A 57,311-nucleotide genomic window follows, 5' to 3' on the forward strand; every position below is an offset into this window, starting at 1 on the left:
CCGGGCGTCGCGCTCGGAGAGCTCCGCGCCGAGGCGGCCGAGGGCGTCGTCCACGTCGGCCATGCGGTAGCCGCGGACGACGAGCGGGAAGCGCAGGCCGTCCACGTCCGCGCGGTCGACCGGCCGGTCGGGCGGCAGGGCGTCCCGCAGACGCTCGGGGGCCGCCTCGGGCAGCGGGCCGTTGTCGCCGCCGCCCACCACGGCGAGGGTCACCGCGGCGACCACGACGGCGAGCGCGACGACCAGGAACAGGAACATAACCATCGCCGGGGCCCCCACGATCAGATGAGTCGGAGTCGGATGTGTGGCTCCGATCGTGCCATGCGAGTCTGACACTCGGGCCGCCGACGTTTCCAGACGGCCCCGGAACCGTTCGTACGAGGAAGAGGTCGCAGGGGATGCTCAGGCTGGGCAGGCGGGAATTCGCACCGCACGAACGGGTCGTCATGGCGATCGTGAACCGGACCCCGGACTCCTTCTACGACCAGGGCGCCACGTTCCGCGACGAGCCGGCGCTCATGCGGGTGGAGCAGGCGGTGGCGGAGGGTGCCGCGATCATCGACATCGGCGGGGTGAAGGCCGGGCCGGGCGAGGAGGTCACGGCCGAGGAGGAGGCGCGGCGGACGGTCGGCTTCGTCGCCGAGGTGCGGCGGCGCTTCCCGGACGTCGTGATCAGCGTGGACACCTGGCGGCACGAGGTCGGTGAGGCCGTGTGCGAGGCGGGCGCGGACGTGCTGAACGACGCGTGGGGCGGGGTCGACCCGCGGCTCGCGGAGGTCGCCGCGCGGTACGGGGCGGGGCTGGTGTGCACCCACGCGGGCGGCGCTCAGCCGCGGACGCGGCCGCACCGGGTGACGTACGACGACGTCATGGCCGACATCCTCGAGGTGACCGTGGGGCTGGCGGAGCGGGCGGTGTCGCTGGGGGTGCCCCGGGAGTCGGTGATGATCGATCCCGGGCACGACTTCGGGAAGAACACGCGGCACAGTCTCGAGGCGACCCGGCGGCTGGGGGAGATGGTCTCCACCGGGTGGCCGGTGCTCGTTTCGCTGTCCAACAAGGATTTCGTCGGCGAGACGCTGGACCGGCCGGTGAAGGAGCGGGTGGTGGGGACGCTGGCCACCACGGCGGTGTCCGCGTGGCTGGGGGCGCAGGTGTACCGGGTGCACGAGGTCGCCGAGACCCGGCAGGTGCTGGACATGGTGTCCGCCATCGCGGGGGAGCGGGAGCCGGCGGTGGCTCGGAGGGGGCTGGCGTAGGGGTTTTTCGCCCCCGCCGCCCCTTCCCGTCCCGTCCCCCGGCCTTCACCCCCGGACCCCCGGCCTTCGCCCACCCGCCGCCCGACTCGGGAGTGGGAAAGGCGCCCTCAGAACGCCCTCGACAGGCCTCTAGCGGCCCGCTTCCTTCGACACCAGGGCCACCGCCTCGTCCACGTCGTCCGTGACGTGGAACAGCAGCAGGTCCTTCTCCGCCGCCTTGCCCTGGGCGATGACCGTGTGGCGGAGCCAGTCGACCAGGCCGCCCCAGTAGTCCGTGCCGAACAGGACGATGGGGAAGCGGGTGACCTTCTGGGTCTGGACCAGGGTCAGGGCCTCGAAGAGTTCGTCCAGCGTGCCCAGGCCGCCGGGCAGGACCACGAAGCCCTGGGCGTACTTGACGAACATCATCTTGCGGACGAAGAAGTACCGGAAGTTCAGGCCGATGTCGACGTAGGGGTTGAGCCCCTGCTCGAAGGGCAGTTCGATGCCCAGGCCGACCGAGACGCCCTTCGCGTCGCACGCGCCCTTGTTGGCAGCCTCCATGGCCCCCGGACCGCCGCCGGTGATCACCGCGAAGCCCGCGTCGACCAGGCCCCGGCCGAGCCGGACGCCGGCCTCGTACTCCGGGGAGTCCACCGGTGTGCGCGCCGAGCCGAAGACGCTGATGGCGGGCGGGAGTTCGGCGAGCGTGCCGAAGCCCTCGATGAACTCCGACTGGATGCGCAGCACCCGCCAGGGGTCGGTGTGGACCCAGTCGGTGGGCGCGCGCTCGTCCAGCAGTCGCTGGTCGGTGGTGCTCGCCTGCACCTGGCCCCGCCGGCGGAGGACCGGCCCCAGACGCTTCTCCTCCGGCGGCTGCTGCTTCCCCTCGGGGTTGCCGGTAGCCATGTGCGCTCCCTCCGTCGTGCCAGTCGTTCCACCTCAGCGTAGATCTGCGCGGGTTACGTCCGAGGGACCTGAGCATGTCCGGCACACAGCGGCGCAAACCCCGTTCGCGTCACGCCGTCAGCCAGGACCGCAGCCGTTCCTCCCCCTCGAGGATCTTCGCGGTGTCCACGCGCTCGTCCCGCTTGTGCGCCAAGTGGGGGTTGCCGGGACCGTAGTTGACCGCCGGGACGCCCAGCGACGAGAAGCGGGAGACGTCCGTCCAGCCGTACTTCGGCTGCGGGGTGCCGCCCACCGCCTCGATGAAGGCGGCCGCGGCCGGGTGGGACAGGCCGGGCAGTGCCGCGCCGCTGTGGTCGTCGACGACGAAGTCCGTCACCCCGCAGTCCGCGAAGACCTCGCGGACATGGGCGAGGGCCTCCTCCTCGCTGCGGTCGGGGGCGTAGCGGAAGTTCACGGTGACGACGCACTCGTCGGGGATGACGTTGCCGGCCACTCCCCCGGAGATGCCGACCGCGTTCAGGCCCTCGCGGTACTCCAGTCCGTCGATCACCGGGTGGCGGGGTTCGTAGGCGGCCAGGCGGGCGAGGATCGGGGCGGCGGCGTGGATCGCGTTGGAGCCCATCCAGCTCCGCGCGGAGTGGGCGCGCTCGCCGGTGGTCCTCAGCAGCACCCGCAGCGTGCCCTGGCAGCCGCCCTCCACCTGTCCGTCGGAGGGTTCGAGGAGCACCGCGAAGTCGCCCTCCAGCCACTCGGGGTGCGCCTCGGCCACGTGCTTCAGGCCGTTGAGGTCGGCGGCGACCTCCTCGTTGTCGTAGAAGACGAAGGTGAGGTCGCGGTTGGGCGCGGGGACCGTGGCCGCGATGCGCAGCTGGACGGCCACGCCGGACTTCATGTCGCAGGTGCCGCAGCCCCACAGCACGCCGTCGCCGTCGAGCCGGGAGGGGACGTTGTCCGCGATCGGGACCGTGTCGATGTGGCCGGCGAGGATCACCCGCTCCGGGCGCCCCAGCCGCGTACGGGCCACCACGTTGTTGCCGTACCGGTCGACCGTGAGGTGCGGCAGGGCGCGCAGCGCGTCCTCGATCGCGTCCGCGAGCGGCTTCTCGGTGCCGCTGACGGAGGGGAAGTCGACGAGCCGCGCGGTCAGGCGCGCGGCGTCCAGCGTGAGGTCAAGCGGGGTGTCGGCCATGCGGTCGACCCTAGCGCGCCGGGAGTCCGCGGCACCGTCCGGAGCACTGTCCGCACCTGACTCACATGGAACCGTACTCTCCAGTACCTTGTACGCGTGCCAGAGCCGTCTCTTCCTTCACAGCGCACGCGTCGCGGCCGTTTCCTCCGCTGGAGCGGGGGTCTCGTGGTGCTGTCCGCGGTCGCCGGATACATCGTGGTCCAGTACGACACCGGCCGCGCAGGCGCTCCCGGCTGCAAGGTCGTCTCGGGCAAGGGCGACGGGGCGACGTACGAGTTCACGCCCGAGCAGGCGGTGAACGCGGCGACGATCACCGCCGTGGGCACCGCGCGCGAACTGCCCGAGCGGGCGGTGACGATCGCGCTGGCGACCGCGCTGCAGGAGTCGGCGCTGCGCAACATCGAGCACGGCGACCGCGACTCGCTGGGCCTGTTCCAGCAGCGTCCCTCGCAGGGCTGGGGCACGCCGGAGGAGATCATGGACCCGGCGTACGCGGCGGGGAAGTTCTACGAGCACCTGGAGGAGGTGCCGGGCTACACCCGGCTGCCGCTCACCGTCGCCGCGCAGCGGGTGCAGCGCAGCGGCTTCCCGCAGGCGTACGCCAAGCACGAGCCGGACGCCGCGCTGCTGGCCGCCGCTCTCACCGGGCGCTCGGCGGCGACGCTGACCTGCGAGGGCCGTCCGGCGGCGACGCGGGCGACGGGTGCGGACGCGGTGCGTGCCGCGCTGGCCCGGGACTTCGGGCGGGACGCTCTGGAGCCGGCCGGTGCCGAGGTGGGGGCGACGTCCTCGCCCACGGTGAGCGCTCCGGCGGACTCCGACGGCTCCGGCGGCTCCGACGGGAGGACCGTGCGGCTTCCGGTCACGGCCGAGGAGGGTGCCGACGCCGGGGCGCGCGGCTGGCAGCTGGCCCACTGGGCCGTGGCCAACGCCTCCGAGCTGCGCATAAAGCGGGTGTCGTACGCCGGGCGGGAGTGGACGGCCGGGCACACCGACAGCCGGTGGCGTCCGACGGACGACGGCAAGAACGCGGAGGGCTCGGCCGACGGCGCGGGTGTCGTGACCCTCACGACCATGCCGTAGCGCGACCGCGCAGGCGTGCGGGTGGGTCACCCGCAGGCGTCATGTGCGGTCGATAATGCGACGCATTGCCAACTCTTTGCGTTGCCCCGCCGCAACCTTCCCGGCGGTCGAGCGGTAGTCACGGCGTCATCGTTCTCTCCCGTCGAAGGAGCACCATGTCCCTCCCCCTGACCCGTCGGATCGCCCGTGCCGCGCTGCTCGTCGCTGCGGGAGCGGCTGCCGGGGTAGGTGCGGCCGGTTCCGCCAGTGCGGCTCCGGAGCTGCCGGCCGCCCAGAACCTCGGCGCGCTGACCGCTGTCGACGGGGCCGCCGGCAGCGCCGTGGACGACGTGACGAAGGACGTCACGAAGACCGCGGGTGACGCCGACAAGGTGGCGCCGGCCACCGGTAAGACCGTGAAGAAGACCACCAAGTCCCTCACCAAGGACACGCCCGTGAAGGAGCTGCCGGTCGGCTGAGGGGCGGCCACTGCCGGCTTCTGTCACGAGTGATGGGGTCCAGGGATCTCCCTGGACCCCATCACTCGTGTGTACGGCCGTTCGTGTGTACGGCCCCACCGCGGCCCACCGGCGCCGGACAGGGGCGTGCGCACGGTCGGGCCGGGGTTCAGGTGGCCAGTCGGGTCACTGCCGCGTGGACGCGTTCGTCCGTCGCGGTCAGGGCCACGCGGACGAACTTCTCGCCCGCCGGCCCGTAGAAGTCGCCGGGGGCGACCAGGATGCCCCGGTCGGCGAGGTGGGCGACCGTGGTCCAGCAGGACTCGTCCCGGGTGGCCCACAGGTAGAGGCTGGCCTCGCTGTGCTCGATGCGGAAGCCGTGGGCGAGGAGGGCCTCGCGCAGGGCGGTGCGGCGGGCCGCGTAGCGCTCCCGCTGGACGCGGACGTGCTCGTCGTCGCCCAGGGCCGCCACCACGGCCGCCTGGGTCGGCGCGGAGGTCATCATCCCGCCGTGCTTGCGGATCTGCAGCAGCGGACCGAGGACCGCCGGGTCACCGGCCAGGAACGCGGCGCGGTAACCGGCGAGGTTGGACCGCTTGGACAGGGAGTGGACCGAGACGATGCCGTCGTACGACCCGCCGTTGACGTCGGGGTGCAGCACCGAGACCGGGTCGGCCTCCCAGCCCAGCTCGATGTAGCACTCGTCGGAGAGGACGAGGACGCCGTGCTCGCGGGCCCAGGCGACGATCCTCGTCAGCTCCTCCTTGGACAGCACCCGGCCCGTCGGGTTGGACGGGGAGTTCAGCCAGAGCAGCTTCAGGTTCGTCGGGTCCAGCTCGGTCGGATCGTCGTACGCCACGTGCTCCGCGCGGGCGAGGCGGGCGCCGACCTCGTACGTCGGGTAGGCCAGGCGCGGGAAGGCGACCTGGTCGCCGGGGCCGAGTCCGAGCTGGGTGGGGAGCCAGGCGACCAGTTCCTTGGAGCCGACGACCGGCAGGACGTGGTGGTGGGTGACCCCGCGGGCGCCCAGCCGGCGCTCCGTCCAGCGGGTGAGCGCGTCGCGCAGTTCCGGGGTGCCCCAGACCGTGGGGTAGCCCGGTGAGTCCGCCGCGGCGATCAGGGCCTTCTGGACGGGCTCGGGCACCGGGTCGACGGGGGTGCCGACCGAGAGGTCGACGATGCCGTCGGGGTGCGCGGCGGCCGTCTTCTTGTACGGCTCCAGCTTGTCCCAGGGGAAGGTGGGCAGCCGGTCGGAGACTGCGGACACGGTTACGGGCTCACTTTCTGGTCCGGTAAACGCCCCGGTCCCGTACGGCGATCGGGAGGATCGGACCGTACGGGACCGGGGCGGCACGTCGGTGCGGGGCCGCTCGTCGCGGAACGGCTACGCCTGCGGCGGCAGCGCGGCGATGAACGGGTGGTCCCGCTCGATCAGACCCAGCTTGCTGGCGCCGCCGGGCGAGCCGAGCTCGTCGAAGAACTCGACGTTCGCCTTGTAGTAGTCCTTCCACTCCTCGGGAGTGTCGTCCTCGTAGAAGATCGCCTCGACCGGGCAGACCGGCTCACAGGCACCACAGTCGACGCATTCGTCCGGGTGGATGTACAAGGACCGCTGGCCCTCGTAGATGCAGTCGACCGGGCACTCCTCGATGCACGCCTTGTCCTTCACGTCGACACAAGGCTGCGCGATGACGTAGGTCACGCTGTCGTTCCTCCTCGATAGGGCGCTGGCGGGCCTCCTCAGGCTCCGCCGCCTGGCGCGCGGGAGCGCGGCGTCGTCGATGCCCGCCCCTAGTATCTCCGTTCCTGGGCATGATCCGAACAGGAGGGGTGAACTGACCTGTGGAAATCTCTGCCGCCGGGCGCCTCGAGGTCCGTATCACCACTGCTGACGTGGGGAAACGGGTCTCCGTACGGAGCTTGATCGAACATGGTCCCCCGGGTGAGAGGTTCACCGACACGGTCGGTGTTCTCACATCATGGGACAACGGTGTGCTGCGGATCACAAGGAAGAGCGGCGAGAGTGTCCGCATCGCGGAGTCCTCGCTGGTCGCGGGCAAGGTGGTCCCGTCCGCACCGGCGCGTCGGCGTGGTCCCGCGGCCTCGTACGAGGAGCTGGCGCGGGTCTCCGCGCGGGCGTGGCGGCCCGTGGAGAGCGAGTGGCTCGGCGAGTGGGAGCTGCGGGCGGCGGCCGGGGAGGTGCCGCGCGAGGAGGGTCCCCCCGGGCTTCCGGCTCCGGGGGAGCGTCCGCCGGGGTCGGCGGCCGGGCGCCGGGCGGGTTTCACGCGGCGGGCCAACTCCGTGCTGCCGCTCGGCGACCCGGGCGTGCCGCTCGACGAGGCGCTGACGGCCGTACGCCGCTGGTACGCGGCGCGCGGGCTGCCCGCGTACGTGCAGACCGCGACCGGCGCCGAGGGGACGCAGGAGCTGCTCTGCGCGGAGCTGGAGCGGCGGGGCTGGGTGCGGGAGGTGACCGCCGAGCTGTGGGTGGGGCCGCTGGCGCCGGTCGCCGACCTGGGCGGGGAGCCGTCCGGGGTCGTGCTGTCGCGGGAGGCCGACGAGGCGTGGCTGGCGCGGTACCGGCGCAAGGGGGTGGGCGAGGTGGCCCTGCGCGTGCTGGGGAGCGGCCCTTCGGTGTGGTTCGCCACGGTGCCGGGCTCCGGCACGGACGCGCCGGCCGCCATCGGGCGGTGCGTCGTGGACGGGCGGTGGGCCGGCTTCGCGGCGGTCGAGGTGGATCCGGCGCGGCGGCGGCAGGGGCTGGCGACCGCCGTGATGGCCGCGCTGGCCCGGCGGGCGCTGGACGAGGGCGCCTCGGCCGCCTGGCTCCAGGTCGAGGACGACAACGAGGGGGCACGGGCGCTGTACGCCGGTACGGGCTTCGCCGCGCATCACGCGTACCACCACTACCGCGCGCCGGAATCGTCGGCTCCGGCAGGTGACGGAGCACCGTGAGCGGGCACGAACCGGGTATGCGCCCTCCGCACCCCCCGTCGCCCGAGCGCTCCGCGGAACTGCGCCGGCGGTTCGCCGAGGAGGCCCGCTGCGAGCGGCCGGACCTGTCCACGCTGTGCCTGCTGATCGGCGCGGAGGCGGACGGCGCGCTGGACGAGGCGGGCATGGACGCCGTGGAGGTGGAGCTGGACCGGCTGGCCGGTGAGCTGCCCTACCGGCCCGGTTCGCCGTACGCGTGGGCGGTGGCGCTGCGGGAGCTGCTGGGCGGGCGGTACGGCTTCCACGGCGTTCCGGACGACTACCAGCGGCTGGAGTCGTCGCTGCTGCACGAGGTGCTGCGGCGGCGGCGCGGGCTGCCGATCCTGCTGTCGGTGGTGTGGATGGAGGTGGCCCGGCGGGCGGGGGCGCCGGTGTACGGGGTCGCGCTGCCGGGGCACTTCGTCGTCGGGTTCGGGGAGCCGAGGGCTGGTGCGGGGGCGGATGCGGGGGCTGGTGCGGGGGCGGGGCAGGTGTTGGCCGATCCGTTCGACGGGGGGCGGGTGCTGACCGGGGCCGACGCGGAGCTGCTGGTGGCGGGGGCGACGGGGGCGGCGCTGGACGCGTCGATGCTGACGCCCGCCGGGGTGCTGGACGTCGTCCTGCGCATTCTGAACAACGTGCGGGCGTGGGCGGCCGCGCGGCCCGAGCACTCGGGTGTGGGGCTGTGGGCGGTGGAGCTGTCGCTGCTGCTTCCGTCGCATGCGGCGCGGTTGCGGTACGAGCGGGCGCGGTTGCTGGTGCAGCGGGGGGAGTTCTTGGCGGGGGCCGGGGAGTTGGAGGCGTATGCGGAGGTGGTCGCCGCGGTGGACGAGGGTGCGGCCGCGCAGGTGCGGGGGGAGGCTCGGGCGGCGCGGGCGCTGTTGAACTGACGTTCGTCGGTGTGGGCCGGGAGGTGTTCGCGCTGCCCGGCGCTTGCGGGGTGCCTCCCCCACTCTCGGCTTCTCCCCCACTCTCGACTCCGCTCGAGCGGGGGGGACCCCCATGAGCGGGAGGTACCCCCATCGCCCACCCTCCCCCACCCTCGGCTGCGCTCGGGCGGGGGACCCCCATCGCCCTGGGGGTACCTCCCAGGCCCTTGAGGCACTGAGGGAGGCACGACTGCCCGCGACTACGGCGGCATGCGGCTGACCGCGGCTGGCGTGGCGTGCGGAGGGGGTGGGGGTTTCTTTGACATGGGTATGGGGGGATACCTATGCTCGCGTATATGTCCGAGATCAGTGCCTCCGAGCAGCGCATCGCGTACGTGGCTTCCGAGCTCACGGCGTGTCTGCCCGCGCTGCACCGGGCGCTGGAGCGGCGGGTCGGGAGTGAGTACCCCCATCCGAAGCCGCCCGAGGGACAGCTGGCGCTGCTGCGGTACGTCGCGCGGCACGAGGGCGCCACGGTGGGCGAGGCGGCCACGGCGCTGCTGATGAAGCCCAACAACGTCAGCGCGCTCGTCTCCCAGCTCACGGAGCGGGGCGAGCTGGAGCGCCGCCAGGACGACGCCGACAAGCGGATCGCCCACCTCCACCTCACCGCGACCTCGCGTCGGCGGATCGCCGAGGTGCGCGCGCTCGAGGAGCGTCTCCTCGGCCAGGCCCTGCGGTCCGTCACCGACGGGGAGATGGACGCCCTCGGTTCGGCGCTCGGCGCGCTGAAAGCACTGACGCACCACCTTCACGCCGCGACCCGCTGACGGCCCCACCCGGGCCGCTTCCGCGCCCGTCCGGCGCTCCCTCGCGCCCCTGTACCGGCCATCCGCCCTCCAGCAGGGGCGGCCTGCTCGGCGTGCCCGAAGAGCGCGCCCCTCCCCCGTACTCCGTTCGTCCCCCTTCGAGAAAGAAACGGCTTCCTCCATGCCGTCCACTTCCGTGGATCACTCCGCCGCGCGCCGGGGCAACCCCTGGCTCGCGCTGATCGCCGTGTCGTTCGGCCTGCTCATGGTGCAGCTCGACGGCTCCGTCGTCGCCCTCGCCAACCCGGCGATCGGCAAGGACCTCGACGCCAGCACCGCTGAACTGCAGTGGGTCACCAACTCCTACCTGCTCGCGCTCGCCGCCTCGATGATCCTCGGCGGCAAACTCGGCGACCGGTTCGGCCGACGCCTGTACTACCTCGTCGGTGTCGGCGGATTCGTCGTCACCTCGGTCGCCATCGGCCTGTCCGGCGGCATCGAGGGCGTCATCCTCTTCCGTGCCCTCCAGGGCTTGTGCGGTGGCATCCTCATGCCCAACACCCTGGGCATCCTGCGCGCCGTGTTCCCCCCGGGGAAGTTCGGGCTCGCGGTCGGCGTCTGGGGCATGGTCTCGGCCGTCTCGACCTCGCTGGGCCCGATCATCGGCGGCCTGCTCGTCGAGCACGTCGACTGGACGTGGGTCTTCTACATCAACGCGCCGATCGGTGTCGTCGCCCTGGCGTTCAGCGCGACGGTCCTCGCCGAGTCCAGGAACTCCACCGGGGAGCGGCGCTTCGACATCGCCGGCGTCGTCCTGCTCGCCACGGGGCTGCTCGCGCTCGTCTTCGGCATCGTCAAGGGCGAGACCTGGGGCTGGACCTCCGCCGGAACCCTCGGCTCCATCGCCCTCGGCCTGGTGCTCCTGGCCGTCTTCTGCCGGTACGAGACTCGGCAGCGGCATCCGCTGCTGCCGATGCGCCTGTTCCGCGACCGGTCGCTGACCACCGGTGTCGTCATGACCGCGCTGAACTTCTTCGTCATGCTCGGCGGCATCTTCTTCATCATGCTGTACCTGCAGAACGTGCGCGGCTACACGCCCGTCGAGGCCGGTGTCAGCACGCTGCCGATGTCGCTCGCCTCGCTGGTCGCCTCTCCGGTCGGCTCCCAGCTCACGGCCCGCTTCGGACCGCGCGTCACGATCCCGCTGGGCCTTGCCCTGTCGGCCGCCGCCATGTTCTCCCTGCTCACCTGGACCGTCGACTCGTCCTACGCCACGATGTGGCCGCCCTACATCGCGCTGGGCCTCGGCGTCGGCATCGTGCTGCCCGCCACCGCCGCCGTGATCATCGGCAGCGCGCCGGTCGAGGACGGCGGTGTGGCGTCCGGCCTGCAGTCCACGATGCTGCAGATCGGTGGCGCACTGGGCACCTCCGTACTGGTCACCGTGATCGCCGGGAAGGTCGGTTCCTCGCTGTTCGGCGAACTCACCGGGGCGGGCGTCCCGGCCCCCGTTGCGCACGGTCTGGAGAAGGCCGAGGACGCCGTGACCATGGGGATCGCCCCGGTCTCCGCCGACATGCCGGCGCAGCTCAAGGCCGCGGTCGTCGAGGGCAGTGGCCAGGCGTTCGTCAACGGTCTGCACTCCGCGGTCGTCGTCACCGGGGTCCTGTGCCTGGTCGGTGCCGTGGCGGCGGTGGCCGGCATCGAACGCCGCCCGCGGGGGACGGCCGGGAACGCGGAGGCCCCGGTGGTCGTCGCCGCCCACTGAGCGGCGGAGCACACCCCACACGCGGGAGCGGGGGGGGGGGGGGGGGGGGGGGCGCCCCCCCCCCGGGGGGGCCCCCCCCCCCCCCCGGGGGGGCGGGGGCCCCCCCGCCCCGGGCCCCCACCGCTCCCGTGTGTGCGCAGACCGTGTCAGCTGGGGTTCGTCTCGATGACGGCGACCCGGTCGGTCTCGCTGATCAGCGCCTGGCGGAGGGCACCGTAGACGTCCTGGGGGGTGACCGGCGTCTTCTTGCCGTTGCCCCGGGCGATGAGGACGCCGTCGAACGCCTGACCGTAGAGCTCCTCCAGGGCCTTCAGGTCGGGCTTGTCGACCAGCTTGCCGTTGACGGCCTGCACTCCGAGGAACTTCCACAGCGAGTTCTCGGGGCTCATCGGCACCGAGTGCGCCGCGTCGGTCTGCACGGTCACGTTGGCCGACATCGCCGGCTCGGCGAACTCCTTCATCATCCGGTCGACCTCGGCCTTGGTGACCTTCGGCTGCTGGTCGGCCGTCGGGACGTCCACCGCGGCGGACTTCCCGGTCTCGACCTGGGTGCGGTACGCCTCCGTCACCACGTCGGTCGCCTTGGCGACGTCGATGCCCAGGCCGCTCTTGGGGTAGACCGGGACGGCCTTGCCGGACTTGAAGGTGATCGAGCCCTCGGTCACCGAGCCGGAGCCGCCGGCGGCGTCCTCCAGGGCGGCCTGCAGCTTCTCCTCGTCGACGGGCATGACCGGTTCGACGACGCGCTGGTTGCCGATGAGGGAGCCGATGACGTTGACCGGGTTGTAGTCGCTGCCGGTGGCCGCGTCGACGGTGGCGTCGGTGTCGAACTGCAGGCCCGCCTTGTCCGGCTCCAGCTCGACGCTCTTGCCGTCGACCGACAGCTTCAGCGGCTGGTTCAGCCGGTCGTCGAGCGCCGCGTCGAGCTTCTTGACGGCCTCGTCGCGGGTGCCGCCGCCGATGTCGACGCCGAGCACGGTGGTGCCCTTCGGGACGTCGGAGCGGTTCATCAGCAGTCCGGCGCCGTAGGCGACGCCGGCGAGGAGGACCACGCAGCCGCAGAGCAGGACGAGCTTGTTGCGCCCCTTCTTCTTCGCCGGCTTCGAGGAACTCGCCGGGGGCGTGGAGACAGGCTCGGGCAGCTTCGGGGGCGTGTGCGTCCGCGGGCCGCCGGCCGGGGCGCCGGGGGCGGTGAAGTCCGCGCCCGGCGGGACGACCGGGATGCCGCTGGTGACGGTGTGCCCGGAGACGTTGTCGTGGCGGGGGCCGCCGTAGCCCGGGGTGCCGGGCTGGGCGGGCCGCTGCGGGGTGAGGATCGCGGTGTCGTCGCTCAGACCGCCGCCGGGGGCTCCCGGAGCACCGGCGGCGCCGGGGCTGCCGCCCTGGTCGGCGAAGTCGGCGGGGGCGCCCTGCGCCGTCCGCTGGGCACCGGGGCGCGCGGGGGTGCCCTGCGCCGCCTGCGCACCGGGGCGGACCGGAAGGGCGGGGAGACCCTGACCGCCGGGAGCGCCGGAAGCACCGGGGCCCTTGCCCGCCTGGCGAGCGACCGGGCTCGAACCGGTCGCCGGTCCGGTGGTCGGGCCCGAGGGACCCTGCGGACCACGCTGACCGGGCTGACCGGGCTGACCGGGCTGGGAAGCCTGGCCCGGCCGCCTGTCGCGGCCGCCCTGGGCCTCGTCCGCGAAGAACGGCAGGTCGTCGCGGCGCGGCTCGTCACCGTGCCCCGTACCCGTGCCCGTACCCGGACGCGTGCCGGGGCCCGCCGGCCCGGCGGCCAGCGCTTCGGTCACGTCGAAGGAACCGGTGCCGCCACCGTGTCCGGGGGCCACGGGCCCGCCGGTCGCACCGGTCGCGCCGGTGGGTCCGGAACCCTGCGCGCCACCGGGACGGGAACCGCCCGGCGCGCCCATGGAGCCGCCGGCGCCACCGGGACGCCCCGCGCCCGGCCGCGTGCCACCGGGCGTACCGGCGGGCGCGGAGGGAGCCTGCGGGGCGCCGCCCGCGGCGGGACCCGAACCGCTCGGCGCGCCCGCGCCGTTGGCGGATCCACCGCCCGGGCCGCCCTTGCCCCCGCCCGCCTTGCGCGGCGCGAACCAGTCGCTGGCCGGCTTCTCCTCGGCCGCGGGCCGGTCGGGCTGAGCGGGAGCCTCGGCCGCGTCGGCGGACGGGGCCGGGGCCTGCTTCGACGCCTCGGTATCGGTGGTGTCCTTGCTCTCCGCGTCCGTGACGGGCTTGCGCACGACGACCGGCGGAATGGGCCGTGATCCGGGGATGTTGATGCGGATCCGTGTCGTCAGCGTGGTCTCGGTCTTGCGGTCTTCCGGCCGCGCGGCCGAACGGCCCGCGCCCGTGCCCTCGTCCGGAATCGCCGGAATCCCGTAGGGCGGGGTGCCCGACGGGTAGGCGGCTCCGCCGCGCCCGTCGGGCCCGGAGGACGGGGTGTCAGTTTCACGACTCAAGGCAGGTTCTCCCGGTTGGCTCCGCCGCCCGTCACGACCTCACGGTGGGAGTCCTCCCAGCTCGGGCGAAGCCGAGGGTTTCGAGGGAGGCTCGGCGGCGCGCACCACCTTACTGGCCCTGTCCGGCCCGTATTCCAGTACCGCCGGGGAAACCCGCACCGGACCCGCACGCCCGTGACACGGCGAAGTGGTACGTCACTTGCCAAGTCGGACGGGACGGCCGTCCGGTTGCCGTCCGGGGGCGAGGGTGGCACAGATCACAGCCACGGCGATGCCGCCGAGGAGGAAGAGGTAGGAGCCGCCGCCCGCGGCGAACAGGAAGTCTCCCTCCGGCCGGCTGGCGGTGAGCAGGACGACGACGAGCATCCAGCCGGCGGCGGCCCAGACTCCCCCGGCCCGGCTGTGGAGCGCGCGGGTGGCCCCCAGGACCAGCCCGGCCTCGCCGGCGAGGGCGAGCAGCAGACCGCCGGGGAACCACGCGGGCTGCACCAGCGCCCCGGCCGCGCCGACCACGGCGCCGAGCAGGAGCAGTCCCAGGCAGGCGACGGCCCGTCCGGCGGAGGGTGGTCGCAGCGGCTGGGCGAGCGCGGAGGACGACCGGTCGCTCACGGCGCCTCCCCGATCCCCGCGAACAGGTCGCTCTCCCGCTTTTCCGGACGTGTGCCGCGCACCAACTCGTAGTACTCGGTGGTGAAGAGCGGCTGGGCGAGCTCGTTGGAGAGCACGAAGTACGGTTCGGCCACGGTGATCTGGGTGGCGTGGGCCCGCATCGCGGCGGCCTTGGCGGCGGCGTGCGCGGTGCCGTCGATCGCGGTGGTGACCCGCTCGTCGTCGACGACACCCGGTACGTCACCGATGACGGCCGCCTTCTCGAAGGGCAGGCCGGGCAGGTCGCCGTCGAGGCGGGCGAAGGACTCCTCGGCGACGGACCGGGGCACGCGGTTCCAGTAGACCTTGGGGATGTCCCAGCCCTGTCCGGCGGCGAGTTCCACGGCGCGCGTGGCGACGCGGTGGGCCTGGATGTGGTCGGGGTGGCCGTAGCCGCCGTTGTCGTCGTACGTGACGAGGACCTGCGGCCGCACCTCCAGGATCACCTCGGCGAGCAGCCCGGCGGCCTGGTCGACGTCGGCCTGCCAGAAGCAGCCGGGGTCGTCGTTGTCGGGAAGCCCCATCATCCCGGAGTCGCAGTACCGCCCGGCCCCGCCGAGCAGCCGGAAGTCCTCGACCCCGAGCGCCCGCATCGCGTCCTTCAGCTCCCCGAGCCGGTGCCCGCCGAGGGCGGCCCCGCTCAGGTGGGCCAGTCCGGGCGGGATGACCTCGCCCCGCTCACCGAGCGTGCAGGTGACCAGCGTCACATGGGCGCCTTCGGCGGCGTACCGGGCCATGGTCGCGCCGTTGTTGATCGACTCGTCGTCCGGGTGGGCGTGCACCAGCAGCAGACGCCGGTCGGGGAGTTCCGTCATGGGGCCAGCCTATGAGGCCGCGTGCTCGTCCCCGCAACGCGGAGGACCGTCCGCGGGGTGGATGTCGTCGAATACGGCGCCGGTGCCCGTACGGGGACCGATGGGCGCCGTCATGTCGTGGACGATCCCCTTCTTGGTGATCTCGAACTTGCCCGGGACCGTGTCGGTGTCGTCCAAGGAGTGAACGACGTCCCGCATGGCCGGGTAAACGTGGGAGCCGCTCCGCCGCGCGTCGTCTGTGCCCAGGGGCAAGGATCGTCACGGTCGTGCTAGGCGGCCTCCTGGAGGTCGGTCCGGCAGGCGCGGCAGCGGCCGGGGTGCGGTGCGCGGAAGGCGCGGTCGCAGCCGTCGCAGTTCTGCAGGGGGTGCCGTACGGGCGGCGGGGCGGCCGGCGCGCGGAACGGGGGTGGAGGCGGGAGCTGGTCGGTGAGGCGGTGGGCCAGGAGGGCGGCGGGACGTCGTACGCCCTCGGGCGGCAGGTCGGCGGTCAGCGCGTGGCGTACGGCGGCGGGGGTGACGTCCCGCTCCAGCCAGGCGGCGACGCCGGGGGCCAGGTGGGCCGTGTCGCCGGTGGAGAGGAGCAGCCGGGGCTCGTGGCGGTGGAGGTCCGCGAGGAGGTCGGTGGCGGCCCGGAACAGCGCGGGGGCGTCGCATGCGGGACGCGGTACGGCGGGGAGCGGTTTGCGGGGTGCGCGCCGCTCACGCGTCTGCTGTGGCGCGCGTCCTTCACAGGGCTCCTGCGGTGCGCGTCGCTCACGCGTCTGCTGCGGAACAGGCCTGAGGTCCCCGGCCGGCGTCACCTCGCCGTGGCGCCCCACCGTCGGAGAAGCCCCACTTCGCCAAAAGCGTGAGCAGCGGCCAGAGCAATGTCATCCAGACGCTCAAACGAGCAGGCCGAAGACAGTGAGGGCCAAGATGCTCACCGTTTTCGTCATTCGTCCACACCACGCACGATGACCAGCGGTGGCCGTACCCGTCTGTCAGCCGATCTGCACCGGCCGTTCCGGAGCGGAGGCTGAGGGGTTCATCGGTCGCCGGGCGTAGGTCCCTCGCCTCATGCGTGTTCAGAGCCTGCTGGCTACGGTCGACACCCATGCAGACCACAGGGATCGTCCGCCGCCAGGCGGCGGAGCGTAGGCGCGACACTCTGAGACGGCTCGCCACCGAACGGGATGTGTGGGTCTCGACAGCACATCCCGATCACGGGCCGCACCAGGTGCCGCTGTGGTTCCTGTGGGACGGGCGAGCGGTGTGGGTGTGCACCAGTGCCACTACCGCGACTGCGCGGAACGTCCGCGAGGAGCCGCGCGTGCGCCTGGCGCTGCCGGACACCCTCGACGTGGTGCTTCTCCAGGGTGAGGCGGAATGCTTCTCGGACCAGGACGTGCCCGAAGACGCGGCCGAGGCGTTCGCCGCCAAGTTCGGGTGGGACCCGCGTGCGGAGGAAGGCTCCTTTCTGTACGTGCGTGTGGTACCGAGGAGCGTGCGCGCTTGGCGCGGCGAACCGGAACTACGCGGCAGAGTGATCATGCGCGACGGGACGTGGCTGGAGTAGCGGCCGCAGCCGACCGACGCCCCTCTCCCCACCAGCAAGGTCACAAGCAGATCAGGCGACGCTTGACTTGTCAGCCTCTGAAGATGGCTTGACCAAAGTCGGAGGGGTGCCCCCTCAGACGTCCTGGAGCCGCCGGAACGGCCGGTCCGCCTCCAGGGCGAACGCCAGCTCCAACAGCGTGCGTTCGGCGCCCGGACGGGCGGAGAACATGACGCCGATGGGCAGTCCGTCCGGTGTCGTGCTCGCCGAGGGAACCGAGATCGACGGCGTGCCGACGACGTTGTCGACCGGGGTGAACGCCACGTAGTTCAGGAGCCGTTCGATCAGCGTGGCGTACGGGACGGTCGGGCTCAAGTGGCCTATCGGCGGGGTGGTGTGGGCCAGGACCGGGGAGAGGATCAGGTCGAGGCCGCGGAACCCTGCCGCGTACGCCTCACGTGTGCGCTTCAGCCGGCGCAGTACGGCCGGCGTGGTTCGCCAGGCCCTCACGTACGTCTCGCGCAGGCCCCGGCTCAGCCCGTCCATGCGGCGGCGGTCGAAGTCCGTGCCCAGCGTCCTGCCGGTGACGCCGATCAGGAACGACAGCAGGCCCCAGTAGGTGAGGAAGTCGTCCGTGAAGTGCGGGTCGATGGAGAGTTCCACCGGTTCCACGGTGTGACCGAGCCGTTCCAGGCGCTCGGCCGTCTCCGTCACCGCCGCGCGGGTGTCCGCGTCGGAACGGACGCCGTTCGGGGAGTCCGGCAGGAATCCGATGCGCAGGCGTCGGCCCGAGGGGCCCTCGACGAGGCCGACGGGCGGCAGCTTCGGGTTGCGCCAGTGCTTCTCCGCGGCGGCCAGGAACGCCGCGCTGTCGCGCACCGAGCGGCTGACCACGCCGTCGACGACGAGATCGATCGGCAACTGACGTCCCTGCGCGTTCGCCACCATCCGGCCGCGAGTCGGCTTCAGTCCGACGAGGCCGCAGCAGGCGGCGGGAATGCGGATCGATCCGCCGCCGTCGTTGGCGTGCGCGATCGGGACCGCGCCGGCGGCGACGAGCGCCGCGCTGCCGCCGGACGAGCCGCCCGCCGAGTGGTCCGCGTGCCACGGATTGCGGACGGGCACGGCGTCCTCGTACTCCGTGGTGGGGCTGAAGCCGAACTCGGGCAGCCGGGTCTTGCCGAGCACCGTGACGCCGGTGCTCAGGAACTGGCGGGTGAACGGGGCGTGCCGCCGGGCGACGTGGGGTGCGAACGCGACACTGCCGTGGCCCGTCGGCAGTCCCCGGTAGTCGGTGTTGTCCTTCACGAAGGTCGGCACCCCGGCCAGGAGGCCACCGGAGTCGGAGCCGTGCGCCGGGACGTCGAGGTGCGTCTGGACCGCATGGAGCCGGGGCTCGACGGCCCTGACCCGGGCCGCCGCGTCACGGGCCACCTCGGCGGCGCCGACCTCGCGCCGGCGGATCGCGCGGGCGAGGCCGACCGCGTCGTGGTCGCCGAGGGCGTCGTCCCGGAAGACGTGCACCCTGGTCCGCGTCTCGCTCTGCTCTTCGGAAGTCGTCACCGTCGGCTCCGCCCCTGAACGCGTGGATGAGTGCCCGCCATCATTCCCTACCCGCGAGTAACAGGCGAGGGGCCGTCAAGCACGAGTCGGCCGGTCCACCGTTCCCCGAGAGGCCCCGCCCCAACCGCCCACGGAGTCCGGGACGGGGACTCCAGCCGCACCTCAGAACGCACCTCGGGGCCCGGCGGAAGGCAGGACACGAGCACGCCGAAAGAACGGGCGGGACACGGCCCCGCCGGCCCCCGCGACACCCCCCGGGGCCCGACCGGAAGACAGGGCGGAAACGGGCATGCCGGAGGAACGGGTGGGACGTGGACTCCGGCTGGGTCCCGGGACGTGCCTCGGGACCCGGCCGGAAGACGGAACGGCCGCTCAGAAGTTGATGCTGCCGATCATCCCCGCGATGTTCGTCGTCAGCTCGCTGATGGTCGGGGCGATCGTCGACGAGGCGAGGTAGAAGCCGAGCAGCATGCACACCACGGCATGCCCTGCTTTCAGGCCCGACTTCTTGATCAGCAGGAAGACGATGATCGCCAGCAGCACCACCGCCGAAATCGAGAGTGCCACGGCGGTTCACCTCCAAAGGTCCCAGGGCGCGGGGGTAAGGGGACGTAGGAACATGGGGGCAGGTAAAGCGACACAACAGCCAGCAGGTTCATACCCACTATGCGCTAACGATCATAACTATCCGTACGTGCGCATCGGTCGGCGCACGGCCGCACAAGGGGGCGCATGGCCAATATGGTCATGGCATGACGACCGAGGCTGACTCCTTCCCCCGACGGCACGCCCGTACCCTGCGTTTCACGCTCGGCGCGCCGCGTTCGTTCAGCGTGGCTCCCGACGGCTCGCGCGTCGTGTTCCTGCGCTCCGGTTCCGGTACGGACCGGGCCAATTCGCTGTGGGTCCTCGACACGGAGGGGGGCGGGGAGCGCGTCGCGGCCGACCCGCACGCCCTCCTGGGCGGGGCCTCCGAGAACCTCTCCGCCGAGGAGCGCGCACGGCGCGAACGGAGCCGCGAAGGCGGTGCCGGCATCGTCGGCTACGCCACCGACACGGCCGTCGAGTTGGCGTCTTTCGCCTTGTCAGGGCGGCTTTTCACGACCGAACTACGGGTCGGTACGGCACGTGAACTGCGCGTGCCGGGGCCGGTGATCGACCCGCGTCCGTCGCCGGACGGACGGCACGTCGCCTACGTCTCCCGGGGCGCGCTGCGCGTCGTGGGCGCCGAGGGGACGGACGAGCGGGCGCTGGTGACCCCGGAGTCGGAGGGCGTCACCTACGGCCTGGCCGAGTTCGTCGCGGCCGAGGAGATGGGCCGCTCGCGGGGCTTCTGGTGGGCCCCGGAGTCGGACCGGCTGCTGGTGGCGCGCGTGGACGACACGCCGGTACGGCGCTGGTGGATCTCCGACCCGGCCCATCCGGAACGGGAGCCGCAGCGGGTGGCGTACCCGGCGGCGGGCACCCCGAACGCGGACGTCCGGCTGTTCGTGATCGACCTCGACGGGGCCCGCACCGAGGTCTCCTGGGACCGTGCGCGCTACCCGTACCTGGCCCATGTGCACTGGTCAGCGGCGGGTGCCCCGCTGCTGCTGGTCCAGGCGCGCGACCAGCGCGCCGCGCTGATCCTGGCCGTGGACCCGGACTCCGGGGCGACCCGGATGGTGCACGCCGACGAAGATCCGATTTGGCTGGAACTTTTCCCTGGGGTTCCGTGCTGGAGCCCTTCCGGGCAGCTGGTGCGGATCGCGGACGAGGGGGGTGCGCGACGACTCGCCGTCGGTGAACGACCGCTCACCGGAGCCCAGTTGCACATCCGTGCCGTACTGGACGTCTCCGACGACGACGTGCTGGTCTCGGCCTCGGCCGGCGAGGAGGCGTCCGACCCGGAGATCGGCGAGGTGCACGTCTACCGGGTGAACGAACTCGGTGTGGAGCGCCTCTCGCGGGAGCCCGGTGTGCACTCGGCGGTGCGTGCCGGGGGCGTGACCGTACTCGTCTCCGCGACCCCGGACCGGCCAGGTTCGCGGGTCCAGGTGCTGCGTGACGGGAAACCGACGGCGACTGTCCCGTCGTACGCCGAAGACCCCGGTATGTCCCCCCGTGTGACGCTGACACAGGGGGGCGCACGCCGAATTCCGTGCGCCGTGCTTATGCCCCGGGACTACGCCGGTGACAGCCCCCTGCCGGTGCTCATGGACCCCTACGGCGGCCCGCACGGGCAGCGGGTGCTCGCCGCCCACAACCCGCACCTGACCTCGCAGTGGTTCGCCGACCAGGGGTTCGCCGTGATCGTCGCGGACGGGCGCGGGACGCCGGGCCGCTCCCCCGCCTGGGAGAAGTCCGTCCGGGACGACATCGCCGCCGTCGTCGTCCAGGACCAGGTCGACGCCCTCCAGGCGCTCGCCGCCGACTTCCCCCTCGACCTGGACCGGGTCGCCGTCCGGGGCTGGTCCTTCGGCGGCTACCTGGCGGCCCTCGCCGCCCTGCGCCGGCCCGACGTCTTCCACGCGGCCGTGGTGGGCGCCCCGGTCACCGACCTGCGCCTGTACGACACCCACTACCAGGAGCGCTACATCGGCCACCCGGACGAGCAGCCGGAGGTCTATCGCCGCAACTCGGTGATCGACGACGCGGGCCTGGTCGACGCCACCGGACCGCACCGCCCGATGATGATCATCCACGGCCTCGCGGACGACAACGTGGTGGTCGCCCACTCCCTGCGGCTCTCCTCCGCGCTGCTGGCGGCCGGCCGCCCGCACGAGGTGCTGCCCCTGTCCGGCGTCACCCACATGACCCCGCAGGAGGAGGTCGCCGAGAACCTGCTCCGGCTCCAGCTCGGCTTCCTCAAGCGTTCACTGGGGCTCGCAAACGGGGACGAACCGCGTTAACACACACGCAACTTCACGGAAGCGGTACCGATATACGGACACGGCACGCTGATCAGCGTACGGCCGTGCGGGTGCCGTAAACGGGCCGGGGTGCGCCATGTCACCCCGGCCCGTCGCCGTGCCCCTCCACCGGTACCAGCGCTTTCTCCTCGGCGAAGTGGCAGGCCGAGGCGTGCGCCACCGGCCCACCGGCCGTGCGGAACCACTCGGGCACCGCGAGCGCCGGCACCTCCAGCGCGCAGCGCTCCCGCGCCTTCCAGCAGCGGGTGCGGAAGCGGCAGCCGGAGGGGACGTCCGCCGGGGACGGGACGTCACCGCTGAGGACGATCCGCTCACGGTGCTCCCGGGCCTCCGGGTCCGGTACGGGCACGGCGGAGAGCAGGGCCTGGGTGTACGGGTGCGTGGGGTGCTCGTAGATCTCGGTGTCCGTGCCGGTCTCCACGATCCGCCCCAGGTACATCACCCCGACCCGGTCGGAGAGGTGCCGGACGACCGACAGGTCGTGCGCGATGAACACGTACGCCAGGCCGAACTCGGACCGCAGCCGGTCCATCAGGTTGACGACCTGGGCCTGCACCGACACGTCCAGCGCGGAGACGGGTTCGTCGGCGACGATCACCTCGGGGCGCAGCGCCAGGCCGCGTGCGATGCCGATGCGCTGGCGCTGGCCGCCGGAGAACTGGTGCGGATAGCGGTTGACGTGCTCGGGGTTGAGACCGACGACCTCCAGCAGTTCCCGCACCCTGCGGCGCCGGTCGCCCCTGGGGGCCGCCTCGGGGTGGATCTCGTACGGCTCCCCGATGATGTCGCCCACCGTCATGCGGGGGTTGAGGGAGGTGTACGGGTCCTGGAAGACCATCTGGATGTTGCGGCGTACGGCCTTCAGGGCCTTGCCCGACAGCCTGGTGATGTCCTCGCCCTTGTAGCGGATCGAACCGGCCGTCGGGCGTTCGAGGTTGACCAGCATCCTCGCGACCGTGGACTTGCCGCAGCCGGACTCGCCGACGATGCCCAGCGTCTCGCCCCGGCCGAGGCGGAAGTCCACTCCGTCGACCGCGCGCACGGCGCCGGCCTGCTTGCGGAACACGACGCCCCGCGTCAGCGGGTAGTGCTTGACCAGGCCGCTGGCCTCCAGGACCGGCTCAGCCGTCGAGGCCATCGAGGCACTCCCTCCAGAAGTGGCAGGCACTCCCCCGCGTCACCGAGACCTCGTACGGCGGGGGCTCGTCGGTGCGGCAGACGTCACGGGCCAGCGGGCAGCGGGGGTGGAAGGCGCAGCCCGGCGGGATGTGCGTGAGGCTGGGCGGCAGGCCCTCGACGGCGTGGAGCGCCCGGCCCTTGAGGTCCAGGCGCGGGACGGAGTCCAGCAGGCCGCGGGTGTACGGGTGAGCGGGACTCTTGTAGAGGTCGTGCACCGGCGCCGACTCGACGATCCGGCCCGCGTACATCACGGCGATGCGGTCGGCGACGTCGGCGACCACGCCCAGGTCGTGGGTGATGAGGATCAGCCCCATGCCCAGTTCCCGCCGGAGCTCCGCGAGCAGGTCCATGACCTGGGCCTGGACGGTGACGTCGAGGGCGGTGGTCGGTTCGTCGGCGATGATCAGGGCGGGTTCCAGGGCCAGCGCCATCGCGATCATGATGCGCTGGCGCATGCCGCCGGAGAACTGGTGCGGGTACTGCCCGGCGCGCTCCCGGGCGGCGGGGATGCGCACCCGGTCCATCAGCTCGACGGCCCTGGCCCGCGCGTCCCTGCGCGACATGCCCCGGTGCACGGTGAACATCTCGGCGAGCTGGTCGCCGACGGTGAGCACGGGGTTGAGGGACGACAGGGCGTCCTGGAAGATCATGGCCATCTCGGCGCCCCGGACCTTGCGGCGTTCGTCCTCCTTCAGCTTCAGCAGGTCCCGGCCCCGGAACAGCACCTCGCCGCCGGTGATCCGGCCGGGCGGGGTGTCGAGGATGCCCATGACGGCCTGCGCGGTCACGGACTTGCCGGAGCCGGACTCGCCGAGCACGGCCAGGGTCTCGCCCGCGTCGACGCCGTAGCCGACGCCGTTGACGGCCTTCGCGACCCCGTCGCGGGTGTGGAACTCCACGCGCAGGTCCCGCACTTCGAGCAGCACGGCGGTTCACCTCAGCTTCGGGTCGAGGGCGTCGCGCACCGCGTCGCCGAGCATGATGAACGCCAGGACGGTGACCGCGAGGGCCCCGGAGGGCCACAGCAGCGCGTGCGGGGCGTTGCGGACGTACGGGGAGGCGGCGGAGATGTCGATGCCCCAGGAGACGCTGGGCGGCTTCAGGCCGACGCCGAGGTAGGACAGGGTGGCCTCCAGGGCGATGTACGTGCCGAGCGCGATGGTCGCGACGACGATGACGGGCGCGACGGCGTTGGGCGCGATGTGCCGCAGCATCAGCCGGGCGGGGGAGGCGCCGAGGGCGCGGGCGGCCTGGACGTAGTCGTTCTGCTTGACGGTGAGGACGGAGCCGCGGGCGATGCGGAAGATCTGCGGCCAGCCCAGCAGCACGATGAAGCCGATGACGGGCCAGACGGTGTCGCTGGTGACGACCGACAGCAGCACCAGTCCGCCGAGGACGACCGGGATGGCGAAGAAGACGTCGGTGACGCGGGACAGGGCCGCGTCCCGGACGCCGCCGAAGAAGCCCGCCAGGGCGCCCAGGACGCCGCCCAGGACCGCGACGCCCAGGGTGGCCAGGACGCCGACCGTGACGGACGTACGGGCGCCGTGGACGGTGCGGGTGTAGACGTCGCAGCCCTGGCCGTCGAAGCCGAAGGGGTGGCCCGGCCCAGGGCCCTCCTGGGCCCTGGCCAGGTCGCACTTGAGGGGGCTGCCGGGGGCGATCGCCGAGGGCCACAGGGAGACGAAGAGGAGGAAGAGGACGACCAGCCCGGAGACGATGAAGACGGGGTCGCGGCGCAGGTCGCGCCAGGCGTCGGACCACAGGGAGCGCGGCTTGTCCCGCGGTCCGGAGCCGCCCCGGCCCTCCGGCCGTCTCTCCGGGGTCCCGGCCGCCTCGACGCCCACGTCCACGGTGCCGCCGACGGCGGCGCCCGCGACGGCGGGCTCGGGTTCGTAGTGCTGCTCAGGCATGGCGGATCCTCGGGTCCAGGACGGCGTAGAGGAGGTCGACGACGAGGCTGGCGACCAGGAAGACCAGCACGAGCACGGTGACGAAGCCGACGACGGTCTGGGTGCTCTGCCGCAGGATGCCCTGGTAGAGCTGGTAGCCGACGCCGTGGATGTTGAAGATCCGCTCGGTGACGATCGCGCCGCCCATGAGGAAGCCGATGTCGGCGCCGATGAAGGTGACCACGGGGATGAGGGAGTTGCGCAGCAGGTGCCGCACGACCACCCGGCGGCGGGGCAGGCCCTTGGCGACGGCGGTGCGGACGTAGTCGGAGCTCCGGTTCTCGGCGATGGAGGTGCGGGTCAGCCGGGTGACGTAGGCGAGGGAGACGGAGGCCAGGACCAGGCCGGGCAGGAGCAGTTCGGCGAAGGGCGCCCCGGCGGAGACCGAGGGCCGGATCCAGTCCCACTTCACGCCGAGCAGCAGCTGGAGCAGCAGGCCGGTGACGAAGGTGGGCACGGAGACGACGACGAGGGTGAACAGCAGGACGCCGGTGTCGACGGGACGGCCCCGGCGCAGTCCGGTGACCACGCCGAGGGTGACGCCGACGACGACCTCGAAGACGATCGCGATCAGGGTGAGGCGGATGGTGACGGGGAACGCCGTCGACATCAGCTCGGTGACCTCCTGACCGTTGAAGGCCGTGCCGAAGTCGCCGGTGAAGACGTTCCCCATGTAGGTCAGGTACTGCTGCCGGACCGGCCGGTCGAGGCCGAACTCCCGCCGCAGCCGGGCGGCGGTCGCCGGGTCGCACCGGCGTTCGCCGCAGAGGCCCGCGACGGGGTCGCCCATCACGTTGACCATCAGGAAGATCAGCAGCGTGGCCCCGACGAAGACCGGGATCATCTGGAGCAGCCGCTGGACGACGTAGCGTCCCATGGCGGTTCAGCCCACCTTGATCTGGTCGTAGACGGGGACGCTGAAGGGGTTGAGCCTGACGTCGGAGAGGCGTTCGGACCAGCCGGCGCTCCCGTTCTGGTACCAGAGCGGGATGGCGGCCATCTGGTCGCGGACGACCTTCTCGGCCTGCTGGAACAGGCCGACGGCCTTGACGGGGTCGGTCTCCCGGTTGGCCCGGTCGACGAGGTCGTCGAACCGCTCGTCGGACCACTTGCCGTCGTTGGAGGAGGCGCCCGTGTAGTAGAGCGGCTGGAGGAAGTTCTGGATGAGCGGGTAGTCCATCTGCCAGCCGGCGCGGAACGGGCCGCTCATCTTGCGGCCGGTGATCCGGTTGCGGTAGTCGGCGAAGGTGCCGACCGGCGCGGCGACACAGGCGCGTTCGTCGTCCAGCGCGTTGTTGACGGAGTTGCAGACGGCGTCGACCCAGGCGCGGTGGGAGCCGGTGTCCGCGTTGTAGGTGATGGTCACCTTGCCGCCGGGCAGGCCGCCGCCCTCCCGGATGAGTTTTCTGGCTTCGTCCGGCTTGTACGCGCAGTACTCCCCGCACAGGCCGGCCTGGTAGCCGCCGTCCTCGCCGAGGACCGGGGAGGTCCAGTCGGTGGCGGGGGTGCGGGTCCCGCGGAAGAGCGTGTCGGTGATCCGCTCGCGGTCGATGGCCATGGACAGGCCCTTGCGGACCTTCTCCGCGCCGGGCCGGCTCCAGTCGTCGTCGTAGTGGGGGAAGGCGAGGGTCTGGAGGATGCCGGCGGGGGTGTTGAGGTAGCGGTCGCCGAGGTCGCTCCTCACGTTCTTCAGCTGGGCGGCGGGGATGTCGTCGGCCAGGTCGAGGTTGCCGGCCATCAGGTCGGTGTAGGCGGTGTTGTTGTCGGTGTAGACCATGAGGTCGACGCCGCCGTTGCGGGCCTTGTCGGGGCCGGGGTACCCGTCCCACCTGCGCAGGGCCATCCGTGAGCCGCGGGTGTACGAGTCGACCAGGTAGGGGCCGTTGCCGACGGGCTTCTTCACCCAGGCGTCGTGGTCGTCGAAGAAGGCGCGGGGCAGCGGGGCGAAGGCGTTGTAGCCGAGGGTGTCGGGGAAGGTGGAGAACTTCTGGGTGAGCCTGACGGTGAAGGTGCGCTCGTCGACGACCTTCAGGCCGGAGAGCGTGTCGGCGGTCTGTTTGCCGCCGTCCTCGGGGTGGATCTCGTCGTAGCCCTCGATGTAGCCGAAGAAGTACGCGTTGCGCTGGTTGTTCCTCAGGCTCGCGCCGTAGTTCCAGGCGTCGACGAAGGACCGGGCGGTGACCTTCTCGCCGTCGCTGAAGGTCCAGCCGTCCTTGACGGTGATGCGGAAGTTCCGCGAGTCGGAGGTCTCGATCCTCTCGGCGAGCATGTCCTTCGCCTCGCCGGTGACCGGGTCGTACCGCTTCAGCCCCCGGAAGATCATGTCGAGGACCTTGCCGCCCTGGACCTCGTTGGTGTTGGCCGGCTCCAGCGGGTTCTGCGGGTCGCCCCAGGAGGCGCTCAGTACGGTGCCGGCGTCGTCGGCACCGCTCTCGCCCCCGCAGGCGGTCGCGGCGAGGGCGAGAGCCACCGCGCAGACGGCCCATCGGGCGTGCGTGGCTCCGCGCATGGGGTGCCTCCTCGTACGTGCGCCGGTCCTTTACGCCAATATCGGCGCGAAGGGTGCACGGCGCACATGTACGGCGCCCGTACGAGGGTGACCCCAGCCGTGGGTACGGAGGAGACGCCAGGGAGGGGCAGCGGAAAGGGCACGGGTGCGGGAGTCCTGCGCTCCCGCGCCCGTGCCCCGGGTCCCTTCAGGGGGCCGGCGTCAGGCCTTGGCCACGCCGCCCTGCTCCAGGGCCTTCAGCCCCGGGTCCATCACCACGTCCTCGGCGCGGGCCTCGGTCGTGGGCTCCTCCGGGAAGTGGCAGGCCGTCAGGTGGCCCGGCTTGCTGCCGTCGATCCGGACCAGCGGCGGCTCCTGCGTCGCGCACTTGTCCTGCGCCTTCCAGCAGCGGGTGCGGAACCGGCAGCCGGACGGCGGGGCGATCGGCGAGGGCACGTCGCCCTCGAGGCGGATGCGCTCCCGCTTCTCCGCGTCGATGTCGGCGTCCGGAACCGCGGACAGCAGCGCGTGCGTGTACGGGTGGCGGGGCCGGTTGTAGATCGAGTCGCGGTCCGCGATCTCCACGATCTTGCCGAGGTACATCACCGCGACGCGCTGCGAGAAGTGCCGCACGATCGCCAGGTCGTGGGCGATGAAGACGAAGGCGATCCCCATCTCCCGCTGCACCTCCTGCAGCAGGTTCACCACCTGGGCCTGGATCGACACGTCGAGGGCCGAGACCGGCTCGTCGGCGACGATCAGCTTCGGCTCCAGCGCGATGGCACGCGCGACACCGATGCGCTGGCGCTGGCCTCCGGAGAACTCGTGCGGGAAGCGGTTGTAGTGCTCCGGGTTGAGACCGACGATCTCCAGGAGCTCCCGGACGCGCTTCTCACGGCCGCCCGGCGGGTTGATCCCGTTGATCTCCATCGGGCCCGCGATGATCGTGCCCACGGTCTGCCGCGGGTTCAGCGAGGCGTACGGGTCCTGGAAGATCATCTGGATCTCGGACCTGATCGGCGCCAGCTCCTTGCGGCCGGCCCGGCTGATGTCCTTGCCCTTGTACTCGATGGTGCCCGTGGTCGGCTCGTACAGCCGGGTCAGCAGCCGGCCGGTCGTCGACTTGCCGCAGCCGGACTCGCCGACGAGGCCGAGGCTCTCCCCCGGGAAGACCTCGAAGTCGACGCCGTCGACGGCCTTGACCGCGCCGACGGTGCGCCGGATCGGGAAGCCGCCCTTGATCGGGAAGTGCTTCGTCAGACCACTGACCTTCAGCAGCGGCGCGCCGTCGCCGTCCCGCTGCTGCGGGGCGGTGTCGGCGACCGCCGTGGTCGTCTTGCTGTTGTCGCTCATGGTGATGCCCCAGTCGCCGGTTTCCGCTCAGCCCAGCCGGGGCTGAATCGTCTCGATGAACACCTGCTGCCGCTGTTCCGCCGTCAGGTGGCAGGCGGCGGCACGCCCCTGGGCGAGCAGCGGGCGCTCGCCCGAACAACGGTCCCCCGAGACCTTGTCGGTGAAGCCGCACCGCGGGTGGAACGGGCAGCCCGAGGGCGGGTTGAGCAGGGAGGGCGGCGATCCGGGGATCGGCATCAGCGGCTCGTCGACGGAGGCGGAGAGCCTCGGCATCGACCCCAGCAGGCCCCAGGTGTACGGGTGCTGGGGCGACTTGAGCACCTCGCGCACCGAGCCGCGCTCCACGGCCCGGCCCGCGTACATCACCAGGATGTCGTCGGCCATGTTGGCGACCACACCGAGATCGTGGGTGATCATGATGATCGCGGAGCCGAACTCCTGCTGCAGGTCCTTGAGCAGGTCGAGGATCTGCGCCTGCACCGTCACGTCGAGCGCCGTGGTCGGCTCGTCGGCGATGAGCAGGTCCGGGTCGCAGGAGAGCGCCATGGCGATCATGGCGCGCTGCCGCATGCCGCCGGAGAACTGGTGCGGGTAGTCGTCGACCCGCTTCTGCGGGTGCGGGATGCCGACCTTCTGGAGGAGGTCGATGGCGCGCACCCGGGCGTCCTTCTTGGAGGCGCCGGTGTGCTTCATGAACGGCTCGCCGATCTGGCGGCCGATCGTGTAGTACGGCGACAGCGCGGTCAGCGCGTCCTGGAAGATCATCGCCATCTTCTTGCCGCGCAGCGTCTCCAGCTGCTTCTCGCCGGCCGTGGTCAGCTCCTGGCCGTCCAGCGAGATCGACCCGTCGATGGCGGTCTTCTTGCGGTTGTGCAGGCCGAGCACGGCCAGGTTGGTCACCGACTTGCCGGAGCCGGACTCGCCCACGATGCCGAGGGTCTTGCCGCGCTCCAGGTCGAAGGAGAGCCCGTCCACCGCCTTGACGATGCCGTCGTCGGTGGAGAAGTGGACCTTGAGGTCGCGCACCGAGAGGAAGGCGTCCCCCGCGGCGGCGGCCGGAGCCTCTTCGGGCTTGGTCTGAGTGGTCACGGTGGGTTCTCCTAGGACAGACGCACGCGCGGGTCGATGACGGCGTACAGAGCGTCCACGATCAGGTTGAAGACGATGATGAGCGCGGCACTGACCAGCATGACGCCCATCAGCATCGGCAGGTCCTTGTCGATGACGGAGTCCAGCGCGAGCCGGCCGAGTCCGGCCAGACCGAACGTCAGCTCCGTCACCATGCCGCCCGACAGCAGCGAGGACAGGTCGATGCCGAGGATGGTGATGATGGGGATGAGGGAGCCGCGCCAGGCGTAGCGGAAGAAGACGAAGTTGCCCGACATGCCCTTGGCGCGGGCCGCCTTGACGTGCTCCTCCTGGAGCTGCTCGATCATCGAGGAACGGCTCATACGAGTGTAGTTGGCGGTGAAGATGGTCGCCATGACGACCCAGGGGATCAGCAGGCCCATGAACCAGCCGCCGAGGTCCTCGGAGAAGGGGATGTACTTCGGCTTGTCGAGCCATCCGGTGCTGTAGACCAGGCCGAGCATCACCAGCGGGCCGAGGAAGTAGATCTGCATGGAGCTGATGACCAGCGAACCGGAGCTGAAGCTCTTGTCCACCCAGGTGCCGCGGTACTTGGCGGCGAGCATGCCGGCGCCGAGGCCGACGATGAGGAAGACCAGCAGGCTGCCGACGGTCAGCGAGAGCGTCAGCGGGAAACGGTCGAGGATGGTGTCCCAGACGTTCTGGTTGTTGGCGAAGGAGACGCCGAAGCAGGGGGCGTCGCAGTGACCGACGGCGAAGTCACGGCCGGCGAAGATGCCGATCAGGAAGTTCCAGTACTGGACGGTCACCGGCTGGTCGAGGCCGAGGTTCTTGTGGATGATCTCCAGCGCGTCCGGAGTGCAGTTCTTGCCACAGGCCAGCAGCGCCGGGTCCTGCGGGATCGCGAAGAACATGAAGAAGGTGAACGCACTGATCAACACCAGGATCAGCGCCGCGCCGAACGTCCGGCGAATGAGGAAGGGAAGCATGGCAGGAAGCTGCTCTCAGGACGGCGGCAATTCGGAGGGTGAGTCTGGAGACGTCCGGGGCCCGGTGGGGGGCGCTCCGCCGCGCGCCCACCACCGGGATCCCGGGCCGGCGGTTACTTCTTGAGGAAGACCCGGGTGACGTCCACGTAGCTCGAGTCGGAGCTGTAGCGGATGCCGCCGACGTTCGAACCGAAGATCTGGAAGACCTTGGTGTAGTAGATCGGGGCGGCCGGGTTGACCTCAGTGGAGATGTACTCGCTCAGCTCGGCCCACGCCTTGCTCGCCTCGGCGGTGTCGGCGATCTGCAGGATGCGCTTGATCTCCGAGTTGACGTGGTCGTCGTTGATGTGCGAGTAGTTCGACGAACCGTCCTGGATCTGCGTGCCGTCGTACACCGGCGGGATGACCGTGGAGGCGGACGGCCAGTCCTGGCCCCAGCCGGTCATGTACAGGTCGTAGCCGTTCTTGACCTTGCCGACCTGCTCGTACCAGGTGGCGCTGTCGATCTCCTTCTTCTGGATGTCGAGACCGATCTTCTCCAGGGCGTCGGTGATCAGCACGGCCTGCTGCTGGCGGACCGGGGTGTTGGCGTAGGCGTAGACGAGGCTCTTGCCCTCGAAGCCGCCTTCCTTGATCAGCTTCTTGGCGGCCTCGATGTCGCCGTTGGGCTTCTTCGCGCGGTTGAACGGGTCGAAGGACTCGTCGTAGCCCGGAGTCGTCGGGGAGGTCAGCGAGTTGGCGACCTCACCGCCGTAGGCGCCGCCGTCGGCCTTGAAGACCGAGGTGGAGGGCAGGGCGAGGGTGATGGCGTCACGGAGCTTCTTGTCCTTGACGCGGTCCATGTTGAAGTTCAGCTGCCACACGTAGGGCGCGTAGCCCTGGATCGTGCGCTTCATGGCCTCCTTGTCGCTCACCACCTTCTGGAGCTGGGTGGTGGCGACCTGGCCCGTGAACATCATCGCGTTCTTGGCCTCGCCCTGGTCGGCCAGGAGCGTCTTGGTCTGGTCCTCGTCGTCGTGGTTCATCGAGATGTCGAAACCGTCGACGTACTGGTGGCGCACGGAGTCGGACTTCGGGTCCCACTCGGTGTTCTTGACCAGCTTCATGGACTTGCCGGGCTTGAACTCGGCGATCTTGTACGGACCCGTGGCGACCGGGTCGGAGTCGTACTTCTCCTTGGTGTCCGTCTCCTCCGGGACGATGCTGTAACCGGGCATGGTCAGCATCTGCGGGAGGTCGGGCTGCGCGGTCTTGAAGTGGAAGACGACCGTCTTGTCGTCCGGCGTCTCCAGGACGTCGTCCGGCAGGTGCTTGCCCTTGAACGGACCCTCGTACGCGTCGCGGTAGGTGGTGCCGGCGCCGGACAGCCACTGCTGCAGGTAGCTCGGACCGTCGGTGATGAACGAGGCGTACAGGCGCTCGACCGTGTGGCGGATGTCCGCCGAGTTGATCGGGTTGCCGTTCTCGTCCTTCAGGTCGTCCTTGAGGGTGTACGTCCAGGTCTTGCCGCCGTCCGAGACCTTGCCCGCGTCGGTGGCGAGGTCGCCCACGACGGTCAGGTTGCCCTGGTCGTCCTCGGAGTACTGGGTGAGGCCGCGGTAGATGAGGCGGCTGAGCAGCTTGCCGTCCGAGACGTAGATCTGACCCGGGTCCAGGTGGGAGAAGTCGTCCTCCTGGTAGACGGCCATGGTGCCGCCCGGCTGGGCGCCCGGGATCTCGGCGGCCGGACCGGTCGACGCCTTCACGTCACCGATCTGCACCGGCTTCGACTGCGACTTGGCGTCCTCTTTCTTCTTGCTGTTGTCCTTGACGGGACTGTCGCTGCCGCCGCCACCGCAGGCGGTGAGGGTCAGAGCGCCGGCGGCGACCGCGACGATCGCGGCCGTGGCGGCACGGTTACGGAAGATGCTCATGGGGACGGATCCACCTGCCTGTGAGTAGTGAGCACTGCTGGTACGTGGTCGGAGCCGGGCCGTACGGCACCGGGGACCGGCCGGGCGAGAGTGTGGGGGGACATCCCCTGTGGCTCAGCGCCCCGTCTTGGGATCGAAGGCGTCCCGCACCGAGTCGCCGAGGAGGTTGAAGGCCACGACGAAGATCACCATGGCCACTCCGGGGAAGAGCATGTAGTACGGGTCCTGCTCCACGATGTTGGCGCCGATGGAGAACATCCGGCCCCAGTCCGGCGTGGGCTCGACGTACCCGACGCCCACGAAGGAGAGGAACGCGATGCTGAGGATGGTGGCGGGCAGCATCAGCGTCGCCTGCACCAGCGTCGGCGTGACGATGTTGGGCAGCAGCTCCTTGCGGATGATGCGCCAGGGCGAGGCCCCGGAGATCCGCGCCGCCTCGATGAACTCCCGGTCGCGCAGGGAGAGCGCGGCGCCACGGACGATGCGCGCCATGCTCATCCAGCCCAGGAAGGACAGCACGATGATGATCGCGCAGGTGCGCACGTAGGTGGGCGTCTCCTTGTCCGGGGCGACGAACACCGTGGTGATGACGGGCATCGCGGCGACGAAGAACAGCTGGCTGGGCAGGGCCATGAAGAAGTCGGTGATCCGGCCGAGCCAGTAGTCGATCTTCCCGCCGAAGTAGCCGCCGGCGAGGCCGATCAGCACACCCAGGACCGTCATCAGGAGCGTCGCGACCAGCGCCGTGGCGAGGGAGGTCCGGATGCCGTAGATCAGCTGCGTGAACACGTCACGGCCCAGGCCCGGCTCCACGCCGAACCAGAACTCCCCGTCGATGCCGCCGAAGGGCTTCGCCGGCATGGTGAACATGTCGAGGAGTTCCGGGTTCTCCTGCCCGTAGAGGGTGTACGGGTCCTTGCCGTACACCTTCGAGATCAGCGGGGCGCAGGCCGACACCACGAAGAAGAAAATCACCACACACGCGGCGACGACTCCGGTACGGTCGCGCTTGAAGCGCTGCCACATCAACTGGCCGGGGGAACGACCCTCGGGCTGCTTGACGCCCTTGACAACCGTGTTTTCGGCGGTCGCCGCGAGCTCAGGGTCCAAGACAGCCGCGGACCCGGAGTCCTCGGCCTTGATTGGACTGGTCATCGTGTTCGTCCCCCGGGGGGTTGGAGAGTTGAGCGCAGCACAGATACCGGCAGGTTCTGTGGTTTGGGGGAACTTTCGCCAAGACAGTCAACGCGCGTCAAGGGCGGAAGGCATAGGGATCTCCCTACCGTTCATATTTTGAGCGAAAATTGCAAAGATTGACACCTACACGCGCTTGACACCTTCGAAGACAAACGGGCGATTCGGACAATTGCGTACAGCTTTTTGTTTACATGTCCGAAACGCGTTCGCGTGCACACCGATATCCGAACGGACCTTCACGGTTCCCGGCGGCGGCGGGGGGTCCTCGGGCTCGCGAGGACGGACCGCGCGGCGGCCCCGTACCATGGGGTGAGGCCGAGGCGTGTTCAGCCCGGCAGGGCCCGCACACCACAGACGCTCGTGCGGGGCATTCCTCAGCACTCCGGGAGTACGCCTTATATGGCCACGCGCCACGACATCCGCAACGTCGCCATCGTCGCCCACGTCGACCACGGCAAGACCACCATCGTCGACGGCATGCTCAAGCAGGCCGGCGCCTTCGCCGCGCACCAGCTCGACTCGGTCGACGACCGCATGATGGACTCCAACGACCTGGAGCGTGAGAAGGGCATCACGATCCTCGCCAAGAACACGGCGGTGAAGTACCACCCCAAGGACGGCGGGGAGCCCATCACGATCAACATCATCGACACCCCAGGCCACGCCGACTTCGGCGGTGAGGTCGAGCGCGGTCTGTCGATGGTCGACGGCGTGGTGCTGCTGGTGGACGCCTCCGAGGGCCCGCTGCCGCAGACCCGCTTCGTGCTGCGCAAGGCGCTCCAGCAGCGGCTGCCGATCATCCTCTGCATCAACAAGACGGACCGTCCGGACGCCCGGATCGACGAGGTCGTCAACGAGACCTACGACCTCTTCCTCGACCTGGACGCCGACGAGGACCAGATCGAGTTCCCGATCGTCTACGCCTGCGGCCGCGACGGCGTCGCCTCCCTGACCAAGCCCGAGGACGGCACGGTCCCGGCCGACTCCGACTCGCTGGAGCCGTTCTTCTCCACGATCCTGGAGCACATCCCGGCCCCGACCTACGACGAGGCCGCCCCGCTCCAGGCCCACGTCACCAACCTCGACGCCGACAACTTCCTCGGTCGCATCGCGCTGCTCCGCGTCCACCAGGGCGAGCTGAAGAAGGGGCAGACCGTCGCCTGGATGAAGCGCGACGGGTCCGTGGCCAACGTGCGCATCTCCGAGCTGATGATGACCGAGGCGCTCACCCGCAAGCCCGCCGAGAAGGCGGGCCCCGGTGACATCTGCGCGGTCGCCGGCATCCCGGACATCATGATCGGCGAGACCCTGGCCGACCAGGAGAACCCGGTCGCGCTGCCGCTGATCACGGTGGACGAGCCGGCGATCTCCATGACCATCGGCACCAACACCTCCCCGCTGGTCGGCCGCGGCGGCACCGGCAAGGGCGCCGACAACAAGGCGGCCGTCAAGGACCGCAAGGTCACCGCCCGCCAGGTCAAGGACCGCCTGGACCGCGAGCTGATCGGCAACGTCTCGCTGCGCGTCCTGGACACCGACCGCCCCGACGCCTGGGAGGTGCAGGGCCGCGGCGAGCTGGCGCTGGCCATCCTGGTCGAGCAGATGCGCCGCGAGGGCTACGAGCTCACCGTCGGCAAGCCGCAGGTGGTCACCAAGGAGATCGACGGCAAGGTCCACGAGCCGGTCGAGCGCATGACGGTCGACGTGCCCGAGGAGCACATGGGCGCCGTCACGCAGCTCATGGGTGTCCGCAAGGGCCGGATGGACAACATGTCCAACCACGGCTCGGGCTGGGTACGTATGGAGTTCGTGGTCCCCTCCCGCGGTCTGATCGGCTTCCGCACGGAGTTCCTGACCCAGACCCGCGGCACCGGCATCGGCCACTCCATCCACGAGGGCCACGAGCCCTGGTTCGGCACGCTCACCACCCGTAACAACGGCTCCCTGGTCGCCGACCGCGCCGGCGCGGTCACCGCGTTCGCGATGACCAACCTCCAGGAGCGCGGTGTGCTCTTCGTCGAGCCCGGCACCGAGGTGTACGAGGGCATGATCGTCGGTGAGAACTCGCGCTCCGACGACATGGACGTCAACATCACCAAGGAGAAGAAGCTCACCAACATGCGGTCGTCCACGGCCGACGTGGCCGAGTCGATCGTGCCGCCGCGCAAGCTGTCGCTGGAGCAGTCCCTGGAGTTCTGCCGCGACGACGAGTGCGTGGAGGTCACCCCGGAGGCGGTCCGCATCCGCAAGGTGAACCTGGACGCCCGCGAGCGCGCCCGCGCCGCGAGCCGCGCCAAGCACGGCTGACACCGACGCGAGAGCGGCACATCCCCGGCGGGGGGTGTGCCGCTCTCGCGTGTGCGGGTGCCGCTCCCGCGTGTGCGTGTCAGTTCCCGGACGACGGCGCGGTGCTTCCGGCGGCCGGTCCGCGCGCCGTCTTCTTCAGGAAGCCCATGTCCTCGTAGACCGGTGTACGGAAACCGAACGCGCCGGCGTTGGCCAGGTTCTTGCGGGCGGCGGTGAGCTGGGGGCGCTGGTAGAGGGGGATGGAGCCGGCCGCCGCCCAGATGCGGGAGTCCGCCTTGCGGAGCAGGGCGCGGTGCTCGGAGGCGTCGAGCGTGGTGACGGCCTGGTCGAAGAGCTGGTCGACCTGGTCGGTGCCGACGCGGGTGTAGTTCTGCTCCACGTTCAGGGAGCCGTCGGCGGCCGGGACCGGTTTGGCGTGGACGGGACGGACGTCGGTGGCGGGGTAGGCGGTCGCGGGCCAGGAGTACAGGGCGAGGTCGTACTCGCCGGACGCGATGTGGTCCTTGAAGTAGCTCTCGTCGTCGACCTTGGAGATCTTCGTGCCGATGCCGATCCGTTCCAGCATCTTCGAGATCCGGCCGGCCACGGTGTGCAGCGTGTCCGAGCCCGGCCCCGAGGGCAGGACGAAGCGGAGGGTGAGCGCCTTGCCGTTCTTGGCGACGCGGGTGTTCCGGGCCCGGGCCGGGGCGGCGGTGCCCCGGGGGGCGTAGGCGCCGGGGGCACCGCCCTGCCTCAGCTGCCTGGTGCCGGTACCGGAGTCCCGCGGGGCCTTGCCGTCGTCCTCTCCGACGATGTACGTGCCGTCGTCGCCGCCCTCGGACTCGCTCCCGGAGTCCCCTTCCGAGCCGGCCGCCTTCTCCCCCTTCTTGTCCTTCTTCTTCTCCTTCACCGGCCCGCCCGGCACCCAGCCGGCGTCCGCGAGCAGCGCCCGCGCCTCCTTGGTGTCCTGCTCGCCGAGGGCTCCGCTGCCGTCGGCGTAGGCGGTCTGGCCGAACAGCGCGAGGTGGCTGCCGAGGGGCTCGGCGGGCAGGCCCAGCGGCTTCAGGACGGCCTCGGCGATCGCCCGCCGGTCCAGGGCGCGGGCCACGGCACGGCGGACCCGCTCGTCGGCGAGGGGGCCGTCGGCGCCGTTGAGGGCGAGCTGGGTGTGGGCGGGCTCCAGCGACTTGCGCACCTCGAAGCCGCCGAGGGCCTTCTGCTGACGGGCGTACTTCGCCGTCTTCTTGCGCAGCTTCTTGCGGGCGGAGATCTCCTCGTCGGCGGCTTCCTCGTCGGAACCGTTGGCGATGGCCCAGGAGCGCAGCGCGTCCGCGGCGGACCGGTCCGCGCCGGGGCCCGTCAGGGGGCTGTTCCCGCTCCGCGGGAGCGCGGCGGCGGTGATGCGGCGGGCGGCGGCCGGGTCGATCTCGGCCAGGTCGACGGTGCCGGCGCTGAGCGCGGAGATCCGCTTGCCGCGGGGCACGGCCCGCAGCACGATCGTGGAGAGCCTCGCCGGGTCGCCCCACCAGCGCGTGCTGCGGGTGAGGGTGACCTCGTCCTTCCCGGTGTCGACCTTCTTCACCGTGAAGGGCCCGGCGGTGACCTTCAGCTTCTTGCGGGCGCCGTCGTTGAAGGAGTCCGGGGTGCCCATGACCTCCTTCGGGTACAGCGGCGTGAACAGCGACTTCCAGTCGGCGTAGGGGCGGCTGAAGGTGACCTTGACCTCGAGGTCGTTCTCGCCCCGCTCGATCTTCGAGATGCGGTCGTAGCCGGCGTTGCGGGCGGTCCAGTAGGCGGTGTCCTTGCCGGACAGGGCGCGCCACTGGGCGGCGAAGTCGGCGGCGCCGATCTCGCGGCCGTCGCTCCAGACGGCCTGCTGGTTGAGCCGGTAGAGCACCACCTGTCGGGGCTCGGTGTCGACGACCTCGGCGGACTCCAGGTAGTCGGGGTTGCGCACCGGCCGGCCCCGGCCGTCCATCCGGTACATCGACGGCAGGACGGCCTGGGCGATCCGGGTGGTGGTGGCGTCGGCGTCCGACTGGAAGGTGTTCAGGGTCTCCGGGACGGTGTCCACGGCCCAGCGCAGGGTGCCCCCGTCGGCGATCGCGGACCGGTCGGCGCGTGCGACGTCCGCTCCCGTGAGGGGTCTGCCCGCCGGGTCGTCGGAGCCGCATCCGGCCAGCGCGGGCACCGCGAGCACACCGGCGGTGAGGAAGGCGACCGATCGCAGAGCCGCGCGCGGGCCGACGCCGTCGTGGGACATCTCTGAGTACCTCCGGGAAGCCGCGGGCGTTACGATCACTTTTGGTGGTATTTGGAGCTCATCCGATGTACGCGGCCCACTGAAGAGGAAAGGGTTCGGCAACTCAGGGCGACACGGCGGCCACGGGGGTCAAGCCCACCCGTGCGGCGCAAAGCACCGGAGGGCGCGCCCGTGCGCCTCGGCCAATCGATGCACATCCCTTCACAGCGCAAGGTGTGACGCGCAACACTCGCAGGCGCACGAACGTTGCCGCCTTGGGCCAGAAGGACCCGTGGAAGTGAGGGCAAGTCATGTCCGTGCACGACGAACTGGCATCCGTCCAGCGCTGTCTCGACGACCTGATCCGGTCGGTGGGGCGGCTGGAGAAGGAGATCGGCAGCGGCGGCCTGGAGATGCGCCGCGTCCGTACCGACACCGATCATCTGCGCGAGAGCGTGGCGCTGCTGCGGGAGACGGCCCCCGTCGTCGCGGCCGCGCGGAAGCGGACCGATCTCGTGACCATCTCCGACACGCCGTACGACCCCTCGCTGTGGGTGGACACGGACGACGAGGGCCTCGGTGCCCGCGACCGTCGCGCCCCCTGACCTCCCGCCGATCGCGACGCCCCCCGACCCCTACCGGAGTGGACAAGTGGCCACTGGTACGGAACCTCCCGCCACAGAACCCCGTCCCCGAAGCGGCGGTGTGAGAGCCGGTACGCGCGCCGCGATCGCCGCCCCGCACCTGCGGACCGACCGCTGGTGGCTGGCCCCGGCCGCCACCGCGGCCGGGCTGCTCGCCTTCGTCGTCTACTCGACCTGGCGGGCCTTCGCGAACGCCGACTACTACGCGGCGCCGTACGTCTCGCCGTTCTACTCGCCGTGCCTCGCGGAGAACTGCGAACCGATGCGGGCCGGGCCGAACTGGGAGATCTTCGGCAGCTGGTGGGGCATCTCACCGGCGATCATCATCCTGATCTTCCCGCTCGGCTTCCGGCTGACCTGCTACTACTACCGCAAGGCCTACTACCGGGGCTTCTGGGCGTCCCCACCGGCCTGCGCGGTCGCCGAACCGCACGCGAGGTACACCGGGGAGACCCGCTTCCCGCTGATCCTGCAGAACGTCCACCGGTACTTCTTCTACGCGGCGGTCCCGGTCGCCGGCATCCTGACCTACGACACCGTGCTCGCCTTCCGCGACGAGCACTACGCGTGGGGCCACATGGGCCTGGGCACCCTGGTGTTCCTGGTCAACATCACGCTGATCTGGGCGTACACCCTCTCCTGCCACTCCTGCCGGCACATCGTCGGCGGGAAGCTGAAGCACTTCTCGAAGCATCCGGTGCGCTACCGGATGTGGCAGACGGTGGGCCGGCTGAACGCCCGGCACATGCAGCTCGCCTGGGCGTCGCTGCTGAGCGTGGCCCTCGCCGACCTCTACGTCTACCTCGTCGCGTCCGGTGTCTTCGACGATCCGCGCTTCTTCTAGCTGGGGGCTGTGACTGATGTCCGTGGTCGACCGACAGGAGTGGGACGTCGTCGTGGTCGGGGCCGGCGGCGCCGGTCTGCGCGCCGCGATCGAGGCGCGCGAGCGGGGCGCCCGTACGGCGGTGATCTGCAAGTCGCTGTTCGGCAAGGCGCACACCGTGATGGCCGAGGGCGGCATCGCGGCGGCGATGGGCAACGTCAACGCCGGGGACAACTGGCAGGTCCACTTCCGCGACACCCTGCGCGGCGGGAAGTTCCTCAACCAGTGGCGGATGGCCGAGCTGCACGCCCAGGAGGCGCCGCAGCGGGTGTGGGAGCTGGAGACCTGGGGCGCGCTGTTCGACCGGACGGAGGACGGCCGGATCTCGCAGCGCAACTTCGGCGGCCACGAGTACCCGCGCCTCGCGCACGTCGGCGACCGCACCGGCCTGGAGCTGATCCGCACCCTCCAGCAGAGGATCGTCGCGCTCCAGCAGGAGGACTTCCGGGAGACCGGGGAGTACGAGTCCCGGCTGAAGGTCTTCCAGGAGTGCACGGTCACCCGCGTGCTGAAGGACGGGCCCCGCGTCTCGGGGGTCTTCGGGTACGAGCGGGAGTCGGGGCGTTTCTTCGTGCTGGAGGCGCCCGCCGTCGTCATCGCGACCGGCGGCATCGGCAAGTCGTTCAAGGTGACGTCGAACTCGTGGGAGTACACCGGCGACGGGCACGCGCTGGCGCTGCTGGCCGGGGCTCCGCTGCTGAACATGGAGTTCGTGCAGTTCCACCCGACCGGGATGGTCTGGCCGCCGTCGGTGAAGGGCATCCTCGTCACCGAGTCGGTGCGCGGGGACGGCGGGGTGCTGCGCAACTCCGAGGGCAAGCGGTTCATGTTCGACTACATCCCGGACGTCTTCAAGGAGAAGTACGCCGAGTCCGAGGAGGAGGGCGACCGCTGGTACGACGACCCGGACCACAACCGGCGCCCGCCCGAACTGCTCCCCCGCGACGAGGTGGCCCGCGCGATCAACGCCGAGGTGAAGGCGGGCCGCGGCTCCCCGCACGGCGGGGTCTTCCTGGACGTGTCCACACGGATGCCGGCCGACGTCATCAAGCGGCGGCTGCCGTCGATGTACCACCAGTTCAAGGAGCTGGCGGACGTCGACATCACGGCGGAGGCGATGGAGGTCGGGCCGACCTGCCACTACGTGATGGGCGGCATCGCCGTCGACTCCGACTCGGCGGCGGCGCGCGGGGTGCCGGGGCTGTTCGCGGCCGGTGAGGTGGCCGGCGGGATGCACGGCTCCAACCGGCTGGGCGGGAACTCCCTGTCCGACCTGCTGGTCTTCGGGCGCCGGGCGGGCTGGCACGCGGCCGAGTACGCGAGCGGGGCGGGGGCGGCACGGCCCCGGGTGGACGACGCCCAGATCGACACGGCCGCCGCGGAGGCCCTGCGCCCGTTCTCCGCGGAGGGCGGGGAGCCGGACGGGGGGCCGCCGGAGAACCCGTACACCCTGCACCAGGAGCTCCAGCAGACGATGAACGACCTGGTCGGCATCATCCGCCGCGAGCACGAGATGAAGCAGGCCCTGGAGAAGCTCGCCGAGCTGCGGGAACGGGCCCGCCGGGCCGGTGTCGAGGGGCACCGGCAGTTCAACCCCGGCTGGCACCTCGCCCTGGACCTGAGGAACATGCTGCTGGTCAGCGAGTGCGTGGCCCGGGCGGCGCTGGAGCGCACCGAGTCGCGCGGCGGGCACACCCGCGAGGACCACGCCGGGATGGAGCGCTCCTGGCGCAACGTGAACCTGCTGTGCGCACTCACCGACCCGGCGGGCGGTCTCGCGGCCGCCGCCGACCCGGCGCGCGGCCGGATCGCCCTCACCCGCGAGACCACCGAACCCATCCGCCCCGACCTGCTCGCCCTCTTCGAGAAGGAGGAGCTGGTCAAGTACCTGGCCGAGGAGGAGCTCCACGGATGAGCAGCTACGAGGCCCGCTTCAAGGTGTGGCGCGGGGACGTCGGGGGCGGCGGCCTGGAGGACTTCGCGGTCGAGGTGAACGACGGCGAGGTGGTCCTCGACATCATCCACCGCCTCCAGGCCACCCAGGCCCCCGACCTCGCCGTGCGCTGGAACTGCAAGGCCGGCAAGTGCGGTTCGTGCTCGGCGGAGGTCAACGGGCGTCCCCGGCTGCTGTGCATGACCCGCATGTCGGTGTTCGAACGGGACGAGACGATCACCGTGACCCCGCTGCGGGCCTTCCCGGTGATCCGCGACCTGGTGACGGACGTCGGCTTCAACTACACCAAGGCCAGGGAGGTCCCGGCCTTCGTCCCGCCGGAGGGGGTTGCCGCGGGCGAGTACCGGATGGCGCAGGAGGACGTGGACCGCTCGCAGGAGTTCCGCAAGTGCATCGAGTGCTTCCTGTGCCAGGACACCTGCCACGTGGTCCGCGACCACGAGGAGAACAAGCCCGCGTTCGCCGGGCCCCGCTTCCTGATGCGGATCGCCGAGCTCGACATGCACCCGCTGGACGCGGCCGGGGAGACCGGCCTGGACCGGAGCCGCACGGCCCAGGACGACCACGGCCTCGGCTACTGCAACATCACCAAGTGCTGCACGGAGGTCTGTCCCGAGGGGATCAAGATCACGGACAACGCGCTGATCCCCCTGAAGGAGCGGGCGGTGGACCGCAAGTACGACCCGCTGGTGTGGCTGGGCTCGAAGATCAGGAGGCGTTAGGAGGCGTCGGGACGCAGCCAGCCCTCCCGGTACTCCCTCCAGTTCGTCTCCGTCGCCGCGAAGTCGATGTACGGGGCGACGCCGAAGAGTTCGCGGTCGGGGTCCGTGCGGGAGAGGCCGAGGCGGGCGCCGCGGACGGCGGCGGCGACGGTCTCGGCGTGGCCCCAGTGGCTGGGGTTGCTCTCGTAGTAGAAGGGCAGGCCCATCAGCAGGTGTGTGGTGGGCGGGGTGACCTCCAGGGCGAGGGAGGTCTGCTGGGCGACGTAGCCGCCGTAGGTGCTCTCCAACGGCCGGGCGGTGTCGTACGACATCACGGCGATCTGGTCGACGCGCCGGGCGACCTGGCCGAAGAACTTCTGGGACCACCACTTGGGGTGGTCGGCGAAGAGGCCGGCGACGGTGTGGAGGCCGGGGAGCGGGTCGATCTGGTGGGCGGCGACGGACAGTTGCGCGTCCCGGGCGCGGGTGACGGCGCGCAGGTCGTCCAGGAGGGAGAGGTAGTCCGCGTCGTCGGAGTGCAGGGGCTCCAGGTCGAGGTGGACCCCGTCGTACCCCACGTCCAGGACCTGACCGGCGCTGCGGACGACTTCCGCGCGGGTGGCGGCGCGTTCCAGCCGCATGCCGTCGGGCCCCTCGGTGGCGAGGACGTCCCCGAGGAAGGCCTGGACCCGGACACCGGGCAGCTCCCGGCGCACGGCGTCGATCAGCCAGCGGGCGCGGGGGTACTTGGACTCCGGCAGCGTCCCGTCGTGCTCCAGCGGCCCGGAGTGGACGTACAGGTCCCGGATCCCGGTGTCCTCGAGCCGGCGGGCGAGCGCGGTGACGTCGGCGTCCTTCTTCCGCCCGTCGACCCAGGCGTGCCCGAGCCACATGGCGTCCCGGTCACGGGTGTACGTGCCGTCCGCCGGGTCGCCCATGTAGTTGACGCGCAGGGCGGTCTCGATGGCGAGGAGGGGCACGACCAGCAGGAGCACGGCCGCGAGGGCACCCCGCCGGACCCGCCGGACCCAGGGTCTGCGGCGCTTTCCGGTCCGCCCGTCGGTGGAGGCCGTGTCGCCCGCTCCGGCCGGCTCCGGCGGGGACGTCCCGTCCGGGGTGGCCGCCGGTTCGGCGCGCGGAGGCGTGCCGGGCGGGGGGTCGCCCTCGGCGGTGTCCCGCCGGGGAGCCCCACCGTCCGCGCCGTCCGGAGAGGTCCCCTCCGGTGGGGTCACCGGTTCCTGCGGCTCCGTACGCTCCATGCCGGCTCCCCTTCGCCCGTCGACGCCCACCGGGCAGCCGCGTGATCGATGTTGAGGGGGAGGACGAGGGGAACGGGTGTTCCGGTTGCGATCATGTGGCGCGGGGTGCCCGCCGCATGTGCCGGTGGCCGTCGAGGGGGAAGGCCGGCGGGGTGGCGGGGAGCAGGCCGGACAGCGTGAAGCCGCACTTCTCGGCGACGCGGCAGGAGGCCGTGTTGTCGACCTGGTGCAGCAGCTCCAGGCAGGCCAGGCCCTCGTGGGCGAAGGTGGCGAAGGCCCAGTCGGCCACGGCGGTCAGGGCTCGCGGGGCCACTCCCCTGCCCCGCGCGTGGGCGGCCGTCCAGTAGCCGACCTCGGCCGAGACGGCGGTCGTGGCCGACCGTTTGAGCACGACATGGCCCGCAGGCCGGGCGTCGGACGCCTCCCTCTCCTCCACGGCGAACGCGAGGCGTTCGCCGGCCTCCCAGCCGCGCCGCTGTTCGGCCACCCAGCGCGCCGCGCTCGGCTCGTCGTGCACGGGCGCGCTCGCCCAGCGGCGCATCGCCGCGTCCTCGTACAGCTCGGCCAGGACGGCCGCGTCCTCGGGCGTCCAAGGGCGCAGGGTGAGGGGGCCGGCCGTCAGGCGGACCGGGGCGATCGGAGTGGTGGACATGGCGCGAGCGTATACGCGCCGCGCCGACGGGCCGTCAGAACAGGCTCAGCAGCGCCTCCGCCGGGTCGGTGAGGGGGGTGTCCGTGCCGGGGAGGGGGAGTTCGAACCAGACCGTCTTGCCGCGGGGGGTGCGGCGGGAGCCCCAGGCCGCGCTGAGCAGGCCGACCAGCTGGAGGCCGCGGCCGCCCTCGTCGGTGTCGCGGGCGCGGCGGCGGCGGGGCTGGACCAGGCCGGAGTCCCAGACCTCGCAGACCAGGGTGCGGTCGAGGAGGAGGCGGAGTCTGATCTCCCCCTCGCCGTACCGCAGGGCGTTGGTGACCAGTTCGCTGACCAGGAGTTCCGTGGTGTCGACCAAGGGCTCCATGTCCCAGGCGAGCAGCTGCGCGCGGGCGTACTCGCGGGCGCGGCCCACGCTGCGGGGCTCGCGGGGCAGGGTCCAGTCGCCGACGGACTCGGCGGGCAGTCCCTGGACGCGGGCCATCAGCAGGGCGATGTCGTCCTCGCCGTGGTGGGTGCCGAGGGTGTCGAGGACGTGGTCGCAGACGTCCTCCAGGGGTGCGGAGGGGTCCCTCAGGGCGTGCACGAAGGCCTGGAGGCCCTCGTCGAGGGGGTGGTCGCGGCTTTCGACCAGTCCGTCCGTGTAGAGCGCGAGCAGGGCGCCCTCGGGCAGTTCGACCTCCACCTCCTCGAAGGGTTCGCCGCCGACGCCGAGCGGCATGCCGGGCGGCACGTCCAGCATCAGCGCGGGCTCGCCGGGTTCGACCAGGACGGGCGGCAGATGGCCCGCGTTGGCGAAGGTGCAGCGCCTGGTCACCGCGTCGTAGACGGCGTAGACGCAGGTCGCCAGGTAGACCTCGGAGAGGTCGGCCTCACGGGGGCGGCGGGCGGCGCGGGTGGCCTGCTGGACGCCTCCGGGGGCGCCGAGGCCCCGGGCGATCTCGTCCAACTGGGAGAGCACCTCGGCGGGTTCCAGGTCGAGCTGGGCCAGGGTCCGTACGGCGGTGCGCAGTTCGCCCATGGCCACGGCCGCGCGCAGACCGCGCCCCATGACGTCGCCGACGACCAGCGCGGTGCGGTGGCCGGGCAGTTCGATGACGTCGAACCAGTCGCCGCCGACCTCGCTGGACCGGCCGGTGGCCGCGTTGCCGGGCAGGTAGCGGCAGGCGATGTCGAGGCCGGAGGCCTCCGGGTCGCCCGGCGGGAGCAGCGAGCGCTGCAGTATCAACGCGCGTTCGTGCTCGCGCCGGTAGAGGCGGGCGTTGTCGATGCAGACGGCGGCGCGGGCGGCCAGTTCCACCGCGAGGTCGCGGTCGCGGTCGCCGAACGGCTCGCTGCCCTTGGTGCGGGCGAACTGCGCGAGTCCCACCACCGTGTCGTGGGCGACCATCGGCACGGCGAGCGTGGACTGCACCAGGCCGCCGTCCCCGCCGGGGACGCTCTGCGGACGGGCGGTGCGCAGGGCGTCCGCGCAGGGCGAGTTGAACGGGTAGTGGTGGACGGCGCCCAGCTTCACCGGCTCCCCGGTGACGCTGAACGGCGCGTCGGACACGGCGCTGGCGAAGGCGACGCGGCGCACCTCCGCGCTGCCGTCGGCGAGGCCCGGCGGGGTCTCGTCGCCGGCCAGCAGCCCCTGGTACAGGTCGACGGTGGCCAGGTCGCAGAAGCCGGGGACGACGACGTCGAGGAGTTCGCGGGCGGTGGTCTCCAGGTCGAGGGAGTTGCCGATCCGGGCGCCCGCCTCGTTGAGGAGGGCGAGATTGCGCCGCGCGGCGGCGGCCTCCCGGGCGGCGGCGCGGCGGTCGGTGATGTCGGTTCCGAGCCAGGAGATGCCAATGGGCCGGCCGCTTCCGCTGTGTACGCGGTAGAGGTTGACGGACCAGTGGCGGCGCTCGTCGGAGCCCGGTACGAAGCCCGTGACGTGCATGTCCGTGATGGAGTCGCCGGTCTCCAGGACCCGGCGCAGGGTCGCGGCGACCCGCTCGGCCTCACCGCGCGGCAGGTAGTCGTGGACGCCCTTGCCGCGGTGGTCGTCGGGGGTGCCGCCGAAGACGGACGCGAACCGCTGGTTGGCGCGGCGCACCCGCAGGTCGGGGTCGATCAGCAGGAAGCCGAACGGAGATTGGCCGAATATGGCCTGCGAGGCGGCGAGGTCGGTCTCGATGCGGCGCAGGGTGCGGACATCGACGACGATACAGACGGCGGCCTTCTGCCCCTCCTCGGTCCGCGTCGGCATGACGTAGACCTCGGCGAGGCCCTCCCGGTCGCGCTCGTCCGCCACCATGGTGGCCGGCAGCCGGAAGGGCACCACTCCGGTCCACTCCCGGCCGTCGAGGATCTCGGCCATCTTGCGCTGGCCGCGCTCCCGACGGACGGGCTCGATGAACGCCTCGATGGGGTCCATGCCGACGGCTCGCTCGGCGGGGATGCCGAAGATCTGCTCGGCGCGCAGGCTCCACTGGTCGACCAGCCCGTCCGGGCCGATGGAGAAGGAAGCGGCCTTGATGTAGTCGTACATGGAGCCGGGCGGACTGCTCTGCCACATCATGTCGCCGGACGGAGCGTCGCCGGAGAAGGGGCCGTCGACGGCCCCTCTCCTCGCGCCGCCCGACGGGTCCTCGGACTCCGTGGCCTTCGCTGGTATCTCGCTCACGCGAACCGTCCCCTCCAGCTCACCGCGTCCGGCACCGGTCACCGGGGGCGGCTGCCCGCAGTATCCAGCACTACGGTGCCGTACAACACGGTGTTCACGATCACAGCACGGTCCCGATGCTTTTCGGTCCGCGCCGTGAGAACACTTCCAGTCTTCTAACCAGCGGACACGTCGTCGAATCCCCCTCTTCGACAACCTCTGGAGTCCGGAACCGGTCACTCGACGGAAGTGGCGCTCGCGTACACCCTGAACGGGCGTGCGATCCCTCATCTCGGCACCACGAGTTCGAACCACACGGTCTTGCCGGGGGCGGCCGGCCGGGTGCCCCAGCGGCGGGAGGCGGAGGCCAGCAGCTGCAGCCCGCGCCCGCCCTCGTCCTCGGGCCGGGCGGCGCGTTCGTGCGGGGGCTCGGGGAGGGGGTCGGAGACCTCCACCAGGAGGACACCGCCGAGGCCCGCGGGGCGGGTCAGGCGCACTCCGATGGGGCCGGTGGCGTACCGCAGGGCGTTGGTGACCAGTTCGCTGACCAGCAGGGCCGCGAGGTCGCCCACGCTGTCGAGGTCCCAGATGCGCAGCTGGTCACGGACGGCGCGGCGGGCGGCGCGCACGGTTCCCGGGTCCGCCGAGAAGGTCCACGCGGCGCGGTCGCCGTCGGTGTCGATCACGCGGATCACTTCCCCGCCGAGGGAGTCCACCCATGTCCGGTTTCATGGTGTTAATGGGCACATACCCGATATCCCGGACGGAGTACCGTGCTCGACGGCGCATCGTGGCACGAGCGGCGCGGGAAGGCGCCCGCACCCCGTCACTCCTGCCCCCGCGCGCCGGACCCGTACTTCACACGCCCTCCCGGAGACCGAGGTGGGTGAGGGTGTCGCGGACCGCGGGCACGTCGTGGTCGAGCCAGTCGACGTCCCAGATCCGGTCGGGGGTGAGCCAGCGCAGCTCGTCGTGGTCCTCGAGGGGCCGGGGCGCGGCGGATCCGGGGCGCAGGCGCGCGGTCCACACCCGCATCACGTACGGCGTCCGCAGCGGCCACTCCCCCGGGACGCGCTCCACGGCCTCGGCGTCGACGCCGAGCTCCTCGCGCAGCTCCCGCACGACGGCCGCCTCGGGGGCCTCCCCCGGCTCGACCTTGCCGCCGGGCAGCTCCCAGCGCCCGGCCAGTTCGGCGGGTGCGCTCCGGCGGGCGGCGAGCAGCCGCCCCTCGTGCCACAGGGCCGCACCGACCACCACGATCCGCTCGCTCATGCGCCGGAGCCTACGGGAGGGGCGGGTGGGGGTCGCCGGTGGTCCGGGTCAGTCGGCGGACGTTCCGTTCTGGCCGATCCGCTCGACCCAGTAGAGCTGCTTGTGGCCGCGCCCGTCGAGGCTCTCCGCGATCCTCTCGGCCTCGGCTCGGGTCGCGTACCTGCCCACTCGGTAGCGGTTGCCGTTGTCGTCCTGGCGCACGACGAGCCAGGGAAGAGTCACCGTGCCGTCGTTCATCGCTCCCCTCCGCTTCTCGTCCGCGGCCGGTGCCGCGCCCCGCCCGATAAGGAAACCCCAGTCCGCATATGCCCGAGCCTACGCCTTACCTTCACTGAGCGAATACGCCTTTTCACAAAGAGGCACGCAACCAGCCAGAACGCAGGGGGCGCACGGTGGCGGATGCGCCGTGCGGGGAGGCCGACGCGTCCGGTCAGCGGCATGGTGCCCGGTGCGCCGCGCTCCGGGGGCGACCTGGGAAAACGGCCAGATTGCTACGGCACGGGGGCGAAGGCTCCGCGGGGGACACGCCGGAGCGGAGGCGGGCCGGGGGCGCGGAAGGGCGCACGGCGGGTCGGTGGAGGAGTGTGACGATCACCACTGGGGAGCGGGCGGGGAGGCGCGGGGAGCGCTGGGAGCGCTGGGAGCGCGAACCGCCGGCACGGGGAGCGCCGGCGAAAGACGCGGAGAGCGGCCGGAAAGCCGCAGGAAGCACGAACCGGCCGGCGCGGGGAGCGCCGACCGGAGACGCGGGTACCGACCGGGACGCGGAGGTGCGGGGCGGGGGCGGGCCGCCGACGAGCGGTCGCGAGGAGCGCGGTGCGGGCCTGACGGCCGGCCTCCCGGGAAGGCCCGGAACGCTGGCACGGCCCACCGGACACGACGGGGCGGGAGGCCCGCCCCTCGCCACCACCGGGTCCGCTACTTCACCGGGAGGTGGTAGGCGGCTCGGTAGCGGTCGGCGGGGATGACCACGTCGGCGGTCTCGACCGGCCGTCCCGAGGCGAAGTAGGTGCGCTGGATGACCAGGACGACATGCCCGGGGACACCGCCCAGCAGCACCAGTTCCTCGGCGAGTCCGGGGCGGGCGCCGACCTCCTCGGTGACGTTGTCCACGATCACGTCGATGGCGCGCATGCGCTCGACGACCCCCATGCCGCCGAGCGGTCCCTCCTCGGGCAGCATCACGGGGGTCCGGCCGGTGAGGGCGAGCGGCTCCCAGGAGGTGGAGAGCATCATCGGGTCACCGGCCTCCCGGAAGAGGTACCTGGTGCGCATCACGCGGTCGCCGGGCTCGATGGCCAGCCGCTCGGCGACGGCGCCGGGGGCCTCGGTCTGCTCGCTGCTGGACTCCCAGGTGCCCCGGACGCCCGCGTCGGCCTGCTCCTGCCGGAACGGCGTGGCCCCGTGCTCCGGCCGGAACCCCGAACGGGCGACCCTGCGGGGCACCGGCCGCTCGCGCACGTACGTCCCCGAGCCGGAGCGGCCCTCGACGAGCCCCTCCGCCATGAGGACCTTGCGCGCCTCCAGCGCGACCGTGTCCGAGACGCCGTACTCCTCGCGGATCCTCGCCTGGGAGGGGAGCCGCGTGTGCGGCGGCAGTCGGCCGTCGACGATCTTCTTGCGGAGATCACCCGCGACACGCAGGTACGCCGGCTGCTCACCGAATGTCACAGGCCACTCCCATCAGGTTGTACAGACAGCAACAGCGTCGCAACCGTAGGTTGTGCCAGGCAAGCAAAGGCCAGAGAATCACTCGTTGTGATGACACTGTCGGACGGGGGCTTTACGCAGGCACTTTCTCCCCGCTATGACGGCCGTCACACCTCCATGCCACCGCCCTCCGGCTCACACCCCGCCTCCTGGTCGCACAGGAGCGGGGCCGCGGCCAGGCCCGGGGCCTTGCGTGCGGTGACGGAACCGTCGGAACCGTCGGGACCGACGGGGTTCCCGCGGGACCCGCAGGACGCGGGTACGGACGCGAGCGGCATCGTGGACACGGAACGACGGACCCCGTCCCCGGGGTGCCTCCTCCGGGAACGGGGTCCTGTGCGGTGAGCGGCGTCCGCCGGAGCCGGAACCACGGCACCCAGCCGTCCAGCCACCCGGTGTCCCACGACGCGTTGTCGCCGACGCGCAGCCTCCACGTACCGTCGGCCGTCTCCGCGGAGACGGCCGACAACGCGGGCGGTGGCGGCGCTCAGTCGTCGAAGGCCGTGGCCCGGGTGCGCTTCTCCCAGGCCAGGACGTCCTCGCGGACCTGGTCGAGGTGGCCGAGGACCGCGCCGACGCCGTCGTCGCCGAGCGGCAGCCGCAAGGGGGTGTCCGCCGCCTCGAGCGCGGCCAGGATCAAGGCCGCCGCCTTCGCCGGGTCGCCGGGCTGGGAGCCGTCGCCGCCGGCCACGGCGGAACGGGTCTCGCCGACCTTGGCGTACAGCCCGCTGTCCGGGCTGACCCCGGCCCTGCTCGTCTCGAACAGGCCGGTGCGGAAGGCCCCCGGCTCCACGATCAGCACCTTGACGCCGTACTCCCGCACCTCGTCCGCGAGCGCCTCCGACATGCCCTCCAGCGCGAACTTCGTACCGCTGTACGCTCCGAAACCGGCGAGGGACATCTGCCCGCCCATGCTGCTCATCTGCACGATCGCCCCCGTGCGCCGCTCCCGCATGCCCGGCAACACCGCCCGCACCAACGCGGCGGGGCCGAAGACGTGCACGTCGAACAACGCGCGCAGCTCGTCGTCGGAGGTCTCCTCGAGGGCCCCCACATGGGTCCGCCCCGCGTTGTTGACCAGGACGTCGACGCGTCCGTACCGCGCCACCACGTCCCGCACCACGGCCTCGGCCGCCGCGACGTCGGTCACGTCCAGGCGCAGCGCCTCCGCCTGGCCGGTGTGGGCGGCGACCAGGTCGTCCAGCGCCTCCGGCCGGCGGGCCGTACCGATCACCACATCGCCGTCGGCGAGGGCGGCCTCGGCGATCGCCCGGCCGAATCCGCTGCTCGCGCCCGTGATCAGCCACACCTTGTTCATCCCGGCTCCTCGTGCCTCGACCGCCCCTCGGTTACGTCAACCACCTTTGTTCCAGGGCCGGTTGCCCGTCCAAGACCTACGCTGACAACCGATGGCTATGAAGACGGACGTTCACCTGAGGGACCTGCGCTACTTCCTGGTCGTGGCGGAGGAACTGCACTTCACCCGCGCGTCGGAACGCCTGTACGTGTCACAGCCCGCCCTGAGCAAGCAGATACGGGCGCTGGAACGGCGGCTGGACACCGAACTGTTCCGCCGCGACCGGCAGGGCGTGGCGCTCACCACCGCCGGTACGGCGCTGCTGCCCCACGCCCGGCGCCTGCTGGCGGCGTGGGAGGAGGGGGCCGCGGCGGTGGAGCGGGCGGCACGGTGCGGCACGCTGGTCGTGGGCATGAGCACCAGCCTCGGCCGTGGCGGCCTGCTCCCGGCGATCCGCTCCCGTTTCACCGCCGCGCACCCCGACACCGAGGTGCGGCTGCGGCAGGTCAGCTGGGAGGACCCGACGGCGGGCCTCGCGGACGGCGGGGCGGACGTGGCGTTCGTCTGGCTGCCGATGCCCGACGCCGGCCGCTACGAGTGGACCGTGGTCGCCGAGGAGCCCCGCCTGGTCGCCCTCCCCGAGGCGCACCCCCTGGCCGCCCGCGCGGACCTCACCCTCGCGGACCTCGCCGACGAGCCGTTCCTGGCCCTGCCCCCGAGCACGGGCATCCTGCGCGACCACTGGCTCGCCCTCGACGAACGCCCCGGCGGCCCGCCCCTCATCGGCGCGGAGATCGCCGGTACGGAGGAGACGTACGAGGCCCTGGTGGCGGGTCTCGGCATCTGCCTGGTGGCCGCCGGCAACGCCCCCCTGCTCACCCTGGGCGGCGTCACCACCCGTCCGGTCCGCGGACTCTCCCCGACCCGGTTCGCCCTGGCCTGGCGGACCCAGGACGGCACGCGGCCCCTGGTCCGGAGCTACGTGGAGGCGTGCCGCGGCGCGACAGGACAGGCGTAGTCCGGGAGGGGGACCGCCCTGAAGGCCCGTCCTGAAGGCCCGTCCCGGAGAACCGCCGCCGCTCCATGTCGCGCTGGACGAAGCGGCCGCTCCACCGGCCCGGACACCCTCCGGCCGAGAGCCGGCAGGGCCTCGTCGAACGGGTACTTCCCGACCACGCCCCTCACCGCGGCAGAAGCCCCTGTCCCGACACGCCTCCCACTCCTGTTCCTGACCGCCCGTGACGCGGCCGAGGACCGGATCGGCGGGCTGCGGGCGGGCGGCGACGACTACGTCACGAAGCCGTTCAACCTGGAGGAGCTCGTCCTGCGCATCCAGGCCGTGCCGCGCCGCACCGGCGGCCACCGGCAGGACGGCCTGCCGGTCGTGGGTGATCCGGAGCTCGACCCGGACAGCCGTCAGGTGATCCGGGGCGGCCGGTCGGTGGAGCTGTCCCCGACCGAGTTCAGTCTGCTGCGGGTGCTGATGGAGAACGCCGGACGGGTCCTGTCCCGGGACCAGCTGCTGGAGCGGGTCCGGCGCTACGACTTCGGCGGTGACGACTCCATCGTCGCCTCCTGCATCAGCCATCTGCGCCGCAGGATCGACACAGGTGAGCCGAAGCCGATCCACACGGTGCGGGGCATCGGCTGCGTGCTGCGCAGACCCCGGCCGTGAGGCTGCCGTCCGCCCGCCGGGCGCTGGGACGACTGTCCCTGCGTGGCCGCCTGGTGGCGATCTGCCTGCTGCTGGTGGTCGCCGCCCTGCCGGCCAGCAACGCGCTGCTGGTCACCCTGCTGCAACGCCAGCTGGTCGGCCGACTGGACGAGCGGCTGCGGTCCGCCGCCTCGGCGGCCGCCCGCCTGCCCGACCTGGCCGGGATTCCGGGCGGCACCGGGCCACGGGTGCGGGACGTGGTGGAGAGCGAGCTGACCGGCGACGTCTACGTGGCCTACCTCGACGCCGAGGGGCGTGTCCGGTGGACACCGCGTCCGGCCGCCACCGGCGCACCCCGGCTGCCGGAGCTCGACCGGGCGGCGGTCGAGGCCCGCGACGAGCGGCCGTTCGAGGCCACGGCCAGGGGCGGCGGCGAGAACCGGCGGGTGATCGCCGTGCCGCTCGGGCAGGCAGACACCACGGCAGGCGGCAGCGTCGTGGTGGCCGGTTCGCTGGACCAGGCCGGCACGACGATCCGGCACCTGGGCCTGCGCATGCCGGCGATCGACTCCCTCGTGCTCGCCCTGCTCGGCGCGATCGGCTGGTTCGCCGTACGAGCCGGACCGCGCCCGCTGCGCCGGATCGAGACGACCGCGGCAGCCATCGCGGGCGGTGACCCGTCCCGCCGGGCACCCCGGTACGGATCGGTGTCGGCACCCGAGGCGGCCTGGCCGTCCTGGAGCCGAGCGACGAGGGGCCGGGCCTGACCGCCGAGCAGGCCGCCCCGTCTTCGACCGCTTCCACCGGGTCGACCACGCCCGCGGCCGCACCCGGGACGGCGGCGTCGGCCTGGGCCCGTCCATCGTCCACTCCCCGGTGAGCGCCCACCACGGCCGCATGGAGGTCGACGCGGCCCCGGGCCGGGGCGCCACCTTCCGCATGGTGCTGCCCCTGCACCCCGACAGCCCTACCGCGGGCTCCTGACCTTCATTCAGCCACCTTCGTCACCCCGGGCGTCGCGCGTGCCGTGACGGCCCGACGTTCCCTGAGCGCCCAACCCCATTGCGCAGCAACAAAGTTGGAGTTCACATGCGTCCGGTGGAACAAGTGGTAATGTCACCGACCGTACCCATCTGGTACCGAGTGGTGAAGTCAGTCACCCTGGTGCGTCAACCATAGGAGTCGGCTTGGCAGCCCGTGAAGGAACCAGGCGGCGCACCGCTTCCCTGCTGGCGGCCGTGTGGGCGGCCGGAGCACTCACCGGGTGCCAGACCATCGCGGACGCCGCCTCCACCTCGGGCTGCGAGGGAACCGAGAGCCGGGTCGACGATCTGAAGTCCTACGGCGTCCTCGACTCCCGGCCTCAGGGGACGATCGAGCCCGGGGGCTTCGAAGGTCTTGACGCCGGCTGCTGGGAGGACAGCGGCGAGGCGCAGCTGTACGCCGAGCGCACTTACGTCTTTCCCGGTGACAAGGCCGACGTGACACAGCACTACCGGGCCGCGGCGGAGCGCGAGGGCTGGAAGCCGTCCCCGGCCACCCGGCGGTCGTCGAAGGCGGATCGGCCCACGAACCTGTGCTTCACCCGCGACGAAGCGGAGAACTCCGCGATGCTGGACGTCTACTTCCTGACCAAGGAAATCCTCGACGCGGAGGAGACCAGGACCGGACCCGAGTTCGACTCCGGAGTCGGCTACCGCGTGGCCGTCACCTCCTCGGCCGACGGGTCCACGACCAGCTGTTCGGACTGAGGCCGCACCCCGGGCAGGGCGTGACGGCGGCAGCCCCCGCACCTGTACACGTGCCCACCTGCGTCACGGCGACCCCTCAGGATGTTCCGATCGGCTCCGGTGACCTGGTCACCCGCGCCGCGTCCCCTCCTGTGACATTTCGGGCTTCCTTCAACGCGAAACAACGACCATCATTATCTGCCAACCTTTGACCAGAAGATGATCACTTTGGCGCGCAACGGATGACACATGTGAGCACCGTGTAAAGATCTTCGGTGTTTGCGGGATGAACCCGCACCGTTGCAAGGAGTGAGCTTGACAGCCACGTTCCTTAGGGCAGGAAGCGGACCGAACGATCCGTCCGCCCAGCCCTTCCTCCCCATGCCCCGGCGAAGACACCTGCGCTCGGTGGCGACAGCGGTCACCCTGGCGATGGCGTTCGAAGCCGCGGTGCTCGTCGGGAACACCAGCACGGCGGCGGCTGTGGGCTTCCAAAGCCCGGCTGCCGACCAGGTGAAACAGGCGAAGGACCGAGGGGAGGCAACAGCCGGTTCGGTGGCCGCCGCCCGGCTGAAGGCAAAGATACAGAACCGGCGGATCGAGGCTCTGGACGCCCGGACCGAGACGTCCACGGTCTACGTGAACCCGGACGGTTCGGTGACCGAGCAGGCGTACGCCGGTCCGATCCGCCTCAAGGACGACCAAGGCCGCTGGCAGGACATCGATGTCTCCCTGCGGAAGCTGTCGGACGGCTCGGTCGGCGCCCGGCAGCACCCGCACGGGTTGCGCCTGGCCGGCAAGTCCGCGGCCCCCAAGGGCCTGAAGAGCGCCGGCAGGACAACCGGCTCAGCGGGCGTCCCCCTGGTGACGCTGGAGGGCCGGACCGGGCAACGGATGCGACTGGGCTGGTACGGCGCCCTCCCGGCGCCGCGGATCGAGGGCGAGGAGAACAACATCGCCCGCTACCGCGGCGCGCTGCCCTCGACGGACCTCCTGATCGAATCGACGCGCACCGGCTACGAGCAGTTCCTCGAACTCAAGGACCGCAGCGCCGTCGACGCGAACGGGGCGATCTCCTACAGCCTGACGGCCGATGGCATGAAGGCGAAGGCGAACGCGGACGGCTCCGTCTCCTTCACCGACGCCAAGGGCAGGTCCGTGGGAGTGCTGCCCGCGCCGGTCATGTGGGACGCGCGCGTGGACGCCAGATCCGGTGAGCACGAGCGCACCGCTCAGGTGAAGGTGAAGGTCGCCCAGGACGGTGACACCGTCACTCTGACCCTGACGCCGGACGCCGAGTTCCTGGCCGACACCTCCACGGAGTTCCCGGTGACGATCGACCCCGCCATCAACGTGGGGTCCAGCTTCGACACCTTCGTCCAGGAGGGGTACACCACCGACCAGTCGGCCTCGACCGACCTCAAGCTCGGCAACAACGGCTCTTCACAGGTGGCGCGGTCGTTCCTGTCCTTCCCGATGAAGAACATCACGGGCAAGCAGATCACCGCGGCGAAGCTGAACCTGTTCGCGTACCACTCGTGGTCCTGCACCGCCAAGGGCTGGGAGGTCTGGTCCACCGGAGCCGCGAGCACCTCCTCGCGCTGGACGGCACAGCCGGACTGGGGAACGCGGTACGCCACCAGCACCCAGACCAAGGGATACTCCAGCGCCTGCAACGACGGTTGGGTCGGCGCCGACGTGACCGGCCTGGTGAAGTCGTGGGCAGCCAACGGCAACGGCACCAACCACCTCGGTCTGCGCGCCACGGACGAGACCGACCCCTACGGCTGGAAGCGCTTCTACTCCGGCAACGCGTCCTCCAACACGCCCTACCTGTCGGTCACCTACAACTCGGTGCCTGGCGTGCCGACGCTCATAGCCCCGCTCGGCGCCGCGGCCACCAACGACACCACCCCGACGCTGTCGGCCAAGGCCCTGGACGGCGACGGCTCGCAGGTCACCCTCGGCTACGAGGTGTGGACCTCCACCGGCACGTCCGCGCTGCGCACCGGCAGCAGTGCCGCGGTCGCCTCCGGGGCCCAGGCCAACTGGACGCCCAGCGCCCTCGCGCCGGGCTCCTACAAATGGCGCGTACGGGCCGGTGACGGCTCCGCGACCGGCCCCTGGTCGGCGTTCCGCACCCTGACGGTGGACACCACCGCCCCCGCCGTGACCGCGGTCGCCTCCAGCGACTTCCCGGCCGGCCAGTGGTCCGGCAGCCCGGACGACAGCGGTGACTTCAGCGGTGAATTCACCCTCACTCCGCCGTCGTCCGACGTCAAGGAAGTCCAGTGGCAGCTGGACGGCGGGGCCTGGCAGTCGATCGCCACCACCGGCGCGGCGGTGACGGCCGAACCGGTGTTCCGCGCGGGCAAGCACACCCTGACCGCACGCACCAAGGACGCCGCCGGCAACGTCTCCGGCACCACCGCCTTCACCTTCTACGCGGGTTCGGGCGCGGCACTGCTCACCCCGGCCCAGGGGGACCGCCCGGCGCGGCGGACCGTACTGACCGGCCAGGGCAAGACCGCCGACACCGGGGTGCGCTACCAGTACCGGCGCGGTGAGACGGACACCTGGAAGGACGTCCCCGTCGCCGACGTGCGCCGGAAGTCGGACGGCACGGCCCTCACCGCCTGGCCGGCTCCCGTCACCGGCGGCCTGCCGGAGGCACTGGTGTGGAACATCACCGACAGCCTCGCCGAGGACGGTTCGATAGAGCTCCGCGCGGTCTTCACCGACGGATCCAGCACCGACGCCTCCCCGGCCACCTCGATCACGGTCGACCGCAACGCGGGCGCCGCGCCGACCCAGGCCGCCGGCCCGGGAGACGTGAACATGCTGACCGGTGACTACGTGCTGTCGGCGACGGACAGCTCGGCTTTCGGTCTGACGGCAAGCCGCACCGCTTCCTCCCGCCGCCCCGCGGACGGAGGACAGCAGGAGGGACAGGTGGCCATCTTCGGTCCTCAGTGGACCGCGGGCACCGTCGCGGAACTCTCCGATTCCGAGTCGCTGTACATACGCAAGAC

Annotated in this window: 49 protein-coding genes and 2 pseudogenes (2 of these 51 cut by a window edge); 20 read left to right on the forward strand and 31 right to left on the reverse strand. The window is 71.7% G+C overall.

The features are described from left to right. On the reverse strand, positions 1-258 hold the 5' portion of the coding sequence (locus ACH5AO_RS13255; RefSeq protein WP_398924417.1) for a DivIVA domain-containing protein. It extends 99 nt beyond the left edge of the window; the window shows 258 of its 357 coding nt (coding positions 1-258); the start codon lies at positions 256-258; the stop codon falls past the left edge of the window. Positions 259-398: 140 nt separating this feature from the next. On the opposite strand from ACH5AO_RS13255, the gene folP reads away from it, so the two are divergent. Beyond that, positions 399-1,259 (forward strand): dihydropteroate synthase, encoded by an 861-nt coding sequence (folP, locus tag ACH5AO_RS13260; protein ID WP_398924341.1) that lies wholly within the window; start codon positions 399-401, stop codon positions 1,257-1,259. A 129-nt stretch (positions 1,260-1,388) separates the two neighbouring features. Here the strand turns inward: folP and ACH5AO_RS13265 are convergent, their stop codons facing one another. Both ACH5AO_RS13265 and dapE read right to left on the reverse strand, forming a co-directional pair. After that, positions 1,389-2,147 carry a TIGR00730 family Rossman fold protein gene (locus ACH5AO_RS13265; RefSeq protein WP_398924342.1) on the reverse strand — a complete coding sequence of 253 codons (759 nt, stop codon included), beginning with the start codon at positions 2,145-2,147 and terminating at the stop codon, positions 1,389-1,391. A 109-nt stretch (positions 2,148-2,256) separates the two neighbouring features. After that, positions 2,257-3,336: a succinyl-diaminopimelate desuccinylase gene (gene dapE / locus ACH5AO_RS13270; protein ID WP_398924343.1), complete on the reverse strand. Its 1,080-nt coding sequence runs from the start codon at positions 3,334-3,336 to the stop codon at positions 2,257-2,259. A gap of 165 nt (positions 3,337-3,501) precedes the next feature. Between dapE and ACH5AO_RS13275 the strand changes: the two genes are divergently transcribed. Next, on the forward strand, positions 3,502-4,419 hold the full coding sequence (locus ACH5AO_RS13275) for a heavy metal transporter (protein ID WP_398924344.1): 918 nt from the start codon (positions 3,502-3,504) through the stop codon (positions 4,417-4,419). 155 nt (positions 4,420-4,574) lie between these two features. Then, positions 4,575-4,877 carry an ATP-binding protein gene (locus ACH5AO_RS13280; RefSeq protein ID WP_398924345.1) on the forward strand — a complete coding sequence of 101 codons (303 nt, stop codon included), beginning with the start codon at positions 4,575-4,577 and terminating at the stop codon, positions 4,875-4,877. Positions 4,878-5,025: 148 nt separating this feature from the next. Here ACH5AO_RS13280 and ACH5AO_RS13285 read toward each other — a convergent pair whose 3' ends face one another. After that, positions 5,026-6,123 carry a bifunctional succinyldiaminopimelate transaminase/glutamate-prephenate aminotransferase gene (locus ACH5AO_RS13285; protein ID WP_398924346.1) on the reverse strand — a complete coding sequence of 366 codons (1,098 nt, stop codon included), beginning with the start codon at positions 6,121-6,123 and terminating at the stop codon, positions 5,026-5,028. A gap of 117 nt (positions 6,124-6,240) precedes the next feature. Continuing rightward, a complete protein-coding gene (fdxA, locus tag ACH5AO_RS13290; RefSeq protein WP_004926152.1) occupies positions 6,241-6,558 on the reverse strand; it encodes a ferredoxin in 318 nt (105 codons plus the stop codon). A 140-nt stretch (positions 6,559-6,698) separates the two neighbouring features. On the opposite strand from fdxA, the gene ACH5AO_RS13295 reads away from it, so the two are divergent. From ACH5AO_RS13295 to ACH5AO_RS13310, 4 genes are all read left to right on the forward strand, one after another. After that, a complete protein-coding gene (locus ACH5AO_RS13295; RefSeq protein ID WP_398924347.1) occupies positions 6,699-7,811 on the forward strand; it encodes a GNAT family N-acetyltransferase in 1,113 nt (370 codons plus the stop codon). Positions 7,812-7,828: 17 nt separating this feature from the next. Beyond that, positions 7,829-8,719 (forward strand): tetratricopeptide repeat protein, encoded by an 891-nt coding sequence (locus ACH5AO_RS13300; RefSeq protein ID WP_398924348.1) that lies wholly within the window; start codon positions 7,829-7,831, stop codon positions 8,717-8,719. A 335-nt stretch (positions 8,720-9,054) separates the two neighbouring features. Next, positions 9,055-9,528, forward strand: coding sequence for a MarR family winged helix-turn-helix transcriptional regulator (locus ACH5AO_RS13305; protein WP_398924350.1), 474 nt, complete (start codon positions 9,055-9,057; stop codon positions 9,526-9,528). Positions 9,529-9,688: 160 nt separating this feature from the next. After that, positions 9,689-11,275 (forward strand): MFS transporter, encoded by a 1,587-nt coding sequence (locus ACH5AO_RS13310; RefSeq protein ID WP_398924351.1) that lies wholly within the window; start codon positions 9,689-9,691, stop codon positions 11,273-11,275. 146 nt (positions 11,276-11,421) lie between these two features. Here the strand turns inward: ACH5AO_RS13310 and ACH5AO_RS13315 are convergent, their stop codons facing one another. The 5 genes and pseudogenes from ACH5AO_RS13315 to ACH5AO_RS13335 form a co-directional block, all read right to left on the reverse strand. Continuing rightward, on the reverse strand, positions 11,422-13,734 hold the full coding sequence (locus ACH5AO_RS13315; RefSeq protein ID WP_398924352.1) for a hypothetical protein: 2,313 nt from the start codon (positions 13,732-13,734) through the stop codon (positions 11,422-11,424). Between the two features lie 195 nt (positions 13,735-13,929). Further along, entirely contained in the window at positions 13,930-14,343 is a 414-nt protein-coding gene (locus ACH5AO_RS13320) for a DUF6113 family protein (protein WP_398924353.1), read from the reverse strand. After that, a complete protein-coding gene (mshB, locus tag ACH5AO_RS13325; RefSeq protein ID WP_398924354.1) occupies positions 14,340-15,197 on the reverse strand; it encodes an N-acetyl-1-D-myo-inositol-2-amino-2-deoxy-alpha-D-glucopyranoside deacetylase in 858 nt (285 codons plus the stop codon). The genes ACH5AO_RS13320 and mshB overlap by 4 nt, the downstream gene beginning before the upstream one ends. 9 nt (positions 15,198-15,206) lie before the next feature. After that, a complete protein-coding gene (locus ACH5AO_RS13330) occupies positions 15,207-15,395 on the reverse strand; it encodes a hypothetical protein (protein ID WP_398924355.1) in 189 nt (62 codons plus the stop codon). A gap of 71 nt (positions 15,396-15,466) precedes the next feature. Then, a pseudogene (locus tag ACH5AO_RS13335) lies at positions 15,467-15,898 on the reverse strand (helix-turn-helix domain-containing protein); the annotation flags it as partial. Positions 15,899-16,290: 392 nt separating this feature from the next. Here ACH5AO_RS13335 and ACH5AO_RS13340 point away from each other — a divergent pair. After that, positions 16,291-16,752, forward strand: coding sequence for a pyridoxamine 5'-phosphate oxidase family protein (locus ACH5AO_RS13340; protein WP_398924356.1), 462 nt, complete (start codon positions 16,291-16,293; stop codon positions 16,750-16,752). Positions 16,753-16,866: 114 nt separating this feature from the next. Here ACH5AO_RS13340 and ACH5AO_RS13345 read toward each other — a convergent pair whose 3' ends face one another. After that, positions 16,867-18,294, reverse strand: coding sequence for an amidase (locus ACH5AO_RS13345; protein WP_398924357.1), 1,428 nt, complete (start codon positions 18,292-18,294; stop codon positions 16,867-16,869). A gap of 372 nt (positions 18,295-18,666) precedes the next feature. After that, positions 18,667-18,861: a hypothetical protein gene (locus ACH5AO_RS13350; RefSeq protein ID WP_030860044.1), complete on the reverse strand. Its 195-nt coding sequence runs from the start codon at positions 18,859-18,861 to the stop codon at positions 18,667-18,669. A 185-nt stretch (positions 18,862-19,046) separates the two neighbouring features. Between ACH5AO_RS13350 and ACH5AO_RS13355 the strand changes: the two genes are divergently transcribed. Beyond that, the gene (locus tag ACH5AO_RS13355) at positions 19,047-21,185 is read left to right on the forward strand and encodes a prolyl oligopeptidase family serine peptidase (RefSeq protein WP_398924358.1); all 2,139 of its coding nucleotides are present in this window, start codon (positions 19,047-19,049) and stop codon (positions 21,183-21,185) included. Positions 21,186-21,285: 100 nt separating this feature from the next. Here the strand turns inward: ACH5AO_RS13355 and ACH5AO_RS13360 are convergent, their stop codons facing one another. The 10 genes from ACH5AO_RS13360 to ACH5AO_RS13405 form a co-directional block, all read right to left on the reverse strand. Continuing rightward, positions 21,286-22,344 carry an ABC transporter ATP-binding protein gene (locus tag ACH5AO_RS13360; protein ID WP_398924359.1) on the reverse strand — a complete coding sequence of 353 codons (1,059 nt, stop codon included), beginning with the start codon at positions 22,342-22,344 and terminating at the stop codon, positions 21,286-21,288. Continuing rightward, entirely contained in the window at positions 22,328-23,311 is a 984-nt protein-coding gene (locus tag ACH5AO_RS13365) for an ABC transporter ATP-binding protein (RefSeq protein ID WP_398924360.1), read from the reverse strand. Before ACH5AO_RS13365 ends, ACH5AO_RS13360 begins: the two co-directional genes overlap by 17 nt. Positions 23,312-23,317: 6 nt before the next feature. Beyond that, complete coding sequence (locus ACH5AO_RS13370; RefSeq protein WP_398924361.1) at positions 23,318-24,298, reverse strand: ABC transporter permease; 981 nt, start codon at positions 24,296-24,298, stop codon at positions 23,318-23,320. Further along, positions 24,291-25,214, reverse strand: coding sequence for an ABC transporter permease (locus ACH5AO_RS13375; protein WP_398924362.1), 924 nt, complete (start codon positions 25,212-25,214; stop codon positions 24,291-24,293). The genes ACH5AO_RS13370 and ACH5AO_RS13375 overlap by 8 nt, the downstream gene beginning before the upstream one ends. Before the next feature lie 6 nt (positions 25,215-25,220). After that, positions 25,221-26,846 carry an ABC transporter substrate-binding protein gene (locus ACH5AO_RS13380; protein ID WP_398924364.1) on the reverse strand — a complete coding sequence of 542 codons (1,626 nt, stop codon included), beginning with the start codon at positions 26,844-26,846 and terminating at the stop codon, positions 25,221-25,223. A gap of 201 nt (positions 26,847-27,047) precedes the next feature. Beyond that, positions 27,048-28,178, reverse strand: coding sequence for an ABC transporter ATP-binding protein (locus tag ACH5AO_RS13385; RefSeq protein WP_398924365.1), 1,131 nt, complete (start codon positions 28,176-28,178; stop codon positions 27,048-27,050). A 27-nt stretch (positions 28,179-28,205) separates the two neighbouring features. Then, on the reverse strand, positions 28,206-29,267 hold the full coding sequence (locus ACH5AO_RS13390; protein ID WP_398924366.1) for an ABC transporter ATP-binding protein: 1,062 nt from the start codon (positions 29,265-29,267) through the stop codon (positions 28,206-28,208). Positions 29,268-29,278: 11 nt separating this feature from the next. Continuing rightward, complete coding sequence (locus ACH5AO_RS13395; protein ID WP_398924367.1) at positions 29,279-30,256, reverse strand: ABC transporter permease; 978 nt, start codon at positions 30,254-30,256, stop codon at positions 29,279-29,281. A 113-nt stretch (positions 30,257-30,369) separates the two neighbouring features. After that, a complete protein-coding gene (locus ACH5AO_RS13400) occupies positions 30,370-32,169 on the reverse strand; it encodes an ABC transporter substrate-binding protein (protein WP_398924368.1) in 1,800 nt (599 codons plus the stop codon). A gap of 114 nt (positions 32,170-32,283) precedes the next feature. Next, positions 32,284-33,324: an ABC transporter permease gene (locus ACH5AO_RS13405; RefSeq protein WP_398924369.1), complete on the reverse strand. Its 1,041-nt coding sequence runs from the start codon at positions 33,322-33,324 to the stop codon at positions 32,284-32,286. Positions 33,325-33,765: 441 nt separating this feature from the next. Here ACH5AO_RS13405 and typA point away from each other — a divergent pair, with 441 nt between their 5' ends. Next, positions 33,766-35,673: a translational GTPase TypA gene (typA, locus tag ACH5AO_RS13410; RefSeq protein ID WP_398924370.1), complete on the forward strand. Its 1,908-nt coding sequence runs from the start codon at positions 33,766-33,768 to the stop codon at positions 35,671-35,673. Between the two features lie 79 nt (positions 35,674-35,752). On the opposite strand, the gene ACH5AO_RS13415 is transcribed toward typA, so the two are convergent. After that, complete coding sequence (locus ACH5AO_RS13415; RefSeq protein ID WP_398924371.1) at positions 35,753-37,915, reverse strand: ABC transporter family substrate-binding protein; 2,163 nt, start codon at positions 37,913-37,915, stop codon at positions 35,753-35,755. Positions 37,916-38,205: 290 nt separating this feature from the next. Between ACH5AO_RS13415 and ACH5AO_RS13420 the strand changes: the two genes are divergently transcribed. From ACH5AO_RS13420 to ACH5AO_RS13435, 4 genes are read left to right on the forward strand one after another with little or no spacing between them, the layout of a single operon-like run. Next, positions 38,206-38,499 (forward strand): hypothetical protein, encoded by a 294-nt coding sequence (locus tag ACH5AO_RS13420; RefSeq protein ID WP_398924372.1) that lies wholly within the window; start codon positions 38,206-38,208, stop codon positions 38,497-38,499. A gap of 46 nt (positions 38,500-38,545) precedes the next feature. Beyond that, the gene (locus ACH5AO_RS13425; protein WP_398924373.1) at positions 38,546-39,382 is read left to right on the forward strand and encodes a hypothetical protein; all 837 of its coding nucleotides are present in this window, start codon (positions 38,546-38,548) and stop codon (positions 39,380-39,382) included. Between the two features lie 16 nt (positions 39,383-39,398). Beyond that, on the forward strand, positions 39,399-41,336 hold the full coding sequence (locus tag ACH5AO_RS13430; RefSeq protein ID WP_398924374.1) for a fumarate reductase/succinate dehydrogenase flavoprotein subunit: 1,938 nt from the start codon (positions 39,399-39,401) through the stop codon (positions 41,334-41,336). Further along, positions 41,333-42,097, forward strand: a complete 765-nt coding sequence (locus ACH5AO_RS13435) for a succinate dehydrogenase/fumarate reductase iron-sulfur subunit (RefSeq protein ID WP_398924375.1) — start codon at positions 41,333-41,335, stop codon at positions 42,095-42,097. Before ACH5AO_RS13430 ends, ACH5AO_RS13435 begins: the two co-directional genes overlap by 4 nt. Here ACH5AO_RS13435 and ACH5AO_RS13440 read toward each other — a convergent pair. The 8 genes from ACH5AO_RS13440 to ACH5AO_RS13475 all read right to left on the reverse strand — a co-directional run bounded on the left by ACH5AO_RS13440 (position 42,094) and on the right by ACH5AO_RS13475 (position 50,916). After that, on the reverse strand, positions 42,094-43,335 hold the full coding sequence (locus tag ACH5AO_RS13440; protein WP_398924376.1) for a hypothetical protein: 1,242 nt from the start codon (positions 43,333-43,335) through the stop codon (positions 42,094-42,096). The genes ACH5AO_RS13435 and ACH5AO_RS13440 overlap by 4 nt on opposite strands. Positions 43,336-43,426: 91 nt before the next feature. After that, positions 43,427-43,987, reverse strand: a complete 561-nt coding sequence (locus ACH5AO_RS13445) for a GNAT family N-acetyltransferase (protein WP_398924377.1) — start codon at positions 43,985-43,987, stop codon at positions 43,427-43,429. A 34-nt stretch (positions 43,988-44,021) separates the two neighbouring features. Then, on the reverse strand, positions 44,022-46,637 hold the full coding sequence (locus tag ACH5AO_RS13450; protein WP_398924378.1) for a SpoIIE family protein phosphatase: 2,616 nt from the start codon (positions 46,635-46,637) through the stop codon (positions 44,022-44,024). Between the two features lie 266 nt (positions 46,638-46,903). Further along, entirely contained in the window at positions 46,904-47,332 is a 429-nt protein-coding gene (locus ACH5AO_RS13455) for an ATP-binding protein (protein WP_398924379.1), read from the reverse strand. 142 nt (positions 47,333-47,474) lie between these two features. Continuing rightward, positions 47,475-47,888, reverse strand: coding sequence for a (deoxy)nucleoside triphosphate pyrophosphohydrolase (locus ACH5AO_RS13460; RefSeq protein ID WP_398924380.1), 414 nt, complete (start codon positions 47,886-47,888; stop codon positions 47,475-47,477). Between the two features lie 48 nt (positions 47,889-47,936). Then, on the reverse strand, positions 47,937-48,125 hold the full coding sequence (locus ACH5AO_RS13465) for an SPOR domain-containing protein (protein ID WP_217129443.1): 189 nt from the start codon (positions 48,123-48,125) through the stop codon (positions 47,937-47,939). Between the two features lie 681 nt (positions 48,126-48,806). After that, positions 48,807-49,559, reverse strand: a complete 753-nt coding sequence (locus ACH5AO_RS13470; protein ID WP_398924381.1) for a GntR family transcriptional regulator — start codon at positions 49,557-49,559, stop codon at positions 48,807-48,809. Positions 49,560-50,085: 526 nt separating this feature from the next. Further along, the gene (locus ACH5AO_RS13475) at positions 50,086-50,916 is read right to left on the reverse strand and encodes an oxidoreductase (RefSeq protein ID WP_398924382.1); all 831 of its coding nucleotides are present in this window, start codon (positions 50,914-50,916) and stop codon (positions 50,086-50,088) included. Between the two features lie 91 nt (positions 50,917-51,007). Between ACH5AO_RS13475 and ACH5AO_RS13480 the strand changes: the two genes are divergently transcribed. The 6 genes and pseudogenes from ACH5AO_RS13480 to ACH5AO_RS13505 all read left to right on the forward strand — a co-directional run. After that, the gene (locus ACH5AO_RS13480) at positions 51,008-51,913 is read left to right on the forward strand and encodes a LysR family transcriptional regulator (protein WP_398924383.1); all 906 of its coding nucleotides are present in this window, start codon (positions 51,008-51,010) and stop codon (positions 51,911-51,913) included. 198 nt (positions 51,914-52,111) lie between these two features. After that, positions 52,112-52,570, forward strand: a pseudogene (locus tag ACH5AO_RS13485) (response regulator transcription factor); the annotation flags it as partial. Further along, positions 52,567-53,316 carry a hypothetical protein gene (locus ACH5AO_RS13490; protein ID WP_398924384.1) on the forward strand — a complete coding sequence of 250 codons (750 nt, stop codon included), beginning with the start codon at positions 52,567-52,569 and terminating at the stop codon, positions 53,314-53,316. The pseudogene ACH5AO_RS13485 and the gene ACH5AO_RS13490, both read left to right, overlap by 4 nt. Further along, a complete protein-coding gene (locus tag ACH5AO_RS13495; protein WP_398924385.1) occupies positions 53,222-53,533 on the forward strand; it encodes an ATP-binding protein in 312 nt (103 codons plus the stop codon). Before ACH5AO_RS13490 ends, ACH5AO_RS13495 begins: the two co-directional genes overlap by 95 nt. 203 nt (positions 53,534-53,736) lie before the next feature. Next, positions 53,737-54,300 (forward strand): hypothetical protein, encoded by a 564-nt coding sequence (locus tag ACH5AO_RS13500; protein ID WP_398924386.1) that lies wholly within the window; start codon positions 53,737-53,739, stop codon positions 54,298-54,300. A gap of 360 nt (positions 54,301-54,660) precedes the next feature. After that, positions 54,661-57,311, forward strand: partial view of a DNRLRE domain-containing protein gene (locus ACH5AO_RS13505; RefSeq protein WP_398924388.1) — the beginning only. It continues 3,598 nt past the right edge of the window; only the first 2,651 of its 6,249 coding nucleotides appear in the window; it begins with the start codon at positions 54,661-54,663; its stop codon lies off the right edge, out of view.

This window comes from Streptomyces sp. NPDC018964, assembly GCF_044390325.1.
Taxonomy (GTDB): Bacteria; Actinomycetota; Actinomycetes; order Streptomycetales; family Streptomycetaceae; genus Streptomyces.

Excerpts from the sequence above, each read along its gene's own strand:
- folP (WP_398924341.1), top strand. The coding sequence starts at position 399 with ATGCTCAGGCTGGGCAGGCGGGAATTCGCACCGCACGAACGGGTCGTC.
- ACH5AO_RS13265 (WP_398924342.1), bottom strand. The coding sequence starts at position 2,147 with ATGGCTACCGGCAACCCCGAGGGGAAGCAGCAGCCGCCGGAGGAGAAG.
- dapE (WP_398924343.1), bottom strand. The coding sequence starts at position 3,336 with ATGGCCGACACCCCGCTTGACCTCACGCTGGACGCCGCGCGCCTGACC.
- ACH5AO_RS13280 (WP_398924345.1), top strand. The coding sequence starts at position 4,575 with ATGTCCCTCCCCCTGACCCGTCGGATCGCCCGTGCCGCGCTGCTCGTC.
- ACH5AO_RS13300 (WP_398924348.1), top strand. The coding sequence starts at position 7,829 with ATGCGCCCTCCGCACCCCCCGTCGCCCGAGCGCTCCGCGGAACTGCGC.
- ACH5AO_RS13305 (WP_398924350.1), top strand. The coding sequence starts at position 9,055 with ATGTCCGAGATCAGTGCCTCCGAGCAGCGCATCGCGTACGTGGCTTCC.
- ACH5AO_RS13310 (WP_398924351.1), top strand. The coding sequence starts at position 9,689 with ATGCCGTCCACTTCCGTGGATCACTCCGCCGCGCGCCGGGGCAACCCC.
- mshB (WP_398924354.1), bottom strand. The coding sequence starts at position 15,197 with ATGACGGAACTCCCCGACCGGCGTCTGCTGCTGGTGCACGCCCACCCG.
- ACH5AO_RS13330 (WP_398924355.1), bottom strand. The coding sequence starts at position 15,395 with ATGCGGGACGTCGTTCACTCCTTGGACGACACCGACACGGTCCCGGGC.
- ACH5AO_RS13340 (WP_398924356.1), top strand. The coding sequence starts at position 16,291 with ATGCAGACCACAGGGATCGTCCGCCGCCAGGCGGCGGAGCGTAGGCGC.
- ACH5AO_RS13355 (WP_398924358.1), top strand. The coding sequence starts at position 19,047 with ATGACGACCGAGGCTGACTCCTTCCCCCGACGGCACGCCCGTACCCTG.
- ACH5AO_RS13360 (WP_398924359.1), bottom strand. The coding sequence starts at position 22,344 with ATGGCCTCGACGGCTGAGCCGGTCCTGGAGGCCAGCGGCCTGGTCAAG.
- ACH5AO_RS13370 (WP_398924361.1), bottom strand. The coding sequence starts at position 24,298 with ATGCCTGAGCAGCACTACGAACCCGAGCCCGCCGTCGCGGGCGCCGCC.
- ACH5AO_RS13375 (WP_398924362.1), bottom strand. The coding sequence starts at position 25,214 with ATGGGACGCTACGTCGTCCAGCGGCTGCTCCAGATGATCCCGGTCTTC.
- ACH5AO_RS13380 (WP_398924364.1), bottom strand. The coding sequence starts at position 26,846 with ATGCGCGGAGCCACGCACGCCCGATGGGCCGTCTGCGCGGTGGCTCTC.
- ACH5AO_RS13385 (WP_398924365.1), bottom strand. The coding sequence starts at position 28,178 with ATGAGCGACAACAGCAAGACGACCACGGCGGTCGCCGACACCGCCCCG.
- ACH5AO_RS13395 (WP_398924367.1), bottom strand. The coding sequence starts at position 30,256 with ATGCTTCCCTTCCTCATTCGCCGGACGTTCGGCGCGGCGCTGATCCTG.
- ACH5AO_RS13400 (WP_398924368.1), bottom strand. The coding sequence starts at position 32,169 with ATGAGCATCTTCCGTAACCGTGCCGCCACGGCCGCGATCGTCGCGGTC.
- ACH5AO_RS13405 (WP_398924369.1), bottom strand. The coding sequence starts at position 33,324 with ATGACCAGTCCAATCAAGGCCGAGGACTCCGGGTCCGCGGCTGTCTTG.
- typA (WP_398924370.1), top strand. The coding sequence starts at position 33,766 with ATGGCCACGCGCCACGACATCCGCAACGTCGCCATCGTCGCCCACGTC.
- ACH5AO_RS13415 (WP_398924371.1), bottom strand. The coding sequence starts at position 37,915 with ATGTCCCACGACGGCGTCGGCCCGCGCGCGGCTCTGCGATCGGTCGCC.
- ACH5AO_RS13420 (WP_398924372.1), top strand. The coding sequence starts at position 38,206 with ATGTCCGTGCACGACGAACTGGCATCCGTCCAGCGCTGTCTCGACGAC.
- ACH5AO_RS13430 (WP_398924374.1), top strand. The coding sequence starts at position 39,399 with ATGTCCGTGGTCGACCGACAGGAGTGGGACGTCGTCGTGGTCGGGGCC.
- ACH5AO_RS13435 (WP_398924375.1), top strand. The coding sequence starts at position 41,333 with ATGAGCAGCTACGAGGCCCGCTTCAAGGTGTGGCGCGGGGACGTCGGG.
- ACH5AO_RS13440 (WP_398924376.1), bottom strand. The coding sequence starts at position 43,335 with ATGGAGCGTACGGAGCCGCAGGAACCGGTGACCCCACCGGAGGGGACC.
- ACH5AO_RS13445 (WP_398924377.1), bottom strand. The coding sequence starts at position 43,987 with ATGTCCACCACTCCGATCGCCCCGGTCCGCCTGACGGCCGGCCCCCTC.
- ACH5AO_RS13460 (WP_398924380.1), bottom strand. The coding sequence starts at position 47,888 with ATGAGCGAGCGGATCGTGGTGGTCGGTGCGGCCCTGTGGCACGAGGGG.
- ACH5AO_RS13465 (WP_217129443.1), bottom strand. The coding sequence starts at position 48,125 with ATGAACGACGGCACGGTGACTCTTCCCTGGCTCGTCGTGCGCCAGGAC.
- ACH5AO_RS13475 (WP_398924382.1), bottom strand. The coding sequence starts at position 50,916 with ATGAACAAGGTGTGGCTGATCACGGGCGCGAGCAGCGGATTCGGCCGG.
- ACH5AO_RS13480 (WP_398924383.1), top strand. The coding sequence starts at position 51,008 with ATGGCTATGAAGACGGACGTTCACCTGAGGGACCTGCGCTACTTCCTG.